59 protein-coding genes and 3 tRNA genes (2 of these 62 running past the window's edge) are annotated in these 55,589 nt (G+C 59.8%); 19 read left to right on the top strand and 43 right to left on the bottom strand.

From position 1 onward, the window contains the following. Both DTW90_RS12580 and DTW90_RS12575 read right to left on the bottom strand, forming a co-directional pair. Positions 1–679 carry the start of an autotransporter assembly complex family protein gene (locus DTW90_RS12580; protein ID WP_149338714.1) on the bottom strand. 1,250 nt of this gene lie to the left of the window's left edge, so 679 of the gene's 1,929 nt are visible here — the first part of the coding sequence; it begins with the start codon at positions 677–679; its stop codon lies off the left edge, out of view. A gap of 187 nt (positions 680–866) precedes the next feature. Next, the gene (locus tag DTW90_RS12575; protein ID WP_149338713.1) at positions 867–1,148 is read right to left on the bottom strand and encodes a YMGG-like glycine zipper-containing protein; all 282 of its coding nucleotides are present in this window, start codon (positions 1,146–1,148) and stop codon (positions 867–869) included. Positions 1,149–1,544: 396 nt separating this feature from the next. On the opposite strand from DTW90_RS12575, the gene hemA reads away from it, so the two are divergent. Further along, on the top strand, positions 1,545–2,759 hold the full coding sequence (gene hemA, locus DTW90_RS12570) for a 5-aminolevulinate synthase (protein WP_149338712.1): 1,215 nt from the start codon (positions 1,545–1,547) through the stop codon (positions 2,757–2,759). Positions 2,760–2,795: 36 nt separating this feature from the next. On the opposite strand, the gene dxr is transcribed toward hemA, so the two are convergent. Both dxr and DTW90_RS12560 read right to left on the bottom strand, forming a co-directional pair. After that, positions 2,796–3,989: a 1-deoxy-D-xylulose-5-phosphate reductoisomerase gene (gene dxr, locus DTW90_RS12565; RefSeq protein ID WP_149338710.1), complete on the bottom strand. Its 1,194-nt coding sequence runs from the start codon at positions 3,987–3,989 to the stop codon at positions 2,796–2,798. Further along, complete coding sequence (locus DTW90_RS12560) at positions 3,989–4,324, bottom strand: hypothetical protein (RefSeq protein ID WP_149338709.1); 336 nt, start codon at positions 4,322–4,324, stop codon at positions 3,989–3,991. The genes dxr and DTW90_RS12560 overlap by 1 nt, the downstream gene beginning before the upstream one ends. Here DTW90_RS12560 and DTW90_RS12555 point away from each other — a divergent pair. After that, positions 4,323–4,982, top strand: a complete 660-nt coding sequence (locus tag DTW90_RS12555) for a hypothetical protein (protein WP_149338708.1) — start codon at positions 4,323–4,325, stop codon at positions 4,980–4,982. The two genes, DTW90_RS12560 and DTW90_RS12555, sit on opposite strands and share 2 nt — an antisense overlap. 80 nt (positions 4,983–5,062) lie before the next feature. Beyond that, complete coding sequence (locus DTW90_RS12550; protein ID WP_132521933.1) at positions 5,063–5,344, top strand: BON domain-containing protein; 282 nt, start codon at positions 5,063–5,065, stop codon at positions 5,342–5,344. A gap of 32 nt (positions 5,345–5,376) precedes the next feature. Here the strand turns inward: DTW90_RS12550 and DTW90_RS12545 are convergent. From DTW90_RS12545 to DTW90_RS12525, 5 genes are all read right to left on the bottom strand, one after another. Further along, positions 5,377–5,453 (bottom strand) — tRNA-Thr (locus tag DTW90_RS12545). A 731-nt stretch (positions 5,454–6,184) separates the two neighbouring features. Further along, entirely contained in the window at positions 6,185–6,760 is a 576-nt protein-coding gene (locus DTW90_RS12540; RefSeq protein WP_149338707.1) for a cytochrome b, read from the bottom strand. A gap of 150 nt (positions 6,761–6,910) precedes the next feature. Then, positions 6,911–7,519 carry a 3-isopropylmalate dehydratase small subunit gene (leuD, locus tag DTW90_RS12535; RefSeq protein WP_132521929.1) on the bottom strand — a complete coding sequence of 203 codons (609 nt, stop codon included), beginning with the start codon at positions 7,517–7,519 and terminating at the stop codon, positions 6,911–6,913. 127 nt (positions 7,520–7,646) lie between these two features. Then, a complete protein-coding gene (locus tag DTW90_RS12530; protein WP_149338705.1) occupies positions 7,647–8,075 on the bottom strand; it encodes a glyoxalase/bleomycin resistance/extradiol dioxygenase family protein in 429 nt (142 codons plus the stop codon). A gap of 117 nt (positions 8,076–8,192) precedes the next feature. Next, entirely contained in the window at positions 8,193–8,423 is a 231-nt protein-coding gene (locus DTW90_RS12525; RefSeq protein ID WP_132521925.1) for a hypothetical protein, read from the bottom strand. A 111-nt stretch (positions 8,424–8,534) separates the two neighbouring features. Between DTW90_RS12525 and DTW90_RS12520 the strand changes: the two genes are divergently transcribed. Together DTW90_RS12520 and DTW90_RS12515 are read left to right on the top strand one after the other, a co-directional pair. Beyond that, positions 8,535–9,437, top strand: coding sequence for a CoA ester lyase (locus DTW90_RS12520; protein WP_149338703.1), 903 nt, complete (start codon positions 8,535–8,537; stop codon positions 9,435–9,437). 15 nt (positions 9,438–9,452) lie between these two features. Next, complete coding sequence (locus DTW90_RS12515; RefSeq protein ID WP_149338701.1) at positions 9,453–9,659, top strand: DUF1737 domain-containing protein; 207 nt, start codon at positions 9,453–9,455, stop codon at positions 9,657–9,659. A 48-nt stretch (positions 9,660–9,707) separates the two neighbouring features. Here the strand turns inward: DTW90_RS12515 and DTW90_RS12510 are convergent, their stop codons facing one another. Then, complete coding sequence (locus DTW90_RS12510) at positions 9,708–10,145, bottom strand: metallopeptidase family protein (protein ID WP_132521919.1); 438 nt, start codon at positions 10,143–10,145, stop codon at positions 9,708–9,710. A 162-nt stretch (positions 10,146–10,307) separates the two neighbouring features. On the opposite strand from DTW90_RS12510, the gene DTW90_RS37605 reads away from it, so the two are divergent. From DTW90_RS37605 to bfr, 5 genes are all read left to right on the top strand, one after another. After that, the gene (locus DTW90_RS37605; RefSeq protein WP_245512656.1) at positions 10,308–11,258 is read left to right on the top strand and encodes a hypothetical protein; all 951 of its coding nucleotides are present in this window, start codon (positions 10,308–10,310) and stop codon (positions 11,256–11,258) included. Then, entirely contained in the window at positions 11,170–12,711 is a 1,542-nt protein-coding gene (locus tag DTW90_RS12505; protein ID WP_281407569.1) for a DNA polymerase Y family protein, read from the top strand. Before DTW90_RS37605 ends, DTW90_RS12505 begins: the two co-directional genes overlap by 89 nt. Then, the gene (locus DTW90_RS12500) at positions 12,708–16,169 is read left to right on the top strand and encodes an error-prone DNA polymerase (protein ID WP_149338697.1); all 3,462 of its coding nucleotides are present in this window, start codon (positions 12,708–12,710) and stop codon (positions 16,167–16,169) included. Before DTW90_RS12505 ends, DTW90_RS12500 begins: the two co-directional genes overlap by 4 nt. Positions 16,170–16,307: 138 nt before the next feature. Then, complete coding sequence (locus tag DTW90_RS12495; RefSeq protein ID WP_149338696.1) at positions 16,308–16,619, top strand: (2Fe-2S)-binding protein; 312 nt, start codon at positions 16,308–16,310, stop codon at positions 16,617–16,619. Next, positions 16,585–17,070 carry a bacterioferritin gene (gene bfr, locus DTW90_RS12490; RefSeq protein WP_132521911.1) on the top strand — a complete coding sequence of 162 codons (486 nt, stop codon included), beginning with the start codon at positions 16,585–16,587 and terminating at the stop codon, positions 17,068–17,070. Before DTW90_RS12495 ends, bfr begins: the two co-directional genes overlap by 35 nt. A 100-nt stretch (positions 17,071–17,170) precedes the next feature. Here the strand turns inward: bfr and DTW90_RS12485 are convergent, their stop codons facing one another. The 6 genes from DTW90_RS12485 to rsfS all read right to left on the bottom strand — a co-directional run bounded on the left by DTW90_RS12485 (position 17,171) and on the right by rsfS (position 22,941). Beyond that, entirely contained in the window at positions 17,171–17,713 is a 543-nt protein-coding gene (locus tag DTW90_RS12485) for an RNA pyrophosphohydrolase (RefSeq protein ID WP_149338694.1), read from the bottom strand. A 16-nt stretch (positions 17,714–17,729) separates the two neighbouring features. After that, positions 17,730–18,920, bottom strand: coding sequence for a divergent polysaccharide deacetylase family protein (locus tag DTW90_RS12480; RefSeq protein ID WP_149338692.1), 1,191 nt, complete (start codon positions 18,918–18,920; stop codon positions 17,730–17,732). A gap of 81 nt (positions 18,921–19,001) precedes the next feature. Next, complete coding sequence (locus DTW90_RS12475) at positions 19,002–20,333, bottom strand: S41 family peptidase (protein WP_132521905.1); 1,332 nt, start codon at positions 20,331–20,333, stop codon at positions 19,002–19,004. After that, the gene (locus DTW90_RS12470) at positions 20,323–21,783 is read right to left on the bottom strand and encodes a murein hydrolase activator EnvC (protein WP_149338690.1); all 1,461 of its coding nucleotides are present in this window, start codon (positions 21,781–21,783) and stop codon (positions 20,323–20,325) included. The genes DTW90_RS12475 and DTW90_RS12470 overlap by 11 nt, the downstream gene beginning before the upstream one ends. Before the next feature lie 119 nt (positions 21,784–21,902). Further along, complete coding sequence (gene rlmH, locus DTW90_RS12465; RefSeq protein WP_132521901.1) at positions 21,903–22,385, bottom strand: 23S rRNA (pseudouridine(1915)-N(3))-methyltransferase RlmH; 483 nt, start codon at positions 22,383–22,385, stop codon at positions 21,903–21,905. 112 nt (positions 22,386–22,497) lie between these two features. Further along, positions 22,498–22,941 (bottom strand): ribosome silencing factor, encoded by a 444-nt coding sequence (rsfS, locus tag DTW90_RS12460; RefSeq protein WP_132521899.1) that lies wholly within the window; start codon positions 22,939–22,941, stop codon positions 22,498–22,500. A 240-nt stretch (positions 22,942–23,181) separates the two neighbouring features. On the opposite strand from rsfS, the gene DTW90_RS12455 reads away from it, so the two are divergent. Continuing rightward, the gene (locus DTW90_RS12455) at positions 23,182–23,559 is read left to right on the top strand and encodes a winged helix-turn-helix domain-containing protein (protein WP_132521897.1); all 378 of its coding nucleotides are present in this window, start codon (positions 23,182–23,184) and stop codon (positions 23,557–23,559) included. Positions 23,560–23,577: 18 nt separating this feature from the next. Here the strand turns inward: DTW90_RS12455 and modC are convergent, their stop codons facing one another. The 7 genes from modC to obgE all read right to left on the bottom strand — a co-directional run bounded on the left by modC (position 23,578) and on the right by obgE (position 30,915). Beyond that, positions 23,578–24,651 (bottom strand): molybdenum ABC transporter ATP-binding protein, encoded by a 1,074-nt coding sequence (gene modC / locus DTW90_RS12450; RefSeq protein ID WP_149338689.1) that lies wholly within the window; start codon positions 24,649–24,651, stop codon positions 23,578–23,580. Then, positions 24,648–25,349 carry a molybdate ABC transporter permease subunit gene (modB, locus tag DTW90_RS12445; RefSeq protein ID WP_149338687.1) on the bottom strand — a complete coding sequence of 234 codons (702 nt, stop codon included), beginning with the start codon at positions 25,347–25,349 and terminating at the stop codon, positions 24,648–24,650. The genes modC and modB overlap by 4 nt, the downstream gene beginning before the upstream one ends. 83 nt (positions 25,350–25,432) lie before the next feature. After that, entirely contained in the window at positions 25,433–26,227 is a 795-nt protein-coding gene (gene modA / locus DTW90_RS12440) for a molybdate ABC transporter substrate-binding protein (RefSeq protein ID WP_149338685.1), read from the bottom strand. A 553-nt stretch (positions 26,228–26,780) separates the two neighbouring features. Continuing rightward, complete coding sequence (locus tag DTW90_RS12435) at positions 26,781–27,419, bottom strand: nicotinate-nucleotide adenylyltransferase (protein ID WP_188079936.1); 639 nt, start codon at positions 27,417–27,419, stop codon at positions 26,781–26,783. After that, positions 27,400–28,683, bottom strand: a complete 1,284-nt coding sequence (locus DTW90_RS12430) for a glutamate-5-semialdehyde dehydrogenase (protein WP_149338683.1) — start codon at positions 28,681–28,683, stop codon at positions 27,400–27,402. The genes DTW90_RS12435 and DTW90_RS12430 overlap by 20 nt, the downstream gene beginning before the upstream one ends. Then, positions 28,676–29,827, bottom strand: a complete 1,152-nt coding sequence (gene proB, locus DTW90_RS12425; protein WP_149338681.1) for a glutamate 5-kinase — start codon at positions 29,825–29,827, stop codon at positions 28,676–28,678. The genes DTW90_RS12430 and proB overlap by 8 nt, the downstream gene beginning before the upstream one ends. Continuing rightward, a complete protein-coding gene (gene obgE, locus DTW90_RS12420; protein WP_149338679.1) occupies positions 29,824–30,915 on the bottom strand; it encodes a GTPase ObgE in 1,092 nt (363 codons plus the stop codon). Before obgE ends, proB begins: the two co-directional genes overlap by 4 nt. 81 nt (positions 30,916–30,996) lie before the next feature. Here obgE and DTW90_RS12415 point away from each other — a divergent pair, with 81 nt between their 5' ends. Further along, complete coding sequence (locus DTW90_RS12415) at positions 30,997–31,857, top strand: endonuclease/exonuclease/phosphatase family protein (protein WP_149338677.1); 861 nt, start codon at positions 30,997–30,999, stop codon at positions 31,855–31,857. A 76-nt stretch (positions 31,858–31,933) separates the two neighbouring features. On the opposite strand, the gene DTW90_RS12410 is transcribed toward DTW90_RS12415, so the two are convergent. From DTW90_RS12410 to rplU, 4 genes are all read right to left on the bottom strand, one after another. Beyond that, a complete protein-coding gene (locus DTW90_RS12410) occupies positions 31,934–32,524 on the bottom strand; it encodes a GNAT family N-acetyltransferase (RefSeq protein ID WP_149338675.1) in 591 nt (196 codons plus the stop codon). Then, the gene (locus DTW90_RS12405; protein WP_132521879.1) at positions 32,521–33,177 is read right to left on the bottom strand and encodes a GNAT family protein; all 657 of its coding nucleotides are present in this window, start codon (positions 33,175–33,177) and stop codon (positions 32,521–32,523) included. The genes DTW90_RS12410 and DTW90_RS12405 overlap by 4 nt, the downstream gene beginning before the upstream one ends. A 125-nt stretch (positions 33,178–33,302) precedes the next feature. Next, complete coding sequence (rpmA, locus tag DTW90_RS12400) at positions 33,303–33,572, bottom strand: 50S ribosomal protein L27 (protein WP_003543909.1); 270 nt, start codon at positions 33,570–33,572, stop codon at positions 33,303–33,305. Between the two features lie 34 nt (positions 33,573–33,606). Beyond that, positions 33,607–33,924 (bottom strand): 50S ribosomal protein L21, encoded by a 318-nt coding sequence (rplU, locus tag DTW90_RS12395; RefSeq protein WP_132521877.1) that lies wholly within the window; start codon positions 33,922–33,924, stop codon positions 33,607–33,609. 305 nt (positions 33,925–34,229) lie between these two features. Between rplU and DTW90_RS12390 the strand changes: the two genes are divergently transcribed. The 4 genes from DTW90_RS12390 (at position 34,230) to DTW90_RS12375 (ending at position 36,894) form a co-directional block, all read left to right on the top strand. Then, positions 34,230–34,319: transfer RNA gene (locus tag DTW90_RS12390), tRNA-Ser, on the top strand. A 273-nt stretch (positions 34,320–34,592) separates the two neighbouring features. Continuing rightward, a complete protein-coding gene (locus tag DTW90_RS12385; RefSeq protein ID WP_149338673.1) occupies positions 34,593–36,035 on the top strand; it encodes a site-specific integrase in 1,443 nt (480 codons plus the stop codon). Positions 36,036–36,398: 363 nt separating this feature from the next. After that, entirely contained in the window at positions 36,399–36,632 is a 234-nt protein-coding gene (locus tag DTW90_RS12380) for a hypothetical protein (RefSeq protein WP_149338670.1), read from the top strand. Between the two features lie 13 nt (positions 36,633–36,645). After that, entirely contained in the window at positions 36,646–36,894 is a 249-nt protein-coding gene (locus DTW90_RS12375; RefSeq protein ID WP_149338668.1) for a hypothetical protein, read from the top strand. Between the two features lie 26 nt (positions 36,895–36,920). Here the strand turns inward: DTW90_RS12375 and DTW90_RS12370 are convergent, their stop codons facing one another. The 3 genes from DTW90_RS12370 to DTW90_RS12360 form a co-directional block, all read right to left on the bottom strand. Continuing rightward, positions 36,921–37,463, bottom strand: coding sequence for a hypothetical protein (locus DTW90_RS12370; RefSeq protein WP_149338666.1), 543 nt, complete (start codon positions 37,461–37,463; stop codon positions 36,921–36,923). A gap of 189 nt (positions 37,464–37,652) precedes the next feature. Then, complete coding sequence (locus tag DTW90_RS12365) at positions 37,653–37,868, bottom strand: hypothetical protein (protein WP_149338664.1); 216 nt, start codon at positions 37,866–37,868, stop codon at positions 37,653–37,655. Between the two features lie 4 nt (positions 37,869–37,872). Beyond that, a complete protein-coding gene (locus DTW90_RS12360) occupies positions 37,873–38,154 on the bottom strand; it encodes a hypothetical protein (protein ID WP_149338662.1) in 282 nt (93 codons plus the stop codon). Positions 38,155–39,068: 914 nt separating this feature from the next. Here DTW90_RS12360 and DTW90_RS12355 point away from each other — a divergent pair. Continuing rightward, a complete protein-coding gene (locus tag DTW90_RS12355) occupies positions 39,069–41,468 on the top strand; it encodes an arylsulfatase (protein ID WP_149338660.1) in 2,400 nt (799 codons plus the stop codon). A 196-nt stretch (positions 41,469–41,664) separates the two neighbouring features. Here the strand turns inward: DTW90_RS12355 and DTW90_RS12350 are convergent, their stop codons facing one another. From DTW90_RS12350 to DTW90_RS12310, 9 genes are all read right to left on the bottom strand, one after another. Then, a complete protein-coding gene (locus tag DTW90_RS12350; protein WP_149338658.1) occupies positions 41,665–42,978 on the bottom strand; it encodes a hypothetical protein in 1,314 nt (437 codons plus the stop codon). A gap of 6 nt (positions 42,979–42,984) precedes the next feature. After that, a complete protein-coding gene (locus DTW90_RS12345) occupies positions 42,985–43,242 on the bottom strand; it encodes a hypothetical protein (protein ID WP_149338656.1) in 258 nt (85 codons plus the stop codon). A 222-nt stretch (positions 43,243–43,464) separates the two neighbouring features. Continuing rightward, a complete protein-coding gene (locus tag DTW90_RS12340) occupies positions 43,465–43,824 on the bottom strand; it encodes a hypothetical protein (RefSeq protein WP_149338654.1) in 360 nt (119 codons plus the stop codon). Between the two features lie 148 nt (positions 43,825–43,972). Further along, the gene (gene istB / locus DTW90_RS12335; RefSeq protein WP_149338652.1) at positions 43,973–44,785 is read right to left on the bottom strand and encodes an IS21-like element helper ATPase IstB; all 813 of its coding nucleotides are present in this window, start codon (positions 44,783–44,785) and stop codon (positions 43,973–43,975) included. After that, positions 44,775–46,301: an IS21 family transposase gene (gene istA / locus DTW90_RS12330; RefSeq protein ID WP_149338650.1), complete on the bottom strand. Its 1,527-nt coding sequence runs from the start codon at positions 46,299–46,301 to the stop codon at positions 44,775–44,777. Before istA ends, istB begins: the two co-directional genes overlap by 11 nt. Before the next feature lie 162 nt (positions 46,302–46,463). Then, positions 46,464–47,249 (bottom strand): class I SAM-dependent methyltransferase, encoded by a 786-nt coding sequence (locus DTW90_RS12325; protein ID WP_149338648.1) that lies wholly within the window; start codon positions 47,247–47,249, stop codon positions 46,464–46,466. 333 nt (positions 47,250–47,582) lie between these two features. Next, positions 47,583–48,500, bottom strand: coding sequence for a DUF1003 domain-containing protein (locus tag DTW90_RS12320; protein ID WP_149338646.1), 918 nt, complete (start codon positions 48,498–48,500; stop codon positions 47,583–47,585). A gap of 301 nt (positions 48,501–48,801) precedes the next feature. Beyond that, a tRNA-Arg gene (locus DTW90_RS12315) sits at positions 48,802–48,878 on the bottom strand. Between the two features lie 83 nt (positions 48,879–48,961). Then, positions 48,962–50,122, bottom strand: a complete 1,161-nt coding sequence (locus DTW90_RS12310) for a M20 aminoacylase family protein (protein WP_149338644.1) — start codon at positions 50,120–50,122, stop codon at positions 48,962–48,964. 175 nt (positions 50,123–50,297) lie between these two features. Between DTW90_RS12310 and DTW90_RS12305 the strand changes: the two genes are divergently transcribed. Both DTW90_RS12305 and DTW90_RS12300 read left to right on the top strand, forming a co-directional pair. Beyond that, entirely contained in the window at positions 50,298–51,467 is a 1,170-nt protein-coding gene (locus tag DTW90_RS12305; RefSeq protein WP_132521845.1) for a D-alanyl-D-alanine carboxypeptidase family protein, read from the top strand. Positions 51,468–51,480: 13 nt separating this feature from the next. Then, a complete protein-coding gene (locus DTW90_RS12300; RefSeq protein WP_149338642.1) occupies positions 51,481–52,683 on the top strand; it encodes a GTP-binding protein in 1,203 nt (400 codons plus the stop codon). A 65-nt stretch (positions 52,684–52,748) separates the two neighbouring features. On the opposite strand, the gene DTW90_RS12295 is transcribed toward DTW90_RS12300, so the two are convergent. The 4 genes from DTW90_RS12295 to xerD all read right to left on the bottom strand — a co-directional run. Then, the gene (locus DTW90_RS12295; RefSeq protein ID WP_149338640.1) at positions 52,749–52,982 is read right to left on the bottom strand and encodes a sulfurtransferase TusA family protein; all 234 of its coding nucleotides are present in this window, start codon (positions 52,980–52,982) and stop codon (positions 52,749–52,751) included. Next, complete coding sequence (locus DTW90_RS12290; RefSeq protein WP_149338638.1) at positions 52,982–54,262, bottom strand: murein L,D-transpeptidase family protein; 1,281 nt, start codon at positions 54,260–54,262, stop codon at positions 52,982–52,984. Before DTW90_RS12290 ends, DTW90_RS12295 begins: the two co-directional genes overlap by 1 nt. 250 nt (positions 54,263–54,512) lie before the next feature. Beyond that, a complete protein-coding gene (locus tag DTW90_RS12285) occupies positions 54,513–55,466 on the bottom strand; it encodes an acetyl-CoA carboxylase carboxyltransferase subunit alpha (RefSeq protein ID WP_149338636.1) in 954 nt (317 codons plus the stop codon). Between the two features lie 62 nt (positions 55,467–55,528). Further along, on the bottom strand, positions 55,529–55,589 hold the 3' end of the coding sequence (gene xerD / locus DTW90_RS12280; protein WP_149338634.1) for a site-specific tyrosine recombinase XerD. It continues 896 nt past the right edge of the window; 61 of the gene's 957 nt are visible here — the last part of the coding sequence; its start codon lies beyond the right edge, outside the window; it ends in the stop codon at positions 55,529–55,531.

Below are 55,589 nucleotides of genomic sequence, written 5' to 3'. Positions count from 1 at the left end.
TATTTTTATCATGATCGGCGATGACGTCGCGCTTGATGACCTTGGCAAGCGGCCGCCCCTGGTTCTTGAAGTCGCTGACGATCTTGTCGCCGGCTTTCAGAATGTTCAGCGAGCTTGCGTCGCCACCTGGCGTCAATCCATACGCCGCGGGATCAAGCGTGGACGCGCTGCCGAGGAACTTGATCTTGCCCAGCACGAAGAGAGGACCGGGGTCGATCGTAACGGTCACGGGGACGGGCTTGGACCGGGGAAAGGTCGGGTTCGGCGGCAGGTCGTCTATGTTGGTGCCGTTGATGGTCACCGTGACGACGCCGCCGTAACGTGCTTTTTCATAGAGCGTGGCGATCAGCCTGTCGCGATCGTCCCTTGCCTTGATGACGACGCCGAGATCGCCGGAAACGGGCTTGTCCTTGTCTGCCACAAGCATCGAACCCTTGGTCAATGCGTCGGCCAGATCCTTGTCGGCATTGCCGGTTTTCAGGTCGATCGTATAGTGAACGGGATCGATGACCTGATCGGTCGTTTCATCCTTGCCGAAGAAGTTTATACCGAAAAGCTTGAATGCGAGAGCGTGGCCGGCAAACTGCGGACCGAGCGCAACTGTCGCCGCGACCGCGACAACGGTGCCTGCTCGTCGATACGCAATACCAATCTTCGGGCCGGTTCGTCTAATACGCATACGCCGCTTTTGAGTTACATTAGAATTATCTCGTCCCTGCGTTTCTCACGGGTTAACGCGGCGCTACCATAGAGGCAAACTTCCTCCAAGTGTACCATTTTAAACTGAAAAGGCTGAAAAACCCGTTCAGGCAAACAAAAAGTCCCGGATTTTGGCCCGGGACTTGATGGTGTTTTGAGGCTAATTCTTAGTAGCCACCGTTGCCATAACCGCCGCGCGGGCAATCGTCGATGTAGCGGCGACCGTAGCGGTCGCGGTAATAGCATTGTCCCGGCTGCTCGGCGACGCTGCCGATGACAGCGCCGGTCAGGCCGCCAATTGCGCCGCCGACAGCTGCGCCGCGGACATTGCCGGTAACAGCGCCGCCGATGAGCGCGCCTGAGGCTGCGCCGATGCCGGCGCCCTGTTCCGTCGGGGTGCAGCTTGCGATCGACAGGCCGATCAATACGAACGCGAGGGCTTTCTTCATTAACTCTCTCCAAAGTAGCTCGCCGGTAACCTCCGGCACAGGCCGTCCCCAATCTTCAGCTCCACCAGCATGGGCTGTCATTGCAGCGTTGCCGATACGGAAAGATATCGTGCAAAATATGGTTGTCCACTGGAGGGTTAGCGTTTTTCTTCTGCTTCCGGCTGTCCTCTCAAGCACGTGGGGAGAGGAACGCGAATTCGCTGGCGAGGGGCAGGAGGACCGTTTCCGGGCGAAGCGCGGGACGCAATCGATTGTCAATTTGAGGTGATCGGCTATTCTTGTCTGGAATTGTTCAAAAATATGGGCCATTTGCCGCAGCAGATGCGAATGGGTTAAGCGGGGGTTGACGTGCGATCCGGCAATCACGAAAACGGTCGCACGGTTCTGGAGAATGTGATGGATTTCGAAGCATATTTTAAGGGCGAGTTAGATAGCCTGCACCAGGAAGGTCGCTACCGCGTATTTGCCGACCTAGAGCGCCATCGCGGCAACTTCCCGCGAGCGACCCGCCACACACCTGAAGGCCCGAAGGAAGTGACGGTCTGGTGCTCGAACGACTATCTCGGCATGGGCCAGCATCCCAAAGTGATCGAGGCGATGAAGGAAGCGATCGATCACTGTGGCGCGGGTGCGGGAGGCACCCGGAATATTTCTGGCACCACCCACTACCACGTTCTGCTTGAGCGCGAGCTTGCCGATCTTCATGGCAAGGAATCGGCGCTTATCTTTACCTCGGGCTATGTCTCGAACTGGGCGACGCTCGGCACGCTCGGCGCCAAGATCCCCGGCCTCATCATTTTCTCCGACGCCCTGAACCATGCCTCGATGATCGAGGGCATTCGCTACGCCAAGTGCGACAAGGTCATCTGGAAGCATAACGACATCCGCGACCTCGAAGCCAAGCTTGCTGCCGCCGATCCCAAGGCGCCGAAGCTGATCGCTTTCGAATCCGTCTATTCCATGGATGGCGATATCGCCCCGATCAAGGAAATCTGCGATCTGGCCGGCAAATACGGCGCCATGACCTATCTCGACGAAGTGCATGCCGTCGGCATGTACGGCCCGCGCGGTGGCGGCATTGCCGAACGCGAAGGCCTGATGGATCGCATCACCATCATCGAAGGCACGCTTGGCAAGGCGTTCGGCGTAATGGGCGGCTATATCGCTGCGTCAGAGGCGCTTTGCGATTTCATCCGCTCGTTTGCGTCCGGCTTCATCTTCACGACGTCGCTGCCGCCGGCACTCGCCGCTGGCGCTGTTGCCTCGATCCGGCATCTCAAGGTCAGCAGCTTCGAGCGCGCCCGCCATCAGGATCGCGTGCGCAAGCTGCGCGCCCTGCTCGATGCCAGCGGCATTCCGCACATGCCGAACCCGAGCCATATCGTGCCGGTCATGGTCGGCGATGCGGCGAAGTGCAAATGGATTTCGGATATCCTGCTCGACAATTTCGGCGTCTACGTCCAGCCGATCAACTATCCGACCGTGCCGAAGAAGACCGAGCGCCTGCGCATCACGCCGACGCCGCTTCACAGCGATGCCGATCTCGAGCATCTGGTCGAGGCTGTGCATTCGCTCTGGGCGCGCTGCGCGCTCGCCAGGGCCGTCGCCTGATCGGTCCTTTACGGATATATTGAAGTGAATGGCCGCTTATGCGGCCATTTCTTTGTGCGCGATGATTCGGCCGGCGCGATGGCGCGCCTCGGTGTCAGCTGCGAAGACCTCGTCCATGCTGTTTGCCGGCGCAAATTGCGTCATGTCCTCCATGACCCGTTCGGCGACATCGGCCATGTCGAGAAAGCCTATGCGCCCGGCGCAGAAGGCATGGAATGCAATCTCTTCGGCTGCGTTCATCACCGCGCCCTGGACGCCGCCGCGCTCCAGCGCCGTCCGCGCCAGGCGCAGGGCCGGGAAACGGACTTCGTCTGGCGCCTCGAAATCGAGCCTCGCGAGCTTGGTGAAATCCAGTCGCTCGACATTGAGGGGGGCACGGTCGGGATAGGTCAGCGCGTAGCTGATCGCGGTTCGCATATCCGGGGAGCCGAGCTGGGCGAGGACCGAGCCGTCCCTGTAGCCGACCATCGAATGGATGACCGACTGCGGATGGATGATCACCTCGATCTGATCCGGGCGAAGATCAAAGAGGTGTTTCGCCTCGATCATCTCCAGCGCCTTGTTGAACATCGAGGCGCTGCCGATGGAGATCTTCAGGCCCATCGACCAATTCGGATGAGCGCGGGCGATTTCCGCCGTGACGCCGGCCATCTGTTCGCGGGTCCATGTACGGAAAGGGCCTCCGGATGCGGTCAGCACGATGCGTTCCACGGCGTGGTGCTGGTCATCCTCCAGCGACTGGAAGATGGCGCTGTGCTCGCTATCCACGGGAATGAGCCGTCCGCCGCCCCTTGCCACCGCCTTGACGAAGAGCTCGCCGGCGGAGACCAGACATTCCTTGTTGGCGAGCGCAATATCGGCGCCGCGTTTCGCCGCCGCAAGCGTCGGCTCGAGCCCGGCGGTGCCGACGATCGCCGCCATGACCCAATCGGACTCGCGCGCTCCGGCCTCGATCAGTGCCTCACGTCCGGCGCCGGCTTCGATGCCCGTTCCGGCGAGCGCTTCCTTCAATGTTGCATATTGGCTGTCGTCAGCGGCAACCGCGAGCTTCGCCCCGCAGGCCTTTGCCTGCTCGGCCAGAAGTCCGATATTGCTGTTACCGGTGAGGGCGACAACCTCGAAGGCTTCGCGTCCGCCAAGCTGATTAACAACATCAAGGGTGTTTTGGCCGATCGAGCCTGTCGAGCCGAAAATCGTCAGTCGGCGCGGCGTCTGGTTGCCGGTGGTCATCAGGATATCCGCATATTTCCCACGTCGCTCACGGCTCTACAGGGGTTTGACTGATGCGGCAAGTGTGCAACGCAGCATGAAATTTGAGTTAAAGGGTTTACAAGGCCGGCTGGCAATGGAATGATTTCGGCATAAAAGAGATTCTCCGGCGGAGTTGTAGCCACCCAGGCTGCTTGGGAAATACCGGAGCGCGCCCAGCGCAACAGGCGGTTCATCGCCAGGGCTGATGCCCAACAATCAATCTTGAGGTCGAGATGCGGTTTTTGCCATCGCGTCTTGCTGTCCTCGGTCGGGCTTATGCCCAATGGTGTTGACACAAATCCCGGATGTTTCATGACGAGATCCATTTATTTCCGCACGACCATGACTTTGCTTGCCACGACTATTTTGACCTGCGGCCATGTGCAGGCCGGCGATCTGTTGATCTGGTCTCCTGTCAAGACGGCGCCGCGCGCCTATCAAGCCACGGTCGGCTTTCGGGTCCCCATGGAGTGGGAGGCAAGCGCCGGCGCCGACCTTGGGCTCGGCGGTCTTCCTGGCGGCAAGATCGAAAACGGATCTCAGCTTGCGACGCTTTGGGGAAAACTCGCCGATGATCGAAACACGTTCGACGGATCGGTGAGCCGGCAGGTCGCGTTGCGCGTCGATCCGCTGCGCAGTGACAGCACGCTTGTGCTCAGCCGTTCGCGCAATTGGATCTATTCCGAGGATATCGATCTCGGAATGTCGCATTCCTTGAACATCAACTATGCAGCAAACGGAAACGAAGCCGCCTCCCTGAACGCTTCGCAGGCTCTGACGATGACGTCTCCCTGGACGGGAACGGTCGTGTCTGCCAGCGGCACGTTTACCGATGTCAGAGGCGCGTTCACGAGCTCGCTCGCCTTCGATCAGTCCATCGCACCAAATCTCAGTTTCAATGCCTCGCTCACCGATCCCATGTCACCGTCGAAATCGAGTGATTTTCGTCTGAATTATCAGGTGAAATGGTAGGCGCGCTTTTCATATTCCGTTGAACCATCCCGGCGTCTTCTGCGTTTTTGCCTGAATAGACTCTTGGAGGAGATGGAATCATGGTTTTCAAGGCAGCGACATTTCGTGGTATCGAGCCGCAGGTGGAGACCGATCACTCCACGCGAGCATCGCTTGAGGCGGCCGTCAGCAATGCGCTTGGCGTGGCCGGTGGCATAGATGCGTCTGACGTGACGGTCACTGCGACGGATGCTGATATTTTTCTCGACGGCAGCGTCGGTACCGTCGAACAAATCGAGCGCGCCACGATCGTTGCCCGGTCCGTCGAAGGCGTACATGCCGTCCGAAACAGGATTTTGCTGAGCGAAGGTGGACGCGGATGAGCGTCAACCGTTGTTGCACAGGCTGATGTAATTGGAGCCCTCGCTGAGGAATTGAACCTAGGTCTTCCTGAATACAACTCAGGTGCTCTACCATTTGAGCTACGAGGACATGGGCTTAGATGTGGCTAATATTACCGGCGTTGGCAAGTAAATGGTAAATACTTGGTTAATATCGGCGATCCATGCGCCTCATCCCGATGACAAACTCGCTGCAGCATGGAGTGGGGAATTCGGACTGCTACGGTCTGATCCGTTCGCAGTCGCCCGCAATTGATCGCAAGGCCAGCCAAAATCACGCATCATTCTTTGGGATTAGACTTCCCGATCGCTCGGGGCTCGCCATGCTCTTTCGAGCTGGGGGATGCAAGCGAGCCCCTCGACTGCCCAAGCGCAGCCTGTAGAGGATCGCGGAAATTGTGATTCTCAGCCAGCGCTGGAAAGATTAATCCACAAAAGGTTTCGCTAAATAAGGAAACTTAGGCTGCCGGGCTCGCTACGCTTGGGATAATTCGAGCCGGCAGCCTCGTTTCGCGTAATCCCCTTACGCAAGGACAGCGTATCCGAAGCTTACGTTACGTCAATTCATCCAAGCGGGCTAAAATTGGTACTATCTGCGGCGAAAAAGCAACGGTGCTCGACGCAGTTTCAAATACCCCCCAAAATGCACGGAAAAATTTGACGACGCTAAATTATTATGACCTAATGTAATTACTGGCCGTGCCCGCGGCCGGTAACTGGAGTTTCTCTTATACCCTCCCCGGAAACAGGGAGGGTTTTTTTATGCACAAAGCGAGCAAAATGCCGTCTTCGATATTTGCGGCATCTTCAAACAGGCGCTGGTTATGATCGGGAGGAAAGTCCCGGGACCATCCGGTGCAGTACACGGTCGCGAAGCACGTAATGGTGCATCAGGGCTGCGGCTGCATGGATGAAGACAAAGCCGATAATCGCCCAGGCGGTATAATTGTGCAGGGGGCCGATTAAATGCCGAAAGTCCGGTCCGACGACGAAGAGGGGTGGGATCGAGAAAAGATTGAAAAATCTCAATGCGTTGCCAGCGGACCATCCCAGGAGGAAACCAAAGGTTATTTGGAGGGCCAGCAGAAGGTAGAGCAGGCCATGGACCGCGCTTGCGACCACATGCTGAAGTCCTGAAACTGCTGGCGGCAGCTTCCTCTGGTTGAAAATCCGCCAACAGATGCGCGCAATGATGACGGCCGCAAGTATGATGCCTAGGGCGGCATGGGTGGATATCAATCCGCTCCGCGAGGGAGTTCCCTTCTGCAGCAGTTCCCAGATATGGGCGCTGCCGAATTGCTCAAGCACCAGGATCGCCGTGGCCCAGTGAAGGGCGATGGTCACACTATCGTGATGAGAGGGCGATGCCTGGTAGGTTCGTTCGCGTACAGCAGTCATGTCGATGATCTCCTTGAAATGCTGCAATGCAAACACCTCGGAAGAGATTTTATTCGAAGAGACAGAACTCGATGCGCGATGAATTCGACTGAAATGAAAAAGCCGGGCGCAAGGCCAGGCTTCAAAATCAATTGGATGGAAAGAGGCCGATCAGGCCGCCCAGGGACGGGAAGCAGCGTTCGACTTTTCGAAGCTGTCGATCGCCTTGGACTTTTCCATCGTCAGGCCGATGTCGTCGAGGCCGTTCAGCAGGCAATGACGCTTGAATTCGTCGAGGTCGAACTTCAGCGAACCGCCGTCCGGGCCGGTGATTTCCATGTTTTCGAGATCGACGGTCAGGATGGCGTTGGAGCCGCGCGATGCATCGTCCATCAGCTTTTCGAGGTCTTCATGGCTGACCTTGATCGGCAGGATGCCGTTCTTGAAGCAGTTGTTGTAGAAGATATCGGCGAAGCTCGTGGAGATGACGCAGCGGATGCCGAAGTCCAGGAGAGCCCAAGGCGCATGTTCGCGCGAGGAGCCGCAGCCGAAATTGTCGCCGGCGACGAGGATCTTGGCGTTCTGATAGGCCGGCTTGTTGAGGACGAAATCTTCGTTCAGCGAGCCGTCTTCATTGTAGCGGGCTTCCGCGAAAAGACCCTTGCCAAGACCGGTGCGCTTGATCGTCTTCAGATAATCCTTCGGGATGATCATGTCGGTATCGACATTGACGACCGGCAGAGGGGCAGCAACGCCCGTCAGCTTTACGAATTTGTCCATGGCCTGGCTCCAATTTCAGCAGATCTAGTTTGGTTGATCAGCGTTTAGTCCAGTTTTCCATCGAAATGAAGGAAAATCTGCATTAGGAGCGTGGCCGCGTGCGGATTCGACGCGGCCTGGCCCTGGTTCAATTGGTCTTTCCCGGTGCGCTCATCGCCCAGAGGACACCGAAGGGATCACGAAGCTGGCCGTAGCGGTCGCCCCAGAACATGAGCTCGACCGGCATGACGACTTCGGCGCCTGCGGCGACGGCCCGATTCCACCAGGAATCGATGTCGTCGACGATGAGCTGCAGGGCGAAACTCTGCGGCTTTACCAGGGGATGTCCGTGTTCCGGATAGGCGTCGCTCATCATCAGCGAGCTGCCATTGATATAGAGATGGACATGCATGGTCCGTCCCTTCTCATCGGGGGGAACCATGAAGGCCTGCTCGGCCCCGAATGCGCGCTTATAGAACTCCGCGGCCTTCATTGCTCCATCCACCGTAAGATAAGGCAGGAGCCCGTTCTTGACGGGCGGCATCTTCTGATGATCGTTTTCCGCAGTCACCTTCATCATCCTCCGTTTGGTGATTTTCAGGACGGGCCTAAGCCCAGCCTCCTCAAGGACGCAGGAAAACGGATAAGGCCGACAGGGCCAAGTAAAATTTTTGAGACAGATTGGCTGTTTCGATCAGAGATCGATGATGGTGCCGCGCCCGTCGTTCCAGATGCGCATTTCGCGCTGACCGTTCGTCTTGGCACGCACCGGGGCCGGCTTCAGGCGCAGCGAAATCGCACGAGCCGCCATGAGGACGGTAAGGATGCCGCCGACGGCAAGCGTCAGCGAAAACGTAAGGAGCGCCACCGCCGTGAAGACTGTAACGGCAGCAAGAGCAATGAACATGGTGCGGACATTCTGCATGATTTGAGACCTTTCTCTGCAATCCATGTGGTCCTTCGACTATTGCTCTGCAAGAGAAGCGTGGCTTTTTGTTGTCTTGCCTGACGGCGGAAAGCTTGGCACAAATCGGTGATGAGCCGTTCCGCACCTCCTCGCTCCATCCGTCTGCGCCGTTCGGTGCTCAGCGTTCCCGCGATCAATCGCCGGGCGCTCGAAAAGACCCATGCACTCGATTGCGATGCGGTGATTTTCGACCTTGAGGATTCCGTTGCGCCGGAGAAAAAAGCGGAAGCACGGGAAAACCTGAAGGCCTTCTGGTCCGGTCCGCCGCTTGAGGGCAGGGAGCGGATCATTCGCATCAATGCGCCGTCTTCCGAATTCGGTAATGCCGATCTGGATCTTGTCCTGGCATTGGAGCCGGATGCCGTGCTTCTGCCCAAAGTCGGCGAGCCGCAGGATGTCACCGATGTCATGGACCGGCTGAGCGATGCCGATGCTGCGGAAGAATTGCGGATCTGGGCGATGATCGAGACGCCGCGCGGTATCCTTAACGCCGCTGCGATCGCTGAGGCGGGACGCACGCCGGGAAGCCGGCTTGATTGCTTCGTCGTCGGGCTCAACGATCTGCGCAAGGATACCGGCGTCTTGCCGGAGCCGGGGCGGACCTATCTCGTGCCCTGGTTGATGCAGGTGATCATGGCGGTGCGCGCCTATGGGCTCGATGCGATCGACAGCGTCTATAATGATTTCAAGGACATGGCCGGCCTGAATGCGGAATGCGGGCAGGGCCGCGCCATGGGTTTCGACGGAAAGATGCTGATTCATCCCGGCCAGATCGAGACCGCCAACCGGCATTTCGGCCCTGACGAGCACGCGCTTGCGGAGGCGCAGGCGATCATTGCCGCCTTTGCGGATCCCGCGGCCGCCAATCTCAATGTCGTGAACATGGACGGCCGGATGGTCGAGCGCCTGCATCTTGTCCAGGCGGAGGGACTGGTCCATAAAGCTCGCCTGATTGCAGAACGACAGATTTAGCGTGAAAGACAGCAGATGAAACTTTACCGTTTTCTGAGCGGCCCGGACGATTCCTCCTTCTGCCACAAGGTGAGTGCCGCCCTCAACAAGGGCTGGTCCCTCTCGGGCTCTCCGACCTATGCCTTCAACGCGGCAACAGGCCTGATGCAATGCGGCCAGGCCGTGGTCAAGGACATCGAAGGCAAGGATTACGATCCCGAGATGAAGCTTTCCGAGCAATGATCTGAAAGCAATTCCAGGAATTGCATTAAAACAAATGGACCGACCGCATCAGCGGTCTGTCGCTTCCTCGGCGCTGGCCTCGATGCGCTCCATATCGTCATCGCTGAGGCCGAAATGGTGGCCGATCTCGTGGATCAGCACATGGGTGATGATATCGCCCAGCGTTTCGTCGTTTTCCGCCCAATAATCGATGATCGGCCGGCGATAGAGCCGGATGCGGTTCGGCATTTCGCCGTTCTCGACGGTGAAGCGCTCGCTGACTCCGCGGCCCTCGAAGAGGCCGAGCAGGTCGAATGGCGTCTCGAGCGCCATGTCCTCGAAAACCTCGTCGTCCGGAAAGTCTTCGATCTCGATGGTCAGATTGCCGGTCAGCGCCCGGAATTCCTCCGGCAGGTGGCTGTAGGCCTCCATGGTCAGCGATTCGAATGCACTTATCGTCGGCGCGTGACGGTCCCGCCAATCCTCGCTCTGGTCAATGCGGGCCATGATGATGTCCTTTCTTTTCGCCCATATAGAACCTTTGGCTGAGTTTTTCGAGAGCGGATTCTCGCAGAGGAATAAATTCACATAAATTGGTTATTGACTCTTATTTAGCGCTCTGGAATCTATAGGAACATAACAGGAACGAAATTATCTGGAGCAACGTCCATGGCTAAGGCTGCCGTGGCGCGGGAAAAGCTTTTTGCCCTGCGTGAAACCATTGCGAAGCTCGAAGGCAAGCCGGTGCCGGCTTTGGCTGCAGCTGACATGCAGGACTTGGCAAATGGCGGTATTGAGGCGCAGAAGCGGGAGAATGCGCGCCGTCTGAGCTTCGGCATATCCGATCTGGACGAGGCCCTGGAGGGAGGGTTGCCGCTCGACGGCCTGACGGAAATCCGCACGCATATGCTGCGCGATGGCAGCTCGAGCAGCGGCTTTGCGCTGGCGCTTGCGGCACTCGTGCAGCGGCAGGATGAGGAGGAGAACCGCACCTGCCTGCCGGTTTTATGGATCGCCGACAGGGTGTCTTCGATGGAGGCCGGTGTTCCCTATGCCGTCGGCTTGAAGGATTTCGGATTGCGGCCGGAGCTTTTCCTCCATGCAAGTCCCCGCAAGCTCGAAGACGCGCTTTGGCTTGCGGAAGCGGCTGTTGAAAGCGGTGTCTTTCCTGCGACCATTCTTGAGGTGCGCGGCAATCCGAAGCCTTTCGGCCTGACCGAAAGCCGGCGATTGAATCTCAGGGCAAAGGCGTCGGAGCGTCCTCTTTTTCTTTTGCGGCAAGCCGGCGAGGAAGAAGCCAGTAGCGCTTTCTTCCGCTTTCTTGTCGACCCCGCGCCGGCTCAGGCGCGGCTTCTGCCGGATGGTTCGATGCTAGGCGGCAGCATCGGCAATCCGGTCTTTCGTCTCACCCTGGAGAAGAGCCGCAACCCGGCTCCCATCTCCCTTCTTTTGGAGTGGAATCCCCATGACCGCCGGTTTCTTCCTGTCTACCAGCCAGTCGACACTCGCCTTCCAGGCGAACGCACAGCGCATTCTCGCGATCCACTTCCCGCATCTTCCAACGGACCGGATCGCCAGAAAGCGATGGGGGCTCTCCTGGCGTTCGACCGGGCGTCCTGAGGCGCCGCCGATCGTCTGTTCCGGGCGGCAGAACAACGCCATGCGGCTGACGGCGCTGGACGAAGTGGCAGAGAAGATCGGCCTTCGAAAAGGACAGGGTGTTGCCGAGGCGCGCGCTATCCATCCCAGGCTCGACGTGATTGATGAGGATACTGCAGCTGATCGGCGTTTTCTCGAAGGCATTGCCGACTGGTGCGATCGCTATACTCCGCTTGTTGCCCTTGACGGAAAGGATGGGCTGTTTCTCGATATTACCGGCTGTGCGCATCTCTTCGGTGGTGAGGCGGCCATTCTCAAGGATATTCTCTCTCGGCTCTTTCAGATGGGGATCGATGCGCGCGGCGCCATTTCGTCGTCGCCAGGGCTCTCCTGGGCGGCAACGCGTTTTGGCAGTGGCGGGTTGATCGACGACGAGAGGGCTCTCGATGTGCTGGCCTCCTTGCCGGTTGCTGCTCTTAGGGTGGAGCGGGAGATGATCGATGCGTTGAGGAAGGTCGGGCTCAAATATGTGGGCGACGTCATGAGAGCGCCGCGGGCGCCGCTTGCCCGTCGCTTCGGTGCGGAGCTGCTTCTGCGTCTCGATCAGGCTCTGGGGCAGCAGGAAGAACCGATCTCGCCGCGCCGGCCTGTGGCCAGCCTGTCGGCGGAACGCCAGCTGGCCGAACCGATCGGAACAGAAGACCAGATTCTTGCAATTGCCGTTCAGGTTGCCCTTTCCCTGAAACTGTCGCTGGAGGCGCGAGGGATTGGCGGCAGGCGGTTCGAGTTGGTTCTTTTTCGCGTGGACGGCAGGGTCTTTCGCATCGCCGTTGGTGCGTCGCGGCCGCTCCGGGAGGCGAAGGCTATCGCTGCCCTGTTTGCCGAACGGCTGCAAGCAATCTATGACGACCTCGACGCCGGCTATGGCTTCGAGATTCTGCGGCTGAACGTGCTGCATCATGACATCCTGGATGCCAGGCAGGCCGATTTCGATAGTGACCGGCAGGACGAGATATCGCTGTCCGCCTTCGTCGATCGCGTCTCGGCCCGTCTCGGCGAAGATTGCCTGCAGCGTTTTGCCCTGTGCGAAAGCCATGTGCCGGAGCGTGCAGCAATCTCGATACCGGCGATCGAAGCGGAAAAGCATCATCGGCAAGCCAAAGGAGAGCCGACCGTTCCTTTCAGAAGCGAGCGGCCCTTGCGGCTTCTCGCCAAGCCGGAGCTGGTCGAAGCCGTGCTTGCCGAGGTGCCCGATGGACCGCCGCAGATCTTCCAGTGGCGGCGCCTGCGGCATCAGGTGGCAAGAAGCGAAGGACCGGAACGGCTTGCCATGGAATGGTGGATCGATAAGGCCGAAAGCCGGGATTATTTCCGCATCGAGGACGGGACGGGCCATCGCTTCTGGATCTATCGCCAAGGTCTGTACGGGGGCGAAAATCCTCCAAAATGGTTCATGCATGGGCTTTTCGCATGACCATCCCCACTGCATTTTGCGAAATCGGCGCAAGGACGAATTTTTCCTTTCTTGAAGGCGCGTCCAAGCCTGAAGAAATGGTCGTGCAGGCCGCTGTCATGAAGCTCGGCGGTCTCGGCATAGCCGACAGAAACTCCGTCGCCGGCGTCGTGCGGGCGCATATGCAGGCCGTGCATATCGCCGCCAAATATGGGCGCTGGCAGCGCGGTGAGCTCGACGAAAAGGAAAAGAACGATCCCGTCATCGAACCGATCCGGATACAGCCGGGCGCGCGCCTGGTTTTCTGCGATGGAACACCGGATATCCTTGCCTATCCTTGCAATCGTCAGGGCTGGGCCAATCTCTGCCGGTTGTTGAGCGCAGGGAACCTGAAGGACGAGGCGAAAAAGGGAACCTGCCTCCTGAATGAGAGCGACTTTTTGGAGTGGGGCGATGAGATGATGCTCGCCCTTGTCCCTGATCGTGCTGTTATCGATGATGCGGACAGTTACCGACGTCTGGAAGACTGTCTAGTACGCTTTCGTGTGAGGTTCCGTGAGGCCTTCCACCTCGTTCTTTCGCCTGCCTATGACGGCCGGGATCGGCAGAGCTTTGCCACTTTCTCCCTGCTTGCCGGTCGCACCCGGGTTCCTCTCGTCGCCACGAACCAGCCGCTCTACCATCACGCCGAACGCCGGCCACTATCCGACGTGGTCACTGCGATCCGCGAACATGTGCTGATTTCAGAGGCGGGTTTCCTGCTGGCGCCGAATGCCGAGCGTCATATCAAGACCGATCGGGAGATGACCCGGCTTTTCAAGGAATATCCCGATGCGATCGACAATGCGAAGCGCTTCTTCGGCGCGCTTCAATTCTCGATCAAGGAACTCATGCACAACTATCCGCCGGAAAACGAGCCGGGGGAAACGCCTTTCGCGACATTGGAGCGGCTGACCTGGTCCGGAGCGGCAAAACGTTACGCGCCCGAAGAGATTCCGAAAAAAGTTGCCGAACAGATCCATTACGAACTGAAGCTCGTTCGCGACAAGAATTATGCGTCCTATTTTCTGACCGTCTACAGGATCGTACAGCATGCCCGGTATGAGCTTAAAGTTCTCTGTCAGGGCCGAGGGTCGGCTGCGAATTCTGTCATCTGCTATTGCCTGGAGATCACCGAGGTCGATCCTCAAAAGAGCACGCTGCTCTTCGATCGTTTCCTTTCCATGGACCGCGACGAGCCGCCGGATATCGATGTCGACTTCGAACACAGCCGGCGCGAGGAAGTTATCCAATTCATCTACAAGCGCTATGGCAAGGAGCATGCCGGGCTGACGGCGGGGGTGACGAGTTATCGCACGCGTTCGGCCGGCCGCGAGGTTTCCAAGGCCTTCGGCCTGTCGGAGGATGTGCAGTCGGCGATCAGCAGTCTCGTCTGGGGCTGGTCTGAGGACAATCTATCGGAACGAGACGCAAAGGCGGCCGGGCTCGACATGGAGGACCCCGTGACCCTGCACGTCCTCAAATATGCCTCCGAGCTTCTTTCCTTCCCCCGTCATTTGACGCAGCATGTCGGTGGCTTCGTCATTACCCGTGACAGGCTCGATGAGATCGTGCCGATCATGAAGACGGCGATGCCTGATCGCTACATGATCGAATGGGACAAGGACGATCTGGACAATGTCGGCCTCCTGAAGGTGGATGTTCTGGCGCTCGGCATGTTGACCTGCCTGCGTCGGGCTTTTTCGCTGCTTGAATCACATTACGGCGTTAGGAAGGAGCTCGCGGAACTTGGTAATCGGGAGCATGGCGATGAGGGCAAGCCGGTCTACGCGATGATGTGCCGCGCCGACACGCTCGGCGTCTTCCAGATCGAAAGCCGGGCGCAGATGAGCATGCTGCCGCGGCTAAAGCCAAACCGCTTCTATGATCTCGTCATTGAGGTGGCGATCGTCCGACCTGGCCCGATCCAAGGCAATATGGTGCATCCATATCTGAAGCGGCGCGAGCAGAAGGCACAGGGCATTCCGATCGAATACCCGAAGGAGGAATTGATCCCGGTACTTGAGCGGACGCTCGGCGTTCCCCTGTTTCAGGAGCAGGCAATGCAGATCGCCATCACCGCTGCGGGTTTCAAGCCGACGGAGGCCGATCAGTTGCGGCGGGCGATGGCGACTTTCAAACGAACGGGAACGATCGGCAGCTTCGAGAAAAAATTCATCGACGGCATGGTCCGGAAAGACTATCCGCTCGAATTTGCGCAGCAATGTTTCAACCAGATCAAGGGCTTCGGCGAGTACGGCTTTCCCGAAAGTCATGCGGCCTCCTTTGCGCTCCTCGTCTATGCCTCGTCCTGGATGAAGGCCTATTATCCCGATGTCTTCTGTGCGGCGATGCTGAATTCGCAGCCCATGGGCTTTTACGCGCCTGCACAACTCGTTCGCGATGCGCGAGAGCATGGGGTCCAGATCAGGCCGGTTGATATCAACTTCTCGGACTGGGATTGCCTCCTGGAAGAAGCCGAGTTCGATCGAGCGAGCGTCGATTTCAGGCATGCTGAGATGCGGGAAGTTATCAAGACCCGGAATGCGGTTCGTCTTGGCTTTCGGCAAGTCAAAGGGCTGTCGGAGAAGTCGCTAGAGAAATTCTTGCAGAACAGAGGCGCCGGCTATGTCTCCGTCCGTGATCTCTGGCTGCGGTCGGGCCTTGATAAGGCCGATATCGAGCGGTTGGCGGATGCGGATGCCTTCGGCTCTCTCGGCCTTGGACGGCGGCAGGCTCTATGGGAAGTGCGTGCATTGGATGTGAAGAGTGCCGCGGAAAAGCTGCCGCTATTCGACGTTGCGGGGTCTGCGGATCTGCAGATCGAGCCTGCTGTTTCTCTCCCCGCCATGCTGCAGGGTGAGCAGGTGATCGAGGATTACCGCTACCTGTCACTCTCCCTGAAGGCGCATCCGGTTTCCTTCCTGCGTGAGCGGTTTGTGCAGATGGGCATTACGCGCAGTGTCGATCTCCTCAATGTCGCGAATGGCAGGATGGTGACGATTGCCGGTCTTGTTCTGGTGCGTCAGCGACCGGGATCGGCAAAGGGCGTGATCTTCATGACGCTCGAGGATGAGACGGGTGTCTCGAATGCCATTGTCTGGCCAAAGGCCTTCGAAAAATACCGTCCCGTCGTTATGGGAGCACGACTGGTCAAGATAAGGGGCCGTCTGCAGAGCCAGAGCGGTGTCATTCATGTCGTTGTCGATCATATCGAGGACATGACTTCGGCTCTCGGCATCCTGCAGCGCGAGGCCAGGCGCTTCGGCATCAATCCCCGTTCGGACGAAGTGGTGCATCCGGGCATGGATCAACGGGAGCGGAAATTTTCGCGGAATGCGAATAGAGCGCTTCCATTGCTTCCGCCGGCGGCGACGGCTGACCGCAGCGATGCTGGCGAGACTGCCGAGGTCATGCCAAAGGGCCGCAATTTCCATTGATTCCCGGCCTGCGTCACGCCGATGTGACAACACGCAACAGGGCCGATGCGGAAAAATCATGAATCTTTCTTGACAGCGGACCTCTTCTTTAGCAATTAAAGAGGATAGACGATGTCATGTTTGACGGACTGAACGAGAATGCTGGTCTGCAGTTGTAATTACATTACCGACAAGGAAATCAAAGACGTCATCAACGCCTTCCTTGATGAAGATTGCTGGCAGCTTATCGTTCCTGCAAAAGTCTACCATGCCATGGAAAAGCGCGGCCGCTGCTGCGGTTGCTTTCCCAATGTCGTTGATCTGATCATCAAGACGACCGAGGAATATCACGCCCGTCGCCACTCGACGGAAGCGGAAATATTTGATTTCATGTCCCGCCTGAGACAATTCCATGAAGAGAACAGGAGAGCGGACATTGAAAGGCGACAAAAAAGTCATCGAGCGGCTTAACGAGGCGCTGTTTCTCGAACTCGGTGCAGTCAACCAATATTGGGTCCACTATCGCCTTCTCGAAGACTGGGGATATACGAAGCTCGCCAAGAAAGAGCGTGCCGAGTCCATCGAAGAGATGCACCACGCCGACCGCCTTGTTGCCCGCATCATCTTCCTGGAAGGCCATCCGAACCTCCAGACGCTGGCGCCGTTGCGGATCGGCCAGAATGTCAAGGAAGTGCTGGAAGCTGATCTTGCCGGCGAATACGACGCTCGGACGGCCTACAAGAAATCACGCGAAATTTGTCACGATCTCGGGGACTTCGTCTCCATGAAGCTGTTCGAGGAACTTCTTTCCGATGAGGAAGGTCACATCGATTTCCTCGAGACCCAGATCGATCTGCTCAACAAGATCGGCGAAACGAAATACGGCCAGTTGAACGCCGATTCGGCGGACGAGGCTGAGTAAGCGCCTTTCGGCCAAGGTTTTGATCAGGCCTGTTCCATCCTGAAAAGAAACGCCACGCTCTCTCAAGCGTGGCGTTTCTTTTTGACGGCGCTCTGCAGCTTCAGTCGTCAACGGCGGGCAGGCCTGCCAGATGCTGGAATTCGGAAACGACCTGATCATAGACGGCGCGCTTGAAGGGAACGATCAGTCCCGGCAGATCGGTCATCGGTTTCCATTCCCAGGCGTCAAATTCGGCCTCGTGACCGCCCGGCGGCGGATTGATGGCGATCTCGCTTTCATCGCCTTCGAAGCGGAAGGCGAACCAGCGTTGTGTCTGGCCACGAAACTTGCCTTTCAAGCCGATGCCGATGAGTTGTGGCGGCAGGTCGTAGTTGATCCAGTCCTTTGCCTCGGCAAGCAGGCTCACCGTCTTCATGCCGGTTTCCTCATGGAGTTCGCGATAGGCGGCCTCCAAAGGATCCTCGCCGTCGTCGATGCCGCCTTGCGGCATCTGCCAGAGCTGCGGCGAACCATCATATTCGGAATTGCCGTCGGGTATGCGCCGTCCGGCCCAGACGAGGCCCTGGCTGTTCAGGATCATCACGCCGACGCATGGCCGGTAGGGCAGATCCTCTGCCTTGATGGTTTCTGGGGTCTTGCTCATCGGTTTCTCCTGCAGATCAGGGGTGTTCGGGATCGTCGACAAGGGCGGAGACACCGACGATCTCGATGCCGCGCATGGCTGCGCCCTCGCTCCATTTGCTGATGGCATCGATGCTTTCGTCGAAGGCGGAGGCAACACCGATCGCCGAGCCGTTGCGACGGGCAATTCGTTCCAACTCGTCCAGCTTCTTCATGATGGCATCGGTTTGCAGTTCGCCGTCCAATTGCACATCGGCAAAGCCGTGGGGAACGGAGAGAGCCTTGGCGATCGTGCCGGATTTCGATTGCGCCGAGGAGCCGTCGTCGAGAAAGAGCAGACCACGTTTGCCGATATCACGCATGACCGGCTCCAGCGCATCGGAATTCGACAGGAAGCGGCCGCCGAGATAGTTCATGATGCCTGTGTAATTGGTGATTTCGCCCATGGCCTTGTGCAGCTCTTCGATATTCTTCGCTGCCGGCTGCGATGTCAGCAGCGTGTCGGGACCGGGATTGTTGCCGGGATAGTCAAAGGGTTCGAAGGGCACCTGCATCAGGATTTCGTGGCCGTTGCGGCGTCCCTCCTGCATCCAGCGCTGCAGGCTGTTGCCGCTTGCTGCAAAGGCAAGGGTCACTTCCTCCGGCAGTTTCTCGATCGCCCGCTGCGTGCCCGTCTGGCTGAGGCCAAGGCCGCTCACGACAATCGCAATGCGCGTCCCACGGGCGCCCGACCATGGCCGTGCATATTGCTCCATGGGCCTCAGACCATTGGGGCCGACGATCGGCAGCTTGCCGTAGGGCGAATCCTCCAGCAGAGCGTCGTTGGGCATTCCCGCCATGCGCGGATCCTGGCCGACCTGATTGGCGTCGATGATGACAGGGCCGGAGCCGTCACGCGGTCGCGGGCTGAAGGTGGTTACGATGGAGCCGTCGCCGGTCAGCGTCCGCTGGACATTGGCGCCGGATTGCGGGTCGGCCTGTTTCACCGTGGCCTTGCCAGCATCCGCATTCGGGTTCGGTTTTTCGGCATCCGGCTGCGGTGCTGCCTTCTGCGCCGTCTCGACCGGCTCAGTCTTCTGCAATGGGTCTTTTGTCAGGGATGAGTAAAGCGAGAATCCGGCGACCGCCATGAGACACAGGCCGGCGAGAATGCGGCCGAAAGGCCAAGGCCGTCGCTTGCGGCCAGGGGGGCGATTCTGGCCCAGGGGTGCATGCAAATCCGTTCCCAATTTCCGTGCCCGCCCCGATCGGGAAACTGTCCAGTCGATAGTGTGAAGCGCCGGGCTGTTTCCGGCCCGGCGCCCTTGAGATTACTTGGAGGATACGGCCTTTTCCGGGTTCGGCGGGAAGGCCGGATCGGTCTTGGCGCCACGCAGAAGGTCGAGCGCATAATTGAGCTGGACGTCGTCCTTCGGATCCGGCGGGACATAGGCGGCAGAGCCGGAACCGGTGTCGGTCTCGTTCTGGCCCTTGATGTGGCCGCGCAGGCTGGATTCGCCTTCGGTCACCAGCTTGCCCTTCAGATCGTCCGGCAGCGGCTCGTCAACCTTGATGTCAGGCGTGATGCCGGTACCCTGGATCGAGCGGCCCGATGGCGTGTAATAGAGCGCCGTCGTCAGACGCAGCGCGCCATTCTCGCCGCTTGCGCCGAGCGGGATGATCGTCTGGACCGAGCCCTTGCCGAAGGATTGCGTGCCGAGAACGGTCGCGCGACGCAGATCCTGGAGAGCGCCGGCGACGATTTCCGAAGCGGAGGCCGAGCCTCCGTTGATCAGAACGATGATCGGCTTGCCGTCCGTCAGGTCGCCCGGGCCGGCATTGAAGCGGCGGGTTTCATCCGGGTTGCGGCCGCGGGTGGAAACCACTTCGCCGCGCTCGAGAACGTCATCGGCAACGTTGATCGCCTGGTCGAGCAGGCCGCCCGGGTTGAGGCGAAGGTCGAGCACATAGCCCTTGAGCTTGTCGGCCGGAACCTGCTGCTTGATCTTGGCGATCGCTGCTTCGAGATCTGGCGTCGTCTTTTCGGTGAAGGATATGATGCGGAGATAGCCGACATCGCCCTCGACGCGCGACTTGACGGCAGCAACGGCGATGACGTCGCGGATGACAGTGATGTCGATCGGCTTGTCGACGCCCTTGCGCATCAGTGTCAGCTTGATCGGAGTCTTGACTTCGCCGCGCATCTTTTCAACGGCGTCTTCGAGCTTCAGGCCGCGAACGGACTGGCCGTCGATGGCCGTGATATAGTCGCCGGCAAGAACGCCAGCCTTGGCGGCAGGAGTGTCGTCGATCGGGGTGATGACCTTGACCAGATCATTGTCCATGGTGACTTCGATGCCGAGACCGCCGAACTCACCCTTGGTCTGGGTGCGCATGTCTTCGGCATCCTTGGCGTTCATATAGCTCGAATGCGGGTCGAGCGAGGCAAGCATGCCGTTGATGGCGGCTTCAATAAGCTTGTCTTCCTGAGGCGGGGTCACGTATTGCGCGCGGACACGTTCAAAGACATCGCCGAAGATCGACAATTCCTTGTAGGTGGATGCGCCGGCCGCTTCAGCCGGCAGCACTGCAGAATAGATGACGCCCATCGCGGTCGCACCCATCAATGCACCGGCGAGAACAAGTGAAGCCCTACGTATCATTGCGTGCCTTTCCAGTATCTTTGGTGGTCCACCAAGGTCGGGAATCGACCGGTTTTCCATCTTTTCGAAATTCAATGTAAAGCGTTGGCCGATCTGTTTCCAGCGCCAATGCGGTCGCGCTCGCGACTCTTTTTTCGCCCATGACAGCAAGCGGTTCGCCGGCGAAGACAAACTTGCCCTGACGCGTCTTGATCGCATCCATGCCCGAAAGCACCATGTGATAGCCGTCACCAGTATCGAGGATTACCATCTGGCCGTAGCTGCGGAAGGCACCGGCGAATACCACCGTTCCGTCTGCCGGCGCCGTCACCAGCGCTTCGGGGCCAGTCGCGATCGTCACGCCCGCGGCCGCATGTTCCGTTCCGTCATCGTCGCCGAATTGACGGAGAATATCGCCTGCCACAGGCAACTCCAGCTTCCCTTTAAGGTCGGAGAAGGGATATGCGGGCGCAATGCGGTTTTTATCGGGCACACCGCTTTCGGCAAGCGCCTTGGCCTGCTCGCGCTGCTCATCGGTGAGTTGCTCCCGGCGCGCCTGTTCCTGCCGGGCGGCTGCGGCGGCGTCTCGAACCGAGCCGATCTGGCTTTCCAGCGAGGCTACGAGGCCCTCTAGACTGGTTGCCTGGCTTGCCAGTTCCTCGGAGCGCTTCTGCTCTGCTTCCAGTTGAGCGCTGTTTTCCTTGCTGTGCTTGTCGTTTTCAGCGATGAGGAGGTCCATTCGGCGCTCCTCTTCCAGGCTGTTGGTCATCGTGGCGGTAAGATCCGATTTCTCGTCGGCGGCGGCGGCCTGCAGTTTGGAGAGATCGGTGAGATCGGCAACCAGCTTGTCGGTCGCCTTGCGCATGCCGGGCACGACGGCGCCGAGAAGGATGGCGCTGCGAACGGAAGCGAGCGCATCGTCGGGCGTCACGAGAAGCGCCGGCGGTGGATTTCGGCCCATGCGCTCCAGCGCCGCCAGGACTTCCGCAAGCAGACCGCGCCGTTCGTGCAGCGACTGGCGGATGGCGTCCTCCTTCACCTTCAGGTCGGTGAGGGTCTTCTCGCTCTGCTGGATCTTGCCGTCCATCTCCTTGCGGCGGGTGGCGGAATCGATCAGTGCCTGGCGCAGGCTGGCGCTGCTCTTGTCGAGCGCGGCAATGCTGTCCTGCAGCTCCTTCGTCTTGTCGGCCGACAGCGTGATGGTCTTCGACAGGGCGTCCAGCTCGGCGCGCGTCTGGTTGCGCTTCTCGGTCAGTTCAGCGGCCGGATCTGCCGGCTGTCCGCTTGCCGGTGGCGCGGCCGCTTCGCGATCGTCGGGCGATCCTGGCTGGTTTTGATCAGCCGCAACGCCGGAATCCTGCGCGATGGCAATGCTGCCGGAATTGACCGCCGATATCATAAGGATGCCCATGCCAAGGCACGCCGCAAAAGGCGGCAACAGGCGGAAAAGCGTCTTCGGGGCAGGCGTCATCCAATACGGGCCAATTTTCAATCGCGCGGAAACTAAGCTGATTTGCTGCGATTAGCCAAGAAGCATGGCCAATTCCGCAGACTGAATCAAAACAATCCTGTGTGAGCGATTGGTTAATATTATGCCCGATGATAGGGGTGGCCGGACAAAATAGTGACGGCGCGATAGAGTTGCTCGGCAATCAGGATGCGCACGAGTTGGTGCGGCCAGGTCATTTTGCCGAGGCAGATTGTGGCGTCCGCCTTGTCGTAAAGAGAGGGGTCGAGCCCGTCGGCACCGCCGATCGCGATCGTCAGATCGCGCTTGCCCTGATCGCGATAATTTCCCAGAAATTCTGCAAAGGATTCACTGTCGAAAGCCTTGCCGCGCTCGTCGAGCAGAACAAGGATGCCGCCTTCGGGGAGCGCCTTTTGCAGCTGGGCGGCTTCCTCGCGTTTGCGCGTGTCGCTGCTCGATGCACGGCTTTCGGTGACTTCGGTCATGCGCGCAAGTTCCAGGCCGATCGCCGGGCCGGCCTTGGCAAACCGATCGAAATAACGGGCCGCAAGATCCTTTTCAGGGCCGGTTTTCAACCGTCCCACGGCAAAAAGCCCAATGCGCATTCCCGCTCCCAACTTGCGCTGCGTTCAAAGCAGCGCAACATCGCCATCTGCCGGAAGATGTCTACCGGCCTTTCAGCTTCGCGTGCCGGGTCCCGGAAAACTCAGGAACCTGTCAGTGCAGCTTGCTCTCGTCGATATCCGGCGCGGCCCACATCTTCTCGATGTTGTAGAACTCGCGGATTTCAGGGCGGAACACATGGACAATGATGTCACCGGTGTCAATCAGCACCCAATCGCCTGCTTCCGCACCTTCGACACGGGCGTTGCCGTATCCGTCGTCCTTAAGGTCGGTGATGAGGTGATCGGTGATCGCCAGGACATGCCTGTTCGAGCGTCCGGATACGACTACCATGTAGTCTCCGAGCGCGGACTTTCCAGCGATGTTGATGGTGACGATATCTTCAGCTTTGGAATCCTCGAGGCTGACGAGGACGGCTTGCAGGGCGCGGGCAGCGGCATCGGCGCCACGTTCCGGGCTCTTCGGGACAATGACTTGCGTCCTTCCCTTGGCGTGTACTGTTGTCAGTGCTTTTCCTTTCCTGAAATAACAGAACATGCGCTTCGTTGATCCGGGCGGCTGCCCAAATCATGTATAAAGATAGGCATCAATCCGTTAACGTTTCAAGACGCAACCATGGTCACTTTACGCCCTGAACTGCGTTTCTGTTCACATTTCGCCGCTTCTTTAGCGAAATTGCGAGCAGTTGCCCAGCTAATCTGCAAAGGCCATGATTTGACAATGCAGGGCGGCCAGGAGCAGAGGTAAAAATCGACAGGAAGTGGTGAAAACACAGACATGAGCGACGCCTTGCAACATTCTCTCCGGCTTGTCCTGCGGATCGACTTTCCGCCCGCGGATCGGCTCGGTCGCGGCAAGATGGAACTCCTTGAACATATAAGAGAAACCGGCTCGATCTCGGCCGCCGGCCGCGCGATGGACATGTCCTATCGCCGCGCATGGCTGTTGATCAGCGACCTCAACCGGATGTTCCGTGAACCCGTGGTCGAATCACAGCGTGGCGGCCAGAAAGGCGGAGGGGCTGCGTTGACCGCGTTCGGCGAGGAGCTGCTGCAGCGCTTCCGACATATGGAAGCCGTCCTGGAGCAGGCGCTTGCCGGAGAACTCGATTGGCTGGAGGCGAACCGAAGCAAGGAGCCGCCGGCAGGTTCGTAGATTTCAGGCCCCTATGTTTCAGGCTTCGAGCGCCACCGTCTTTATGATCGCGAATACGGATTTGCCGACGCTCAGATTAAGCCGCTCGAGGGAAAGTCGCGTCAGGCGAACGAGAATGGAATCACCGGCGCAGTCGATCCGCACTTCAAGCATTCCATCGGCGACCCCTCCGATGAAGTCGATCCTGCCTTCCAGTATATTAAGGGCGCTGAGACCCTCGGGGCGACTTGTCGCCAGCATGACGTCGCGGGCCGGAATATGCACGCGGACGGTCTTGCCGACCGCGGGTGATCGGCCGGGAACAAAGAGATGGCCGGCCTTCAACGCGACGACCGTCAGTCCATGATCCCCCAACACATCCTCGACGCGGCCCTCTATCAAGGCGCCGGCTTCACGGCGGTCGGAGACCTGCGATGCAGCGGGCTGGCTGAAGACCTCCACCGGCGATCCCGTTGTCTCTACCTTGCCGTCACGCATGACGACCACATGGCTGGCAAGCCGCGCGACCTCGGCGATGGAGTGGCTGACATAGACGATCGGGATCTTTGTTTCGTCGCGCAATCGCTCGAGATAGGGCAGGATTTCGGCCTTGCGGGCATCGTCGAGTGCTGCAAGCGGCTCGTCCATCAGCAGCAGCCTTGGCGAGGAGAGGAGGGCGCGGCCGATTGCGACGCGCTGCTTCTCGCCGCCGGAAAGCTTGCCGGGCCGGCGATCCAGCAAGGCTTCGATGCCGAGCAGGTCGACGACCTGATCGAGATTTTCGCTTCGCTCTGTCTTTGGTGCAAACCAGCGGCCGTAGTTGAGGTTCTGCCGAACGGTCAGATGCGGGAAGAGCCGGGCCTCCTGAAAGACATAGCCGAAGCGCCGGCGGTGACGTGGCAAGAAGATGCGTTTTTCGGCATCTGCAAGCACTCTGCCGTCAAAGACGACGCTGCCGCGATCCGGCCGCATCAGCCCCGCGATGATGCGGACCATCGACGTCTTGCCTGAGCCGGAGCGGCCGAAGAGGGCAGTGACGCCGCTCTCGCAGGTAAAGGCTGCGTCGAGCGAGAAGGTGCCCAGCCGATGGCCGATATCGACGGTCAGTGTCATTCGAAATCCACCCGGCGGCCGATGAGATAAGCAAGGAATTCGGAGGCAAGGAGAGCCGCCATGGAGATGACCACCGAGATCAGGGTCAATCGCAAAGCGCCTGCATCGCCGCCCGGCACCTGGGTGAAGGTATAGATCGCCGCCGAAAGGGTCTGCGTTTCGCCGGGAATGTTGGAGACGAAGGTGATGGTCGCGCCGAATTCACCCATGGCCTTGGCGAAGGAAAGGATCATGCCGGCGATAATGCCGGGCAGGATCAAAGGCAGGGTGATCGTCGCGAAGGTCCAGGCGGGGCTCGCCCCCAATGTCCCAGCCGCCTCCTCCAGCTTGCGGTCGACCGTCTCGATCGACAGCCGGATGCTTCTGACCATCAGCGGGAAGCCCATGACAGCACAGGCGAGTGCGGCTCCCGTCCACCGGAAAGAAAAGACGATCCCGAAATACTGGTCGAGAAGGGCGCCGATCGGCCCTTTACGGCCGAAGAGAATAAGAAGAAGGAAGCCGGTAACGACGGGCGGCAAGATCAGGGGAAGATGGACGACGCCATTGAAGATCGATTTGCCCCAGAACCTGCCGCGCGCCAGCAGCAGCGCCGTGGCGATCCCGAAGGGCAGGCTCGCCAGCATCGCGACCGACGAAACGCGCAGGCTGAGGAAAATCGCCGTCCATTCGTCGCTCGTCAGGCCCAATGCGTCCAAGATATAGCCTCGTCAAAACAATTCAGGCCCGCCATGCGTAGCGAGCCTGTGCAAATCCGACCGATATCAAGCGAGCGAAATGCTCACTTCAGTATCGTGAAGCCTTCATGCTCGAAGAACGGTGCAGCCTTAGCCGATTTCATGTAATCGAAATAGGCCTGCGTATCCGGGTTCTTGCTGTCGGCCGTAATAGCGATCGGATAGATGATCGGCGGATGGCTGTCTTCCGGGAATGTGCCGGCGATCGCAACGCCCGGATCGGAAGAGACGTCCGTCTGGTAGACGATGCCGTAAGGCGCTTCACCTCGCGAAACGAGGGCGAGGGCGGCGCGTACGCTTTCTGCGCCGGCGACCTTCTTTTCGACGGAGGACCAGAGGCCGAGCTTTTCCAAGGCGGCCTGGCCATACTTGCCTGCCGGCACCGACTTGGGCTCGCCCATGGCAAGGCGTCCGTCGCCGAGCAGACCGGCAAGGTCCATGCCCTGCTTGATTTCAACAGGCTTTGCCTTGTCCTTGGCCGCGACCAATACGATCTGGTTGCCGAGAAGGTTAACCTGGGTGCCGTCCTTGATCAGCTTCTTTTTGGTGACGTAATCCATCCAGTCAGTGTCGGCCGAGATGAAAACGTCGGCGGGGGCGCCATTTTCAAGCTGCTTTGCCAACGCGCCGCTGGCGGCATAGGAAACGGTTACTTCCTTGCCGGTCTCCTTGGTGAAGGCGGCATCCATGTTGTCGAGCGCGTTCTTCATGCTGGCGGCTGCAAAGACAACGATCTTGTCGGCAGCGAAGGCGGGCGCCGGAATAGCGGCAATTCCCAGCCATGCGGCAGAAAGGGCGGCACTTGCAAGCTTGATCCATTGGCGGCGGCGGAAGGCCATTTGTTTCTCTCCTGATGTCGACATATTTCGAGGAATATAACGGCCCCCGAGCTTTGACTAGGGATGTATTTCGAAAAATACAGCGGCCTAAGTCTACGAAATTGATGGGGTTTTGCATCCGGATGGATCGGCTCGTCTCTGAAGTATTCGCCTGTTGCATAGCTTTGGCGGATGATTCGAAGCGGATTCGTTCACGGTATGATGCGCAACGTTACGATTCGTGGCTTTTGAGCGAATCTGGTGGCATATACTCACCATGGAGGATAAATCTTAGGCGAAACTGATACGAAAGAAGCATTTTTTGGGCATGGAATTAGGTCAGTCACAGCGTTAATGCATTGCTGCAATGCACTATCGTATGTTTTATTTCTCATTGCTTATGGTAAAACTCAACCATCGAAACGACGACCTCCTCCTCCCAAAGTCGTTTCGTTGGATCGGCAACACTCCTCCTCCCAGTTGCCGATCAGGTTTGAAGGCCCGGCGAATCTCCTCCCTCGTCGGGCCTCTTCATTTTTGGGATTTCCTCATAAAGAAATAAGCCGGCTGGCCCTTACTGCGCAGCCCGCAGAGCCGTCGAGCTCAATGCCGAGCGGCGACCGTGAATGAAGGTCCAGGCCGGCGCGCGCTTCTTCCACAAAACACCGGCATCATCCTCGTCGATCCGCGCATAGTGGAACGTCTTGGCCATCTTGGCCGAGAGATAGGACAGCGTCGAGCCGGGACGATCGATGACGGCGATCGGAAAGGTCCGGGCGATCTGCTGCCATTTCTGCCAGTGGTGGAAGGTGTTGAGGCTGTCGGCACCCATGATCCATATGAAATGGACGTGGGGATTGCGGGCCTTGACGCGGGCAAGCGTGTTGGCCGTGTAGCTCACGCCCAATGCCTGCTCGAAAGCGGTGACCTTGACGCGCGGACCGGGCGCGATCTCTTCGCTGAGCGCGATGCGTTCGGCAAGCGGCGCCAGATGGTTGCGGCTCTTCAGCGGATTGCCTGGCGTGACCATCCACCAGAGCTGATCGAGGTTCAGGCGGCGGATGGCGATCTCGGCAACGAGGGCGTGGCCGAGATGGGGCGGGTTGAACGATCCACCAAAAAGACCAACCACCATGCCGCGCTCTGTATGCGGCATGCGCAGATAGCGGCGATCAATCTCGTCGACGTGCACTTCAGGGCCGAATCTGTCCATTGCCCCGTACGCGATATTTGAAGGACGTCAGCTGCTCCACCCCGACCGGGCCCCGCGCATGCATCTTGCCGGTTGCAATGCCGATCTCTGCCCCCATGCCGAATTCGCCGCCATCGGCAAACTGCGTCGAGGCGTTGTGCAGCAGAATGGCCGAGTCGATTTCCGTGAAGAAACGCTCGACCACCTGGGGATCCTCGGCGAGCACAGCTTCCGTGTGGTTCGAGGAATATTTATTGATATGGCCAATGGCGCCGGAAATACCGTCAACGAGCGCGACAGATATGATTGCGTCCAGATATTCGGTCGACCAGTCTTCTTCGGTGGCGGGCTTGAGCCCGGGCACGAGGCTGAGAACGTCGGCCGATGCCCGGATTTCGCATCCGGCGGCGACCAGTGCATCAAGCAGCGGCTTCAGATGGGTCGAAGCGACGGCCTTATCGACTAGCAAAGTCTCGGCCGAGCCGCAGACGCCGGTGCGGCGCATCTTGGCGTTGACGATGATCGTCTTTGCCATGTCGAGGTCCGCGGATTTGTCGACATAGATGTGGCAAAGGCCCTCGAGATGGGCGAAAACCGGCACGCGCGCTTCGTTCTGGACGCGGGCGACGAGGCTTTTTCCGCCGCGCGGCACGATGACGTCGATCGTTCCTTCGAGGCCGCGAAGCATGGCGCCGACGGCAGCGCGGTCGCTGACGGGCACGAGTTGGATGGCATGTTCCGGCAGGCCGGCGGCCTTCAATCCTTCGACGAGGCAGGCATGGATTGCCTGAGACGAGCGCCGAGAATCCGTGCCGCAGCGGAGGATGACGGCGTTGCCGGCCTTGAGGCACAGCGCGCCGGCATCGGCCGTCACGTTCGGACGGCTCTCGAAGATCACGCCGATGACGCCGAGCGGCGTGCGGGTGCGCTCGATCTTCAGGCCGTTCGGCCGATCCCAGGCCGCAATGATTTCGCCGACCGGATCCTTCAGCGTGGCAACGGCGCGAATGCCCTCGGCCATCTCGTCGACGCGCTTCTCATTGAGCGTTAGTCGGTCGACGAAGGAGGCGAGCATATCCGTGCCCTTAACATCCTCAAGGTCCTTGGCATTTTCCGAAAGGATGTGATCCCTGTTTGCCAAGATAGCATCGGCCATGGCGTTGAGGGCCTTGTTCTTGTCCTTGGTCGAAGCAAAGCCCAATGGTCGCGATGCAGCCCGTGCCTTGCGGCCGATCTCGTTCATGAGAGCGTCGATGTCTGCGGCTGCTGCGACCTTATCAAGCATGGGCTTCGTCCTTCGTCTTCACATATGCTGTCATGACCAGATCATCACGATGGACCATTGCGGCGCGGCCGGGATAGCCGAGGATGGCCTCGATCTCCGATGATTTGCGACCGGTGATCTGGCGCGCCTCGTCCGCATCGTAGCCTGCCAGACCGCGTGCGATCTCCCGTCCCCCGGGGCCGATGACGGCGACGGTGTCGCCTCTGCCGAACTGGCCGGAAATGCTGCGCACGCCTGCGGGAAGCAGGCTCTTGCCTGACCCGAGTGCTGTCACCGCGCCTTCGTCGACATGCAACGCGCCGGCGGGCTGCAATTGCCCGGCAATCCAGGTCTTGCGGGCGGTCACCGGCGTGCCCGAAGGGGCAAACCACGAGGAGCGCGCGCCGTTTTCGATCGAGCTCAGCGGATTGTCGGTCTTGCCGGAGGCAATGATCATGGCGCAGCCGGCGCCGGTCGCGATCTTGCCGGCATCGATCTTGGTGCGCATGCCGCCGCGCGACAGCTCCGATGCCGCCCCGCCGGCCATCGCCTCGATCTCAGGCGTGATCTCGGCGATCGTTTCCAGGAACCGGGCATCGGGATCGAGATGCGGAGGCGCCGTATAGAGCCCGTCGATATCCGAGAGCAGGATCAGCAGGTCGGCGCCGGTCATTGTCGCGACGCGAGCGGCGAGGCGATCATTGTCGCCATAGCGAATTTCGCTGGTCGCGACCGTGTCGTTCTCGTTGATGATCGGCACGGCGCCGATCTTCAGAAGCTGGCTGATGGTGGCGCGGGCATTGAGATAGCGGCGACGCTCTTCTGTATCGCCGAGCGTCAGCAGGATCTGGCCGGCAACGATGCCGTCATGCGACAGGCTTTCCGACCAGGCGCGGGCAAGGGCAATCTGGCCGACTGCTGCAGCCGCCTGGCTTTCTTCTAGTTTCAACGCGCCGGAGGGCAGGTCGAGCACCGAACGGCCGAGCGCAATGGCGCCGGATGAAACCACGAGCACATCGACACCCTTGGCCTTGAGGCCGGCAATGTCGGCGCAAATGCCGTCCAACCAACTCTTTTTCAACCCTGTCTTGCGATCGACAAGAAGGGCCGAGCCGATCTTGATGACGATGCGGCGGTAGCGGTCGAGCGGTTTGCGGCTTGTCATGCCTGCTCGTCCTCATCTGCTGCGTCGTCGTCCTCGTCCGTGAGGATCATATCGCGGTGGCGCGTTTTTACGGCCTTGGCGGGTGTGTCGATCTCGCTCTTGGTCTCGGCGATGATTTCGCGCAGCGCGCGCAGCACTTCCGTCATGCCGCGACCCGTGACCGCCGAAATCTGGTACGGCTTGCTGCCGCAGGCGCGCGCCAGTTCCCGCGTCTTCTTCTTCAGCGTCTCTTCGTCCAGCACGTCGATCTGCGAGAGGGCGACGATTTCCGGCTTTTCGGTAAGATCGTTGCCATAGGCTTCAAGCTCGTGCTTGACCGTCTTGTAGGCCTTGCCGACCTTTTCTTCCTGGGCGGACACGAGATGCAGCAAAACGCGCGTGCGCTCGACATGGCCGAGGAAGCGGTCGCCGATGCCGACGCCTTCATGGGCGCCCTCGATCAGGCCGGGGATGTCTGCAAGAATGAATTCGTTGCCGTCGACGGTTGCGACACCGAGGTTCGGGTGCAGCGTCGTGAACGGGTAGTTGGCGATCTTCGGTCGCGCGCGGGTGACCGCTGCGAGGAAGGTCGACTTGCCGGCATTGGGCAATCCGACGAGCCCGGCATCGGCAATCAGCTTCAGCCGCAGCCAGATGGTCTTTTCTTCGCCCGGTAGGCCCGGATTGGCCCAATCCGGCGCCTGGTTGGTCGAGGTTTTGAAATGGGCGTTGCCGAAACCGCCATTGCCGCCGGTCGCGATGCGGAATCGCTGGCCTTCCTGAGTCAGGTCGCAGATCAGGGTTTCCTGGTCTTCCTCGAAGATCTGGGTGCCGACGGGAACCTTGAGCGTCACGTCGCCGCCATTGGCGCCGGTGCGGTTCCTGCCCATGCCATGCGTGCCGATCTGGGCCTTGAAGTGCTGCTGGAAGCGAAAATCGATGAGCGTATTCAGGCCGTTGACGGCCTCCGCCCAAACGTCGCCGCCGCGGCCGCCGTCACCACCGTCCGGTCCGCCGAATTCGATGAACTTCTCGCGGCGGAAGGAGACGCTGCCTGCGCCGCCATCACCAGACCGAATATAGACCTTTGCTTCGTCGAGAAATTTCATTTTACTTCTGCCACTCGGTGTCCAGTTGTCCCGTCATGCCGCCTTCGATATAGGCGGTTCAGCCGGAGGTCAAAGATTATCGTGAAGCTCGCAAGCTATAACATACAGTACGGGTTCGGTCTCGACGGCCGATACGATCTCGAGCGGATCTTCAGGAACCTCGCTGGTGCCGATATCATCGCCCTGCAGGAAGTAACCCGCGGATCGCCCGCCAATGACGGCGTCGATATGGTTGCTGCCATCGAAGATCTGCTGCCGGACTATTTCTCCGCCTATGGCCCGGCCTTCGATCTTCACGCCGGAACGGTCGTTAAGAACGGCCGGACGATTTCCCGCCGGCATCAGTTCGGCAACATGGTCCTGTCGCGCTGGCCTATCCTGTCGACCCGCACGCTGCTTTTGCCGCGCACCCGAACGGTCGGGAAACTCAATCTGCAGCGTGGCGCGACCGAGGCCGTCATTGAGACGCCAGCCGGCGCACTGCGCGTCTATTCCGTTCATCTCGATCATGTCTCCCCGGACGAGCGGATCGCGCAGATCGCCTATATCAGGGGTCGCGTTCACGGCTTCGTTGCCGAGGGCGGCACGCTTACCGGCGGTGCCGAAATCGATCTCGTCGATCCGCCGTTGCCGGAAGATTACGTGATGATGGGCGATTTCAACATGGTGCCGGAATCGCCGGAATATATCGCCTGCGTCGGCCACAAGGACGGATTCTACGGCCGGACGGCGCGCTTCGACACGCCGATCGACGCGCTCGATGCCGTCGGCTGGCACGCAAGCGATCGCTACAGCTGGGTCGAAGCCGGAAATCCTCAGAGGCGCATGCATCTCGATTACTGTTTCATCAATTCCGGCCTTGTTAGCCGGCTAAAATCTGCCCATGTCGATGTCGGGGCGGACGGATCCGATCACTTTCCAGTCTGGATCGAGATCGAGTGAATTGCGACCATCGCCGAACAAAAAGCGTCCGGCGATGGTTTGTTGATCAGGCAGCCTTCAATCAGGCGGCCCTCACTCAGGCGGCTTGAGGCCCCTGCAGCATTCCCGGCATCAGCACGGTTTCGATATGAGGGACCATGGTGCTACGCGCGAAGCTGTAGATCTCCGTGCAGCCGGTGATGCCGAAGCCGAGCCTCGACTGCAGCTTGAGCGAGGCCGGGTTATCGGCAAAGACGCCGGAGTGAACGGCGGTATCGGGCATGCGGCGGCCGAAACGCTCAAGCGTTGCGGCAACCGCCTCGCCCATGATGCCTCGCCGCCAGTAGTAGCGGTTCAGCCAGTAGGCGAGATGCCAGCGGCCATGCCTGAGCTCGAGCGACACGACGCCGATATGAACATCGTCGCGCTCGGTAATGGCCAACGCCCAGTCGTTGGTCACGCCAGATGCGCGGGGGACGAGCCAATCCAGCGCATCCTGCCGGTCATAGGGTGTCGGGACCCTCGCCATCATGCGAGTGATGGCGAAATCCGACAGCGACTGGGTGATCGCGTCCGCATCGCTCAATCGATGCGGGCGCAATGTCAGCCGAGACGTCCGGATGACCGGTGTCGGGCCTGCCTGCGGCAGGACACGATCCTGGCGGCGATGCAAAGTGGCGGCGTTCATCTCAGAACCCCCCAGCTTCGCAGCGAGATCCAGGTCTTGCGGTCAAGCCGGAACCATTCCACCGGTACGTTGCTGCCGAGCGCCAGAGAGGCCGCGAGGCCCGAGCCCTGGAACTGGAAGCCGCACTTGTGGATCACCCGCCTGGAGGCGACGTTCGTCACCCTGCAGCGGGCGTCGATCTGCTCGACGTCAGGACGCGTGCGGAAGACCATGTCGATCAAGGCATGGGCAGCTTCCGTCGTGTAACCCTTGTTCCAATAGGGTTCGCCCAGCCAATAACCGATCTCGACAGTTGCCGGATCTTCAGTCGGCTCTATGCCGCAGCACCCGAGAAAGGCGCCGTTGTCGGCTTTGGTGATCGCATAGACGCACTTGCCAATCGCGCCCGCCTTCGTGCGTCGCACGAAATCGGCTGCATCATTGACCGTGTAAGGGTGCGGCATACGCGATACCATAGTGGCGACGTTGGCGTTGTTGGCGAGATGGGCAAGGGCGTCAATGTCGTCTTCGTGCGGCGCGCGCAAAACGAGCCTTTCCGACAACAGGACGGGGCAATCGGTCCTTGACCTATCAGGCCTCAGCCTTTCCATGGAAGACCTTTGGTCTTCCCGGGGAGACCGCGATTGGCCTTCCCTCAACAATTCGCCTTGCATGTTCAGTCCTCCTGTTTGGACAAAGAAAAAGGGGAGATGGCGCCCCATCTCCCCTGTTTTCTGGACTGAACCTGGTGCGGTCAGCCGGGTCGATGAGACGCCGGCTGTTTTAGAGCGCTACCGGCTTATTCCGCTGCTTCCGCTTTCGGCATTACAGATACGTAGACGCGACCATTGGCCTTCGTTCGGTAGTTCACATTGCCGGCGGTAAGCGCAAAAATCGTATGATCCTTGCCGAGGCCGACGTTGGAACCCGGATGCCATTCGGTACCGCGCTGACGCACGATAATGTTGCCTGCGATGACGGCTTCGCCGCCGAACTTCTTCACGCCAAGGCGCTTGGACTGCGAGTCACGACCGTTGCGCGACGAACCGCCAGCTTTTTTGTGTGCCATTGGAGTTCTCCTTTAAACCTTGTCTCGTGTTCGATTACTGGGCAGCCACGATGTCCGTGATACGGACAACCGTGTGATGCTGGCGATGGCCGCGCGAGCGCTTGGAGTTCTGACGACGGCGCTTCTTGAAGGAGATGACCTTCGGGCCGCGGTTATGCTCCACCACTTCGGCCTTGACGGAGGCACCCTTGACGAAGGGCGCGCCAATCGCAGCATCGGCGCCTTCGCCGACTACGAGTACTTCGGTGAATTCTACGGTTTCGCCAGCGGTGACTTCCAGCTTTTCGATGGTCAGCACGTCGTTTGCTGCCACACGGTACTGTTTACCGCCGGTCTTGATGACTGCGAACATATTATATCCTTTCATGTTCGTTCCGGCTCTGCCCGCAATAGAGCAAGCGGCCGTCTTTTTCTCAGTCGAGGTTTAGCAGGGATTTCGAAGGCCAAGGCCCAGAATTCTGTCTGCCGGTGAAACCCTGCACTATGGCAAGGCGGCAAGGCACGGAATACACCACACCTACTGCGCAGGCGGGATACGCGAGGCCGGCAAAACTGTCAAGACAAAAGCATGACAGACTTCAATATTCGCGCTTGCCATCGTCCGCGACTATGGCTATGTACCGCCCCGCGCAACACATATGCGCCGACCAAATATGCGGAGAGGTGGCAGAGTGGTCGAATGCACCGCACTCGAAATGCGGCATACCTGCAAGGGTATCGTGGGTTCAAATCCCACCCTCTCCGCCACTGGTAACTGATTGATTTTAATGTGAAATTCGCCGTTTTAGGGTTGTTTCTACCCACGAAAATACCCGGCGAATCATGTATCTCACTCACCGAAAAAACGGCGTCCGGTTCCAGATCGCCGTCCCCATGGACCTCCGCCCCCGACTCGGTCGGACACCGATCCGAATCCCGCTGGGTATGGTTTCGGCCACCACCGCAAGGCGAATCGCCCGTTTACTCTCTGGTCACGCCGAACGCCTATTCATCGCCGTGAGATCACAGGAGATGGACGCCATGACGAAACCAGACCTTCGAGACGCCCTCATCGTGGAGCTTCAGGGCCAGCTCGAAGCGATGGCCGACCAGTTCAGGGAATACCGGACGAACTCGGAACGCCTGCTGGCCTTCGAGATCGAGAACGCCCGCCTCTCCGGGGAGAACGAAGTCTTGGCGCGGGTCGTTCCAATCGGCGAGCATCTGGCAGCCGTCGCGGACGGAATGGAAGCGCTTGAGACGAAGGTGCGCAGCCTGCCCCGCAAGCAGCAGACGGACGTCGAGGACGCCCTTGCCCTCTTGCAAAGCCAGATGGTGTCGCTGTCCCAAAAGGTTCAAATGTCGCTCGATGGAGGCCCTACCAGACCGCTCCTGTCGGAAGTGTTGGAAGACTGGACCGAGGTCCGCAACGGCTTCGGCATCGACCCGAAGAAGATCAACACCGACCGGAATCGCATTCTGGATTTCATCGAGTTCGCGGGGGACAAGCCCGCCAACAAATATTCCTATTACGACATCCAGCGGTTCGCGAACCTTCTTGTGCGGGTGCCGGGAAACTACTCGAAAATACCGGAAATCAAGGGCAAGCCACGGCAGGACGCCGCAGACTATAACGACCGGCTGCCTGCCGACCAGCGCCTTCCCACGCTCTCTGCGAAATCGATCGAAGACAACTACCTCTCCCCGCTGCGGGTGCTCTTCCGCGACGTCGCGGCAGAGCACAGCTTCCGATCGCCGCTCAGCGACGTCGAGATTCGAATCTCGGCAGACGCGACACCATCAGTCGAGCGGCAGCCCTTCGCGGTACCGGAACTGAACCTCTGGTTTGCCCATGCGGCCAAGGAGGCGCGCGCGGATATGAAATGGTTGCCGCTGCTCGGCACCATCACGGGCGCCCGCATAGCAGAGCTCATCTTCCTTCAGGGAAAAGACATATACCGCATGATAGGTGACGACGCCGCCGAATACTGGGTCCTCGATCTTCGCACCGATATCGCGACTGAGGACGGCGGCACCTCGAAGCGAAAGGTCAAGAACAAGCCATCGCGCCGGCTGATCGCCATCCACGAAGTGTTTGAGACAGTGGGTTTCATTGAGTATGTGCAATCCCGCAAGGCCGACGAGTGGATATTCCCGGCTGCGTTCTACTACGGCAAGAACCGCGTTGCCGATCCCGCCGATGCCGCGAGCAAGCGCATGAACCGGATGTTGCAGGATGTCGGCATTCACAAGAGGCAGGAGTTCGTATTTCACAGTACACGTCACACGGCGAAGGACCTCATGAGGATGGCTCGGGTGGATGAACGAACACACGATCTCCAGACGGGCCACGCACTCACGACTGTATCGAAGCGCTACGGCTCAAAGACCCTGGTCCCACAGGAACTCGAAGTGCTGCGCAGCTTGCCACTCCCGGATGGCCTCGACCTGTCGCCGTACACTCTATCAGCATCGTCACGATAACCTCGCGGAGGCTCTGCCTCCTAGCGGCGCCTTCGGCTTGCCCGCCTCCGCCCTCATTGGCGGGGGCCTAGTCCGGTGCAGGGCTCAGATGCGGCCTGTCGGCCTTCCTAAGACCTGCACCGGGGGCGGTAGGATGGGTCGCTCCGGTCCGTCAACGGCAATCAGCGGAACCGTGTCCTCACCCGCCTACGGCGGTCTGCGGGCCGCACCACTTCCGCAGATTCCCATTGACTGCCCTCTCGCTCAGGAAATCCCATTAGATCCGCGTTAGATCTGTTGGCATCTTTCCGAGCGGCGTCCTGGGCTCCAACTCTCGAATCTGCTATAAAATCATTGTTTTACAATGCTTTATGGAGATTTCCGATGGAGACGACGACAACGACAATCAGAGGGCTCGCGGTGGATGTTCTCGTGATAGAGACGACGCACCATGACGCACGCGGCATCCTCTTCTATCTGGCCATCGTCATCGTCCGTAGCCGCAAGACGGGCGTCGAACGGGTCGCACGCCGGTCCCGCATTCCGGGAGCCGGGAAAGCCCTCGTTCGCGACGTCCAACGAATGGGCGTCCGGGCGCTCGACGGTCTGGCAGCGTGACGGGAGGCATCACATGAAAAACGAAGCAGAACTTCAGCCACCGATTTTCTCGCTCTCGACCCACGGCTCGAAATGCAGATCGTGCGTCATGCCCCGGCTACTCGTGCAGGATTTCCGTGACTGGGATCACACACACGACGGAGACCTAGACGAGGCGATCATGCAGCATGTGGAGCGGCGGTGCGGGAGCTGTCAGGACAGCGTTTGGGCGGAGCAAGAAGACGGCTTCCACTTTAAAATCAGCATATATCAGAAAGACTAAAAGAAGCGGGGCCGTTAGGCCCGTTTTCATGCGGCGTCGAAGGTTTCCGACCGCGCTTCTTTGGCCTTCTCGGCTTTATAGCGAATCTTCCGCTCCACTATTTTGTCCCACCGTTCGTCACTAATGTCATCCAGAGCGCAGTTGAGCATGAACTCCACGTCCTCATCTGCCCTGGCGGCAGCCTCCTTTGCTCGCTCGAAGAGGAACCCCCAGAGTTCGATCGAATGCTCGCTGAGCGCCCGATCGATGACGATCGCGACCATACTTCCTCGCTCCGCCGCTAGCTTCTCGGCGCGCTCGACCGTCGACGCCCACAGATCGACGCGTCGGTTCTGCCACGAAGGCCGATGCTTCTGCCGATACTGCCGCGCCCGCTCCGCCGCCGTCATAACCTCGCCGGCTTTCGACGGACGCCCACGCTTGCGCTTCGCCGGAATTTCTGACACGCTCTCCGTCACGGAAATCATTTCCTCCGAGGGACCGTTTTCCGTTGCGGCTTCCGTCACGTTATCGCCGGATAGCAGGAAACCAGCGATCTCCTGCATCGATATCTGCGCGTTTTTCAGCATCTGTATCTCTCCCTTTTTCCCGACGACAACCGTCACCTAAAAAATGGTCAGAGCAGACGAATCCGTCGTCAAGCGCCGATTTCCGTGACGCCTAATTTTCTCTGAATTCGGGTGGGCTGGGATACCGGACGACACGACGGACGCGACGAGAAGGCCGTTTCTGACGTCCCCTTTTTTTAATTCAGGCCGTCAGACCCGGTTTTCGCGCCCGGAGCGGGCATCGGCGATTTCGTCGTATAAGCTCACGATGGCGTCGGCCAGCCGCTCGACCGCCGCAGGATTCATCGCAGGCCGCGCCAGCAGGTCGGCGAACGCGGCGTCCAGCGCATTGAGATGCTGCCGCTGGGCATCTGTCAGATGACCGAGGATCGCCCCGGCGTCGAATTCATTTTCAGTTACGTTCATCGTCTTATTTCCTGCTGCCGGGTCCCGGCCCGGCTTCAACTTCGACATCCGGCTCCGGCGGCGGGGCCGGCTCTGGCCCTGGGAGAGACGCGACACGCGCAGCGGCGAGAGCACGCGCACAGAGCACGGCGGGCGTCACTCCGGCTCCGAGCATCCGGAGCTGAGTCCGATCGTCAGACGCGATCGCGCTGCGCAGCCAGTCGCGAGCGGCTTCCGGGACGCGCTGCGCGAGCAGTTCACGCGCCGCCTCTCGACGCCGGGGAGATCGAGAGTCCAGATCACGCACGAGGCGCCGCCAAGGTCGCGGCTCTGGGCGCAGCCCCGGCGTCGGCGTCTCGGTCGCCGTTACGACTGCGCCGGGCTCTGGATCGAGCCCGCGCTCGCGAGCCCACGCGTCGCGCCCGAGAGGATATCCCGGCGGTGGATCGTAGCGTGACCGGCGCGACGTCGAGACCCCAGGTAGCTCCGGGACCGGCGGTACCAGAGCAAGCAGCGCGGACAGCAGCGCGAGGAGCTGGAGCATCGTCTTGCCCGCCGGGTTGCCGCGCTGCGCGCGATGTCGGGCAAGGTCCCGGCGCATCTCGTCTATGCATGTCCGACGTCGGCGTTCTCGTCTCTCCGAATCCTTGCTCATGACCGTCTCCGAATCCTTCCAAGAAGGATGCGCGCCGGCTGGATTCGACGCAAACCGGAATGGGCGTCGCGACGCGCGAACGAAGGATTCGAACTGATTCCGGGTGGGTTACTACCCGGCGACGTCGCGCGAACGCGACGAGAGGGCCTCTCCTGACGTCCCCATTTTTTGAAATCAGTGATTCTCGGAGGTTTTCGGGCTCCGGGCGTCCCGGAGCCGGAGACGTCGAGGGCGGCGTCGCCATGCGGCCTATCCTTAACCGCGAGCTCACGGCAACTTTGCGCCACAAGCGGTCACAGATTGCGGCCCCAACAAGCTCGCCTTAATCGGGCGATATATTCGCGGGTGGATATCCAACGACCCTCAGATCCGCGTAGGTTCCGTAGTTTACAGTAACGTACTTCATTGGCGGCTAATAATCTGAGACACTTTGCAACCGCAAGTGAACTTAAGGCATACGTCTGCAGCATTGCTACCGAGTTTCAGCCCACGAGAGAGTATTTTGAGGGCGGGAAAGTATCGGCCGCTTATCCGTTTTGGCTATAGTCCAACAGGGGCATTGAACGATGAAAACGCGCGTCTACCTCGCGGTGCTCGCCGCCAGTTGTTTTTCCGTCTTTCCCGCCGTCGCCCAGGAACTCACGGGGCCACCCGGTTCACCCAGCGCCACGTCGACGATCGACGGCCAGTCGCTACCGGCTGCGCCACCGGCGTTCGGCGGGACCATCAACCTCGACGCCAAGGACTCAAACCCATGGTGGCCGCCCGCCGTGGTGCCGCCGAAGGGCGCGCCGAACGTGCTGCTGATCATGACCGACGACGCAGGCTACGGCGTCGCGGGCACCTTCGGCGGCGTTATCCCGACGCCGACGCTCGATCAGGTCGCGGCCAACGGCCTGCGCTTCACGCAGTTCCACTCCACCGCGCTGTGCTCGCCCACCCGTGCGGCGCTGATCACAGGGCGCAACCACCATTCGGCGGGCTTCGGGGTGATTGCCGAGCAGTCTACTGGCTTTCCGGGATATGATGCGATCATCGGTCCCGACAACGCCACGATCGGTAACATCCTCAAGGACCACGGCTACGCCACCTCTTGGATAGGCAAGAACCACAATACCCCAACCTACGCGCTCTCCACCTCGGGGCCGTTCGACCAGTGGCCCTCTGGTATGGGCTTCGACTATTTCTACGGCTTCCAAGGTGGCGAATCCAACCAATGGACGCCTTGGTTGTTCCGTAACCACGATCAGATCTTTCCGTGGAAGGACCAGCCTGGCTACAACCTGGTCACTGGTATGGCCGACGACGCCATCGACTATCTGCGCAAAGTCAATGCCGCGACGCCGGAGAAGCCATTCTTCATGTACTATGTCCCCGGCGCAACCCACGCCCCGCACCAACCCACGCAGGAATGGATCGACAAGTTCAAGGGCAAGTTCGACATGGGCTGGAACGCCATGCGCGACGAGATCTTCGCCAACCAGAAACGGCTCGGCGTGATTCCGGAGAACACCCAGTTGACGCCGTGGCCGGATGACCTTCCCAAATGGGATACGCTATCGGCGGATGAAAAGAAGATGTTCGCCCGTCAAGCGGAAGTATATGCTGCCTACGTTGCTTATGCCGACTATGAGATCGGCCGGGTGATCGACGAGGTCCGCAAGCAAGGCAAGCTCGACAACACGCTGATCATCTACATCGAGGGCGACAACGGCACCAGCGCCGAGGGGTCAACCATCGGCACCGCCTTCGATCTGGCGGCGATCCAGGGGATCAACATGCCGGTCGCTGACCAGCTCAAATACTACGACGCCTGGGGCGACCCGACGACCGAGCCGCATATGTCGGTCGCCTGGTCCTGGGCTTTCGACACACCGTTCAAGTGGACCAAGCAGATCGCCTCGCACTTCGGCGGCACCCGCCAGGGCATGGCGATGTCCTGGCCTGGGCACATCACCGACAAGGGCGGCATCCGCAGCCAGTTCCACCACGTGATCGACATTGTGCCGACGATCCTCGAGGCCACCGGCATCCAAGCGCCACAAACGGTGAACGGCATCGCCCAAAAGCCGATCGAAGGCGTCAGCATGGCCTATACCTGGTCGAAGGGAGCCAAGGACGTACCCTCCGCTCGCACGACCCAGTATTTCGAGATGTTCGGCGATCGCGCGATCTACCATGAAGGCTGGATTGCCTCCACCACGCCGCCGGCCGGGCCCTGGCTGATGGGACTCGGCAAGCTGCCCGATGTGATCGACGGGTATAATTGGGAGCTTTACGACCTGACCAAGGACTATTCGCAAGCCAACGACCTCGCGGCAAAGGAACCGGCGAAGCTCAAGGAACTGCAGGATCTCTTCCTGGTGGAAGCCGCGAAGTATCAGGTGTTGCCGCTGGACAACTCCGTCGCCGCGCGCTTACTCGCGCCACGGCCAAGTGCCACCGCGGGCCGAACCGAGTTCGTCTATTCGGGCGAACTCTCGGGCTTGCCAGCCGCCTCAGCGCCCAATCCGCTGACCCGCTCCTATACGATCACCGCCGACGTCGAGGTCCCGCAGGGCGGCGGGGAAGGCATGCTCGCCACGCTTGGCGGCCGCTTCGGTGGCTACGGCCTCTATCTGCTCAAGGGCAAGCCAGTCTTCACCTACAACATGCTGGGGCTGGAGCGCTTCCGGTGGGCCGGCGAGGCGGCGCTGACGCCCGGCAAGCACAGCGTCGTCTTCGACTTCACGTACGAGGGGCCGGGCTACGGGAAGGGCGGCAAGGGTGTGCTAAGCGTCGACGGCGCGATGGTGGCCGAGCAGTCAATCCCGCACACCATCCCATTCCTGGTGACGATTGACGAGTCGTTCGACGTGGGTGTCGACACCCGTAGCGCGGTCGACGACAACGACTACCAGGTGCCGTTCCGCTTCACCGGAACGCTCGACAAGCTGACGGTGAAGGTCGGGCCGCCGCAGATCTAGGCGGCTCCCACCCCCAGGTGTGCGGGCATCTCGCAAGCCTCGTCTTCAGTGTCCCTCGCCACGGGGGCACTGACTACCGAATGGAAAGCATCACCGACGCGCAAACTCGCTTTGAAACCGACGCACCTCGCTCGCCTGATGATTTGATGCGACGGGAGATCCGCAATGGGCGATCGCGGATGGGCGCGAGGAACGATTACCGTCCAGGCGTCGGCCCCATGCTCGCCTCCGGTTCCGGCTCCGGGGGACGAAGCAGCACGACCTCGCGGCGCGCGGCATCTCGCTGCGCCGTCGTCTCCGTCAAAGCGGCGTCGAGAGTGTAGGCACGCTCCTCGGCCTTCCGGCGGGCGATGTCGGCGGCGCTAGCCCGGTCGAACGCGGACGACACCTGTTCCCGCAGCGCGTTCATCTCGCCCTCGACGCCGCGCCGGATGCGATCGACGACCTTCGACTGCCGGAAGCCATCCCATGCGGTCCTGAGGAGCGACGGCAGCCGTTGTAGCCTAGCCGATGCCCGACGAACCTTGGCTGCCTCCTCGCGGACGTGGGACACCATCGAGCGCGCTTTCCGCTGCTCTGCGACTGCAGCGTCGTGAGCAGCTTTGGCGGCGTCTGTTGCCGTCCTTGCGGCGGCGAGACGTCGAGCGGCCTCCGCCGTCGCGGCGTCGGCTTCAGCCCGGAGCGCGGCGGCAGTCGTCTCCGCCGTCGAGACCAGCGTCTCCACTTCGGCTTTTTTCGTGATGATATGCGTCTCGATTTTCGCCTTGACGACGGCAGCGCGGTCGAGAGCCGCTTGCAGCGCCTTCGCTTGCGCGTTCTCGCGCTGCCACTCCCCGCGCGGTAGGTTGCGGCGTCGAGGGCCGATCCGGGCGAGGCCGCAGGGAATGCCGACGGCATCGTGGTACGAGTCCTGCCACGCGCGTAGCGCCTGCTTATACGCGGCGTCGCCGCGCTTCGACAGTGTCTTCGAATCCTCGCCTTCGGCGGGACCGGCCGCCATCGCTGCGCGCTTCGCGGAGACGCCGGGGTGATGCCGCAGCGCTCGCATTTCCGGGTCGTCGGTCGGAACGATATATGCGTGGATGTGAAAATGGGATTCGTCTTCGTGCCGGACGACGGACTTCAGATCGCTGCCATATTGTGAACGAAGCCAGCCGATTGTTCGCCGCTCCCATACCTCGGCTTCTTTCCGTTTCTCTGGGTCGGCGCGGACGCCGTCCATGGTGTACGGGTGACTTGCGATGACCGTGTGCAGCGTCTTGTGGTCCTGCCGGAGTCGACGGGGCTTGCCGTCCTTGGGCGTCGTCCGCGCGGCGTCGGCGGCGGCATCGTGCAGCGCCTCGACGTCCGCGACGTCGAGTCCATAGACGACGGTCGGTGGTGCAGGATTCGCGACGTGGACGCACGCGGACGGATCGCGGCGGGCCTCGGCGAAAATGAAAGCCGTTGAACGGCCCTTGCCGTCGCCTTTCCGCGAGAAGGACTCGAGATGAATGAACTGGTAGGCCACCGCCGACTACAGAGCCTCCTCGAAGTCGAAATCGATGCCCTGAGTGAAGCTCGCGACGAGCTGTACCCGATCGAGGAAGTCGCGATCACTCAGATGAGCGAAGCCGCCGTTCAAGTCGGTCCGATCCTGCGAAAAGCTGGCGTACCGTCCCGCGCTCTCCCAGACGACACCGTACCACGACGTTGGTAGGCGAATGACCTTGAGCCGTGCGGAGGCAATCGGTCCCTGATTGGTGATGATGATGTGCCGTTCGTATTCCTGCATTACGCTCCTCCAATGCTGGTGGAAGAATCGTGAGTGCCGGCGGAGCCGAGAACAAGTAGTAGAGACCGGCTACTGCTAGCTGCGCTAGCACCGGCCCTGCCGGGGGCCTCTCCCGAGGGGCGCTCGCGCGGCGCCTGGCGGGGGGCCTTGTCGCCGTCCTCCCGGACGGCGAGACCTAACGTGAAATCACATTAGGTCATGGTGACGTCGCGGTGCCCGACGTCACGCCGCGATGCGGCAAGCGGCGGCAGACGCCCGCCGTTCGAGCAGCCGGGCGGCGCTCGCGTCGAGGTCCGCCCGCCACCTCGCCCACATCGACACGACGGCGGGCGACTCGAACGGGATGTCGTCGTCTTCTGCGGTCGGTCGGGGTGCCAGACGGACGACTGTCGCCCCCTCGAAGAGCCGGACGAGGCTCTTCGTGTCGTCGTCCAGCTCGTCCGGCGGCACTTCCTCGTCGTCGTCTCCGATCTCTTCCTCGACGCTTCGGACAGTTGGCCCACATGTGTGGACTATATAAGCTTCAGCGGCTTCCGCCGCTTCGCGTATATCGTCTGCCGATATCGCGGCGTCGAGCGCCATCCGCGCCACGCGCAGCGCTTCTTCCGGCTCCGGCCCGAAGTTGTCGTCCCAGTCCTGCCGCGCGCGAGCCTTCCACGCCTCGATGTCGCCGCCGTGTTGATTTCCACTGAGAGCTGACCCGGCGTTTCCACCGAGAAGTGACCCGCCTTTAGGTATCGTTCGTGTTGGTCGTGGTGGTCAAGTTCCTGCGTTTCTCCTTCGTTGTTTTGGGGTCATGCGCCGAGCTATTCTTGAAGCGGAAGCTGTCGTTTCCGGTTTCGAGGATGTGGCAGTGGTGGGTAAGCCGGTCGAGCAGTGCAGTGGTCATCTTGGCATCGCCGAAGACGCTGGCCCATTCGCTGAAGCTGAGATTGGTGGTGATGATGACGCTGGTGCGTTCGTAGAGTTTGCTCAGCAGGTGGAAGAGCAACGCCCCACCTGAAGCACTGAATGGTAGATAGCCAAGCTCGTCGAGAATGACGAGATCGGAATGGACAAGGCGATTGGCGATCTGTCCCGAGCGCCCTTGTGCTTTTTCCTGTTCCAATGCGTTGACCAGTTCCACGGTTGAGAAGAACCGGACCCGCTTGTGGTGATGCTCGATGGCCTGGACACCGATCGCTGTGGCGATGTGCGTCTTACCTGTGCCGGGACCGCCAACCAGGACAATGTTGTTGGCGTCGTCGAGGAATTCGCAACGGTGGAGCTGTTGCACGAGCGCCTCGTTGATCTCGCTGCTGGCGAAGTCGAAGCCGTTCAGATCGCGGTAAGCAGGAAAGCGTGCGATCTTGAGCTGATAGGCCGTCGATCGCACCTCTCGTTCGGCCGTTTCCGCTTTCAGAAGCTGTGACAGGATCGGAATGGCAACTTCGAACGCCGGTGCTCCCTGTTCTGTCAGCTCTCCGACGGCTTGAGCCATGCCGTGCATCTTCAATTGCCGTAGCATGATGACAATCGCACCGCTTGCCGGGTTATGACGCATGACGAACCTCCGTCTTTCTCAAGGTATCGTAGCGTTCGACATTGGCCTTAGGCTCATTGTTGAGCACCAGTGCCTGAGGTGCGTCGAGGGTCGGCGGTGTGAAGGATTTGCCATCGACAAGGCGATGCAGCAGATTCAATACATGGGTCTTGGTCGGAACACCGGACTTCAGCGCCATGTCGACGGCTGACAACACAGCCTGCTCATCGTGCTGAAGGACAAGCGCCAGGATATCGACCATCTCGCGGTCGCCACCTGGCTTCTTGAGCAGGTATTGCTGCAGGTTCTTGAATGCGTCGGGTAGCTCGGCGAACGGAGCACCATTGCGAAGAGCGCCTGGTTTGCGCTGTACCACCGCCAGATAATGCCGCCAGTCGTAGATGGTCTGTCCCGGTCGGTCATGGGAGCGATCGATGACGCGATGATGCTCGCAGACGATTTGGCCTTCCGCTGCGATAACGACACGATCCGGATAGACCCGCAGGCTTACTGGCCGATTGGCGAAAGAGGCCGGAACGCTGTAGCGATTGCACTCCAGATGCACGAGGCAGGTTGGCGTCACCCGCTTGGTATATTCCACAAAGCCGTCGAACGGCCGGGAAACAGGCATGAGAGCCGGTGCTTCCTCTGCCCAGATGTCGGCAATGGTGCCGCGCATTTGACCGTGCGGGGTCTTTGCCCAAAACTCCTTGCATCGAAGCTCAAGCCAATCATTCAGGGCTTCCAATGATGGAAAGCGCGGGATCGGTTGAAAGAAACGATGACGCGCATCCTGAACGTTCTTCTCGACCTGCCCCTTCTCCCAACCTGAAGCCGGATTGCAGAACTCGGGCTCGAACAGGTAGTGGCTGGCCATCGCCATGAAGCGGACGTTGACGTCACGCTCTTTTCCACGGCCAACCTTGTCGATCGCTGTGCGCATGTTGTCGTAGATGCCACGGCCAGGAATTCCACCGAAGACGCGGAATGCATGATTGTGCGCGTCGAACAGCATCTCGTGGGTCTGCAGCAGGTAGGCCCGGACGATAAAGGCACGGCTGTAGCTCAGCTTCGTATGTGTCACCTGCAGCTTGGTGCGCTCATTGCCGATGATGGCCCAGTCCTCCGACCAGTCGAATTGGAAGGCCTCGCCCGGCTCGAACGCCAAAGGCACAAATGTCCCGCGGCCCGTCGTCTGCAGTTCCCTCTGCCGATCGTCCCGCCACTCCCGAGCAAATGCAGCTACTCGATTGTAGGAGCCCTCGTAGCCAAGGCTGACCAGATCGGCATGCAACTGCTTCATCGTCCGCTTCTGCTTGCGGCCCTTCTTGGATTCTGTCTTCAGCCAGGCCGACAACCGATCCGCAAACGGATCAAGCTTGCTCGGCCGCTCAGGGACGTTGAACTTCGGCTCCACACCGCCGGCGCGCAGGTATTTGCGGATGGTATTCCGGGACAGGCCGGTCCTGCGGCAAATCTCCCGGATCGATAGATGCTCTCGAAAATGCCAGCGTCGGATCACGCTCAGTAATGCCATGTCGATCACTCCAGAGCCCCCGCTGAAAACATGCGAGGGACGGTTGAAACATGGGTCAATTCTCAATGGAAATATCTGGCTGCGCCGGGTCAGCTCTCAGTGGAAATCAACACCTCTATCAAATAGTCGTGAAAATGAATATTCGAGGGGTCGTCCTCGCAGTCACCGATAAACCCGCTCCGAATAGGCGCCCATTCCAGTCCTGATCATCAGCTCGTAGAGCATGCGGCGGCCGATCGGATTGTGGAGACGGATGACCCTGGAGTCCAGGAAGGTCGTTTCCGTCTGTTCGAAGGCGTTCAGGTCCGAGGCGTCGGCAATCGCATTGTAATAGAGGTCGTGAAAGTCGCGGCGGCAGACATAGGTCTTGTATTTCGTCATGCAGAAAGCCGCAAAACTATCTGCGTGTTCGCGCAGGAAGTCGGCGACGCCGACGGTTACCTCCGGCCAGGCGGGATTGAAGGTGTCGTCGAAGGCGATGATGCCGTGGTCGGCCAGGCTGTGCATGGCAAGCCGGCTGTCGGAGACGACGTCCGAGAGAGCGTGGCCGCCATCGATGCTGAAGAAGCGGACCTTTCCGGCTTTTTCAGTGATATCTGCCGCAGCAAGGCGGGTGCTGTCGCCCCTGATGATGAGGTCTTCTTCAATGGGAATGCCCAGCCGGCGGCCGTTTTCCAGAAAGCGGCCGTATTGCGGAGAGATCCCGTCGGCCGTCTGGCCGATATCGAAGAGATCGATCGCAACGATCTTTTCGGCATCGCCGCCGATCCGTTTGAAGAGGAAATAGGAACGGCCATAGAAGACGCCGATCTCGGCGATAGGCCCTTCCAGGCCGGCCTGCTTCTGCGTCTGAAGCAGGGACAGAAAGACTAGCGCGTCGGGTGGATCAATATATCCTTCGATCGTCTGCAGATCATGAAAAACAAACTTTCGAAGCGATGAGTTCATACAGGTATGCCCCCAATTTTCCAATGTTTCGGACAATAATAATGTTCGAAAATTGTCATTTAATGGGCGGGGTAATTCAGCTTAAATCAGACTATGTCTCATTTTGAATGAAACGCTCTGTTATGATAATAACATTGGCGTTGAAATCAGTTTCAAGTCACCGATATCTTCTCGGTTGTCACTATCTTTTCAGCCGTATTATTCAGCACGCCCGATAGTTGCGATCAATCGCGGATTTGATGCTGCGTCGGCGACGACTAACCATCGGACGACCGCGCGTAAGACGCGGCCTCCGTGTGGTTTCGAAGCGAATCTATAGCTGATTCTGGAACCCTATTCAGTCGAGCCTTCCGGCTCCGTGGGCTTGGGCTTGCTCCCGGACAGGCGCTTCAGCAAGTTGGTCTTTGCCTTGGTGGCCCTGCTGACCTTGAGGGCGCGGTTGGCGGCCTTGGCCTGTTCCAGCATCATTTCGATCTGAATCTGCTGGATTTCGGTCAACCGTTCCCATTGGCGATTGAGAAGGTGATCGACCTTTTCATGAAGGTGGCGGATTTCGAGTTCCGCTTTCAGGTTGACCTTGTAGTCGTTGAGCGCACGCAGCCGATCCTTGGCTTCCTGGCGCCGCTGGCTCATCATGATGATCGGCGCCTGCAGCGCGGCGATGGTCGAAAGGATCAGATTCAGCAGGATAAAGGGATAAGCATCGAAGGCGTTTGTCGCGCCCATGATAAGGTTGATGCTCATCCACACCGTCAGGAAGACGCAGAACGAGATTATGAACGTCCAGCTGCCGCCGAAGCTCGCGACGATGTCGGCCATGCGGTCGCCGATCGAGCGGTGATCCTCGTAGTCTTCTTCGATGTTCTCCGCCAGAGTGTCATGCGTCTTCAGGCTCTCGACAACCTCGTCCTCGAGATTGGAAAGCTCGCCGCGTTCATCCTTCAGCAAATCGGCGATGTACTGGCCGCGATATTCGTCGACTGCCTTGCGGCTCAGATAATCGTCGGAGCGAATGCCGGGGTGCTTCTGGCGCACGAATTCCGCAAGGGACGGGCGCAGGTCGTCGAAATGGATGGCATCCTTTTTCTTGAGCGTCGCCCCGGTGATCGCATCGATCAGCTTGACCGACTTCGCCTTGGCCTGTGCCAGGCTCTTGGTGTAGTCGCCCATCTCGACGGTGGCGGCTTCGCCTTCGCCCGCGTCGAAGTCGACTATTTCGCCGGTCGAATCCAAATCACCAGTTCCGGTCATGCAAAGCTCCTCCTACGCGATTGGGCGTTTCGTCTAGTCAATGATCAGAACAGGATTATGACTGCAGATTGGCGGCCGCGATCGACTTCGATGCAAAGGTCTCTTCCTTCGCTTCGCTTTAGACAGCAAGACTGCTCCGATCCGTCGGTTATCGCAGATGTGATCTTGAAAAACGGTAAAATAGCGATGATTGGCGGAGCATGCAGATGACTGCATGCGCATTACTCCAGCGAGCCTACGCCGGGCGCTCGCGGCCGATCTAGCGAGGCGCTCCAAGATATATGCATGTCGCGAAATAAACTGGTGATCCCGACGCGATTCGAACGCGTGACCCCCAGATTAGGAATCTGGTGCTCTATCCTGCTGAGCTACGGGACCACTCAGACGCATCCATACAAAAGCAAGGGCTTAAAGCCAAGCCCTTTTGCGTTGCGATGACAATATGTCTGAGCCCGGAAGCTTCAGGAATCCAGGCGCTGCTCGGCGAGGCGTACCCAGTAGGAGATGCCGTGGGCGATGACGTCGTCGTTGAAGTCGTAGGCGGCGTTGTGCAGGTTTGCGCTGTCGCCGTTGCCGATGAATATGAAGGCGCCGGGGCGGGCGTTCAGCATGTAGGAGAAATCCTCGCCGCCCATCAGGGGATCGACCTCGGCATTGACGTTCTGGTCGCCGGCGATGACGCGGGCTGCGGCTGCCGCGTGCTCCGTCTCAGCGGCGTGGTTGAACGTGACAGGGTAGTTGCGGTGAAAGTGGATTTCCGCCTCAGCGCCGTGAGCGGATGCAAGGCTGGTCACGATCTGACGCAGGCGATGCTCGGCGATGTTACGGACTTCGTCATCGAGCGTGCGCACGGTGCCGGCGAGGCTCGCCTCGTTCGGGATGACGTTGTGGGCAAAGCCGGCATTGAACTTGGTAACCGATACAACCACCGACCGAAGCGGATCGACGGTACGCGATGCAATAAGCTGCAGGTTGGCAACGACCTGCGCGCCGATGGCGATCGGGTCGATCGCCATGTGAGGCATTGCCGCATGACCGCCGCGGCCCTTGATGGTGATGGTGAATTCATCAGTTGCTGCCATGATCGCGCCTTTTCGGATCGCGAACTGGCCGACCGGCAGGCCCGGCAGATTGTGCATGCCGTAGACTTCCTCGATGCGGAAGCGCTCCATCATGCCATCCTTGACCATGAGATTGCCGCCGCCGCCGCCTTCTTCGGCAGGCTGGAAGATGACTGCAATATTGCCGTTGAAATTGCGCGTCTCCGCCAGGTATTTGGCCGCGCCCAGAAGCATGGCGGTGTGGCCGTCGTGGCCGCAGGCATGCATCTTGCCCGGCGTCGTGGAAGCCCAGGGCTTGCCGGATATTTCCGTTATGGGCAGCGCGTCCATATCGGCGCGCAGGCCGATGGTGCGTCCGTCGCCCTTGCCGCGGATCAGGCCTACGACGCCGGTGCGGCCAATGCCCGTCACGATTTCGTCGACACCGAACTCCTTCAGCTTCTCAGCCACGAAGGCGGCGGTGTTTTCCACTGCGAACAGCAACTCCGGCCGTGAGTGGATAAAGCGGCGCCATTCGGTGACTTCGTCCTGGAGTTCCGCGGCTCTGTTCAAAATCGGCATGCTGAACTTTCCTGCTCAATAATATCGTCGGGTTAACATGGTCGGTTTCGTGGGCTTATCACAAGGCTGTGAGGCAGTCGAAATAAACTAATTAATCACCTTTGCCATCGCATAGCCATATAGGTTAAATAAGCGCAGCTTTCGAGACCATTCCGGACATCTCAAAGGAAAGACCGTGCCGACGAAGCAGAATCGCATCTATGCCGCCCTGCGGGCTATCCCATTTGCCGTCGGTTTTTCCGCGGCCCTGCTGTCGGCCGCGTCGAATGCTGCTGCAAATCCCTATATGCTCGTCGATGCGACCACCGGCCGCGTGCTGGAGCATCAGGAAGCCTTTCGGAAATGGTATCCCGCCTCGCTGACCAAGTTGATGACGGTCTATACGACGTTCCGGGCCATCCAGGCCGGCCAGATCACGCTCGATACGCCCGTCGTCATGACGAAGCATTCGGCCTCGCAGCCGCCGGCCAAGATGTATCTGAAGCCGGGGGACAAGATGACCCTCGACAACGCGCTGAAGATGATGCTCGTCAAATCGGCGAACGATCTCGCCATGGCGATCGCCGAAACGGTTGGCGGCTCTGAAGATGCCTTCGTCGTGCGCATGAATGCCGAAGCCGCACGTCTTGGCATGAATACGTCGCATTTCGTCAATCCGAACGGCCTGCCGAAGAAGGGGCAGTATTCGACCGCGCGCGACCTTGCGATCATCAGCGTCGCTCTGCGCCGCGATTTTCCGCAATATGCCGGCTATTTCTCGCTTGAAGGCTTTACCAACGGTGTGAAGCAGGTTCCGAACATCAATCTCCTCATCGGCCGTTTCGATGGGGCTGATGGCATGAAGACCGGCTTCATCTGCGCCTCCGGCTTCAACCAGATCGGTTCGGCGACGCGTAACGGCCATACGCTTGTCGCCGTTGTCCTCGGCGCAAACAGCCTTGCGGAGCGCGCAGACGATGCTGCAAACCTGCTTGAGAAAGGCTTCACCACGCCATTTTCCGGCAACGACACGCTGCAGACGCTGAAGCCTTATGGCCCGGGACAGGATCAGGTTGCCGATGTTACTGCCGATATCTGCAGCGCCAAGGGCGCTCAGGCACGCAGCGAAACGCGCGATCCGACCGGCCGCATGAAGGTTCAATCGCCCTATATCCACGAGATGACGCATGAGCCGAATTTCGTCTATGCCGGCCTGATCGGCCAGACGGCCAACACGGCGGTGGCGACCCAGAGCGACGACAAGCCCGGTGATCACAGGGTGCTGATCAGCAGCGCCGGCGATACGACCGCAGCGTCTGGCGATACGGCCGATGTACCCATTCCGCTGCCACGTCCCTCGCGCTGATCGGATCTGAGATATGAGCGGTTTTCAGGAAAGGATCCCCGTCGCCATCCTGACCGGATTTCTGGGGGCGGGAAAATCGACGCTGCTGAACCGGATACTCAAGGATCCGGCCATGAACGAAGCAGCCGTGATCATCAACGAGTTCGGCGATGTCGCCATCGACCATCTGCTGGTCGAAAGCTCGGGCGATTCCATCATCGAGCTGTCCGACGGATGCCTGTGCTGCACGGTGCGCGGCGAGCTGGTGGATACGCTGGCAACGCTGATCGACGGCATTCAGACCGGCCGGTTGCGGCCGATCAAGCGCATCGTCATCGAAACCACGGGTCTTGCCGACCCGGCGCCGGTCATGCAGGCGATCATGGGCAATCCCGTCATTGCCAATAATTTCGATCTCGACGGGATCGTGACTGTCGTCGATGCGGTCAACGGCCTGCAGACGCTGGATAATCACGAGGAGGCGCGCAAGCAGGTGGCTGTGGCCGATCGCCTCATCGTTTCCAAGGCGACGCTTGCTGGCGCCGCCCCCTCCGATCAGCTGGTTGCCCGGCTGCGTGCCCTGAACCCTCGGGCCGACATCATGGATGCCGACAGTCCGGAAGCCGGGACGGCCGCGGTCATGGTCAACGGGCTCTATGATCCCGGCACCAAGATTGCCGATGTCGGGCGCTGGCTGCACGACGAAATGGCGGATGATGATCACGATCATCATCACAGTCATGAGGGGCACGATCACAGCGGCCATGACCATCACGCGCATGACCACCACGCACACGGCCATCGGCATCATCATCACCATGGTCACCGGCACCAGCACCATCACGACGTCAACCGCCACGACGCTTCGATCCGTTCCTTCTCCATCATCGAGGAGCAGCCGATCAACCCCGTCGCGCTGGAGATGTTCATCGACCTTCTGCGATCGGCCCATGGCGAAAAACTTCTGCGGATGAAAGCGATTGTCGCCGTTTCCGACCGGCCGGAAAAGCCTGTCGTGCTGCATGGCGTCCAAAACATCTTTCATCCGCCCGTGCGGCTGCCGGCATGGCCGAACCCCGAGGATCGGCGCACGCGCATGGTCCTGATCACCAAGGACCTGCCGGAGAATTTCGTGAAGGGTCTGTTCGACGCTTTCCTCAGCAAGCCGCGCGTCGACATGCCTGACAGGGCCGCATTGGAAGACAATCCCCTCGCCGTTCCCGGCATGAAATTCTGATAAAAATTTAGAATCTTGCCGCAATTCCGGACGCAAAACCGCTGCGGGCTTTTGCCGGAATTGCTTCAGCCCTTACGGATCAGGAAGCGATGGCCGCTTTCCGTCTTCTCGCTTTCGAGAAGCGAGTGGCCGTCCTCGTTGCAGAAATGCGGGATGTCGATGACGGCAAGAGGATCGCTGGTCTCGATCGCCAGCACAGCGCCGCTCTGCATGGATTTCATGCGCTTTCGTGTCTTCAGCACCGGCAGCGGGCATTTCAGCCCGCGTAGATCATAGACCTCGGTGTCGAGGCCGGGCATCAGCGTGCCCAGAATTTCCAGAAGGGCGGCTTGGACGAGGGCTGAGCCTGTGCGGTCTCGACAGGTGCCGTTGCCGCATAAGCCAGCGGGTTTTCCATCGGGATCGGCACGTCGGCCGGCAGCGTGGTCGAAGCCACCGCAATGGGGGCTCCAGCCTGCGCCGGAGCGTTCGACGCCGGGGCGCCAACGCGGCCGGTCTTGATGTTCGGGTTGGTCGAGCTTCCGACGGTCGCGCCGCTCGCAACCAGCTGGCCGGACTGCTTGGCCATCAGGTCTTCCAGATCGGCAACCTTCATCATCTTGCCTGCGGCAAGTGCGGTTCCAGTCGGGGCATAGGCGATATCATGGCCGGCGCGCTGCTTGGCGACGACCGCCTTGCGCTCGGCTTCGGTCGGATCGTACCAGGCCGTATCGTCATATTTCTTGATGAACTTGTCGTAGTCGGCCTGGTAGGTCTTGTCGTAGTTTGCAAGCGCGACCTGAAGTGCTGGAGGCGTCGACATATCGGCGGGGCACTTGCCGCTGGCATTGAAGCCGCCGTTCGCGGACTGCTGGTTGAAGACATATTTCTTCTCGCAGACGTCGACTTCTGGCGGACGCTTGGTCACCTCGAAATTGTCGTAGCCGACCTTCAGCATCTTCCAGAAATCATAGTTCGGGCTGAGCCGATGACGGACCATGTTCTCGGCGGTCATGCGGAAGGGGAATGCTTGCAGCTGCACCGTCTTTTCGCCGCCCTTGAAGGCGTCGCGGGCGAAAGCATAGATCTCCAGCACTTCCTGGTCGGTCATGGAGTAGCAGCCGGAGGACGAGCAGGCGCCATGGATCATCAGGTTCGCGCCGGTCCGGCCGTTCGCCGCATCATATTTGTTCGGGAAGCCGGTGTTGATGGCGAGATAGTATTTGGAGTTCGGGTTCAGGTTGGCGGGCGTCAGATTGTAGAAGCCTTCCGGCGCCTGCCGGTCGCCTTCCTTGACCTTGGGGCCAAGGCGACCCGACCATGCGCAGATATGGTATTCGGAAATCTTGTCGAAGCGATTGTCGGCCTTCGCCTTCCAGATCTCCATCAGACCTTCTTCCTTGAAGATCCGGATCATGATCGGCGAATTGCGGTCCATGCCCTTCTTGGCCATATCGGCGACGATATGGTCCGGAAGCGGCTGCTCGACCTTGTTCTTGACCGTGGACAGGTCCGTGTAGCTCGCTGAATCCAGCGTATCGTTGCAGCCGGCCAGAGCCAGCGCCATCAGCGAAACGTAGGCAAAGTAACGGATGCGCATTATGAATTAGCCCATAGACACAAGATCGGTCGCTCGATCCGCTCTGGATCCCAACTGCATGCAAAGCGGAATCATAGACCGTTTATACTTTACGATTCCTTATCAGCCTTTGCCGCCGACGCAACAGGACTGAAAAGCATTTCTTGATGAAATGCCCATGGATAACATTAATGTGGCCAAGATTTGGCCTCAATGTCGCTCAGCGTCGAGTTTGTCCAGATATCTGGGGGCCAGTTGGCATCGGCAGCCCTTAGAGATTGCGGCCCATGTTCAGGAATTTCTGGCGCCGATCGTTGCGAAGCTGCTCGCCGGTGCGGCCGGCCAATTCGCCGAGCGCGGTCGCGATTACGTCGCCGGTTGCGGCAATCACGGTTGCGGGATCGCGATGCGCGCCGCCGAGCGGTTCGGGAATGATACCGTCGATGACGCCGAGCGATTTCAGGTCTTCAGCCGTGATCTTCATGTTGGTCGCAGCCTCGCGGGCGCGGGTGGAATCGCGCCACAGGATAGAGGCAGCGCCTTCCGGCGAGATGACGCTGTAGATCGAATGTTCGAGCATATAGACGCGGTTGCCGGTCGCAATCGCGATCGCGCCGCCGGAGCCGCCTTCGCCGACGACAACGGATATGATCGGAACCTTGGCGTTCAGGCACATTTCCGTCGAGCGGGCGATGGCTTCCGCCTGGCCGCGTTCCTCGGCGCCGACGCCGGGATAGGCGCCTGCCGTATCCACCAACGTGATGACGGGCAGGCCAAAACGGTCGGCCATTTCAAGCACGCGGATCGCCTTGCGGTAGCCTTCGGGGCGGGCGCTGCCGAAATTGTGCTTTAGGCGCGTCTTGGTGTCGCTGCCCTTTTCCTGGCCGATGATGGCGACCGGCTGGCCACGGAAGCGGCCGAGGCCAGCCTGGATGGCTGCATCCTCGGAAAACTTGCGGTCGCCGGCAAGCGGCGTGAATTCTTCGAACAGGGCTTGTGAGTAATCGATGAAATGCGGTCGCTGCGGATGGCGCGCGACCTGCGTCTTCTGCCAGGCATTGAGCTTGGAATAGATATCGGCCATGGCTTCGTGGACACGGACTTCGAGCCTGCCAATTTCATCCGACGTGTCGATGCTCTCGTCTTCGCTGGCGAGCTTCTTCAACTCGTGAATCTTGCCCTCGAGATCCGAGATGGGTTTTTCGAAATCGAGATAATTGTGCATGAGGTGCGTTTCCGATCCTTTTGCGCCGGCGAAAATCTGCGCTTTCGCCTTTGTTGCCGGTCCTAATCCTGTTTTTTGGTCAGTTTGGCAAGAGGGTGATGCGATTGCACAAGTTGGTGAAGG

This window comes from Neorhizobium sp. P12A (assembly GCF_008365395.1).
Lineage (GTDB): Bacteria > Pseudomonadota > Alphaproteobacteria > Rhizobiales > Rhizobiaceae > Rhizobium.
This window is presented reverse-complemented; position numbering and strand designations above follow the sequence as displayed.

Bases quoted from the DNA above. Each gene is read 5' to 3' on its own strand.
- leuD (WP_132521929.1), bottom strand. From the start codon at position 7,519: ATGGACAAATTCGTAAAGCTGACGGGCGTTGCTGCCCCTCTGCCGGTC.
- modA (WP_149338685.1), bottom strand. From the start codon at position 26,227: ATGGCCTTCCGCCGCCGCCAATGGATCAAGCTTGCAAGTGCCGCCCTT.
- DTW90_RS12515 (WP_149338701.1), top strand. From the start codon at position 9,453: ATGAAACTTTACCGTTTTCTGAGCGGCCCGGACGATTCCTCCTTCTGC.
- DTW90_RS12295 (WP_149338640.1), bottom strand. From the start codon at position 52,982: ATGCCCGGCCTCGACACCGAGGTCTATGATCTACGCGGGCTGAAATGC.
- DTW90_RS12525 (WP_132521925.1), bottom strand. From the start codon at position 8,423: ATGCAGAATGTCCGCACCATGTTCATTGCTCTTGCTGCCGTTACAGTC.
- DTW90_RS12485 (WP_149338694.1), bottom strand. From the start codon at position 17,713: ATGAGCAAGACCCCAGAAACCATCAAGGCAGAGGATCTGCCCTACCGG.
- modC (WP_149338689.1), bottom strand. From the start codon at position 24,651: ATGACACTGACCGTCGATATCGGCCATCGGCTGGGCACCTTCTCGCTC.
- DTW90_RS12430 (WP_149338683.1), bottom strand. From the start codon at position 28,683: ATGCTTGATAAGGTCGCAGCAGCCGCAGACATCGACGCTCTCATGAAC.
- obgE (WP_149338679.1), bottom strand. From the start codon at position 30,915: ATGAAATTTCTCGACGAAGCAAAGGTCTATATTCGGTCTGGTGATGGC.
- DTW90_RS12355 (WP_149338660.1), top strand. From the start codon at position 39,069: ATGAAAACGCGCGTCTACCTCGCGGTGCTCGCCGCCAGTTGTTTTTCC.
- DTW90_RS12375 (WP_149338668.1), top strand. From the start codon at position 36,646: ATGAAAAACGAAGCAGAACTTCAGCCACCGATTTTCTCGCTCTCGACC.
- DTW90_RS12340 (WP_149338654.1), bottom strand. From the start codon at position 43,824: ATGGCGCTCGACGCCGCGATATCGGCAGACGATATACGCGAAGCGGCG.
- DTW90_RS12520 (WP_149338703.1), top strand. From the start codon at position 8,535: ATGAGCCGTTCCGCACCTCCTCGCTCCATCCGTCTGCGCCGTTCGGTG.
- rplU (WP_132521877.1), bottom strand. From the start codon at position 33,924: ATGTTCGCAGTCATCAAGACCGGCGGTAAACAGTACCGTGTGGCAGCA.
- DTW90_RS12495 (WP_149338696.1), top strand. From the start codon at position 16,308: ATGCTGGTCTGCAGTTGTAATTACATTACCGACAAGGAAATCAAAGAC.
- DTW90_RS12385 (WP_149338673.1), top strand. From the start codon at position 34,593: ATGACGAAACCAGACCTTCGAGACGCCCTCATCGTGGAGCTTCAGGGC.
- DTW90_RS12285 (WP_149338636.1), bottom strand. From the start codon at position 55,466: ATGCACAATTATCTCGATTTCGAAAAACCCATCTCGGATCTCGAGGGC.
- hemA (WP_149338712.1), top strand. From the start codon at position 1,545: ATGGATTTCGAAGCATATTTTAAGGGCGAGTTAGATAGCCTGCACCAG.
- istB (WP_149338652.1), bottom strand. From the start codon at position 44,785: ATGCGTCATAACCCGGCAAGCGGTGCGATTGTCATCATGCTACGGCAA.
- DTW90_RS12470 (WP_149338690.1), bottom strand. From the start codon at position 21,783: ATGACGCCTGCCCCGAAGACGCTTTTCCGCCTGTTGCCGCCTTTTGCG.
- DTW90_RS12380 (WP_149338670.1), top strand. From the start codon at position 36,399: ATGGAGACGACGACAACGACAATCAGAGGGCTCGCGGTGGATGTTCTC.
- rlmH (WP_132521901.1), bottom strand. From the start codon at position 22,385: ATGCGCATTGGGCTTTTTGCCGTGGGACGGTTGAAAACCGGCCCTGAA.
- proB (WP_149338681.1), bottom strand. From the start codon at position 29,827: ATGACAAGCCGCAAACCGCTCGACCGCTACCGCCGCATCGTCATCAAG.
- DTW90_RS12555 (WP_149338708.1), top strand. From the start codon at position 4,323: ATGACGAGATCCATTTATTTCCGCACGACCATGACTTTGCTTGCCACG.
- dxr (WP_149338710.1), bottom strand. From the start codon at position 3,989: ATGACCACCGGCAACCAGACGCCGCGCCGACTGACGATTTTCGGCTCG.
- DTW90_RS12325 (WP_149338648.1), bottom strand. From the start codon at position 47,249: ATGAACTCATCGCTTCGAAAGTTTGTTTTTCATGATCTGCAGACGATC.
- DTW90_RS12310 (WP_149338644.1), bottom strand. From the start codon at position 50,122: ATGCCGATTTTGAACAGAGCCGCGGAACTCCAGGACGAAGTCACCGAA.
- DTW90_RS12560 (WP_149338709.1), bottom strand. From the start codon at position 4,324: ATGAAACATCCGGGATTTGTGTCAACACCATTGGGCATAAGCCCGACC.
- DTW90_RS12410 (WP_149338675.1), bottom strand. From the start codon at position 32,524: ATGAACGCCGCCACTTTGCATCGCCGCCAGGATCGTGTCCTGCCGCAG.
- DTW90_RS12435 (WP_188079936.1), bottom strand. From the start codon at position 27,419: ATGGACAGATTCGGCCCTGAAGTGCACGTCGACGAGATTGATCGCCGC.
- DTW90_RS12300 (WP_149338642.1), top strand. From the start codon at position 51,481: ATGAGCGGTTTTCAGGAAAGGATCCCCGTCGCCATCCTGACCGGATTT.
- istA (WP_149338650.1), bottom strand. From the start codon at position 46,301: ATGGCATTACTGAGCGTGATCCGACGCTGGCATTTTCGAGAGCATCTA.
- DTW90_RS12500 (WP_149338697.1), top strand. From the start codon at position 12,708: ATGACCATCCCCACTGCATTTTGCGAAATCGGCGCAAGGACGAATTTT.
- DTW90_RS12575 (WP_149338713.1), bottom strand. From the start codon at position 1,148: ATGAAGAAAGCCCTCGCGTTCGTATTGATCGGCCTGTCGATCGCAAGC.
- DTW90_RS12550 (WP_132521933.1), top strand. From the start codon at position 5,063: ATGGTTTTCAAGGCAGCGACATTTCGTGGTATCGAGCCGCAGGTGGAG.
- DTW90_RS12320 (WP_149338646.1), bottom strand. From the start codon at position 48,500: ATGACCGGAACTGGTGATTTGGATTCGACCGGCGAAATAGTCGACTTC.
- DTW90_RS12405 (WP_132521879.1), bottom strand. From the start codon at position 33,177: ATGCAAGGCGAATTGTTGAGGGAAGGCCAATCGCGGTCTCCCCGGGAA.
- DTW90_RS12345 (WP_149338656.1), bottom strand. From the start codon at position 43,242: ATGCAGGAATACGAACGGCACATCATCATCACCAATCAGGGACCGATT.
- DTW90_RS12510 (WP_132521919.1), bottom strand. From the start codon at position 10,145: ATGGCCCGCATTGACCAGAGCGAGGATTGGCGGGACCGTCACGCGCCG.
- DTW90_RS12475 (WP_132521905.1), bottom strand. From the start codon at position 20,333: ATGATACGTAGGGCTTCACTTGTTCTCGCCGGTGCATTGATGGGTGCG.
- DTW90_RS12530 (WP_149338705.1), bottom strand. From the start codon at position 8,075: ATGAAGGTGACTGCGGAAAACGATCATCAGAAGATGCCGCCCGTCAAG.
- DTW90_RS12365 (WP_149338664.1), bottom strand. From the start codon at position 37,868: ATGAACGTAACTGAAAATGAATTCGACGCCGGGGCGATCCTCGGTCAT.
- DTW90_RS12455 (WP_132521897.1), top strand. From the start codon at position 23,182: ATGAGCGACGCCTTGCAACATTCTCTCCGGCTTGTCCTGCGGATCGAC.
- DTW90_RS12370 (WP_149338666.1), bottom strand. From the start codon at position 37,463: ATGCTGAAAAACGCGCAGATATCGATGCAGGAGATCGCTGGTTTCCTG.
- rpmA (WP_003543909.1), bottom strand. From the start codon at position 33,572: ATGGCACACAAAAAAGCTGGCGGTTCGTCGCGCAACGGTCGTGACTCG.
- DTW90_RS37605 (WP_245512656.1), top strand. From the start codon at position 10,308: ATGGCTAAGGCTGCCGTGGCGCGGGAAAAGCTTTTTGCCCTGCGTGAA.
- DTW90_RS12540 (WP_149338707.1), bottom strand. From the start codon at position 6,760: ATGACTGCTGTACGCGAACGAACCTACCAGGCATCGCCCTCTCATCAC.
- DTW90_RS12290 (WP_149338638.1), bottom strand. From the start codon at position 54,262: ATGCGCATCCGTTACTTTGCCTACGTTTCGCTGATGGCGCTGGCTCTG.
- rsfS (WP_132521899.1), bottom strand. From the start codon at position 22,941: ATGTTCTGTTATTTCAGGAAAGGAAAAGCACTGACAACAGTACACGCC.